The 50,406-nt window shown below is 54.2% G+C and carries 43 protein-coding genes and 1 riboswitch; of the genes, 11 read left to right on the top strand and 32 right to left on the bottom strand.

All coding sequences use genetic code 11. The features are described 5' to 3' along the window. Positions 1-268: 268 nt before the first annotated feature. On the bottom strand, positions 269-1,018 hold the full coding sequence (locus tag WBG83_RS18485) for an S-layer homology domain-containing protein (protein WP_336746771.1): 750 nt from the start codon (positions 1,016-1,018) through the stop codon (positions 269-271). 231 nt (positions 1,019-1,249) lie between these two features. Next, positions 1,250-2,299 carry an adenosine deaminase gene (gene add, locus WBG83_RS18490; protein WP_336746773.1) on the bottom strand — a complete coding sequence of 350 codons (1,050 nt, stop codon included), beginning with the start codon at positions 2,297-2,299 and terminating at the stop codon, positions 1,250-1,252. A 580-nt stretch (positions 2,300-2,879) separates the two neighbouring features. On the opposite strand from add, the gene WBG83_RS18495 reads away from it, so the two are divergent. Together WBG83_RS18495 and WBG83_RS18500 are read left to right on the top strand one after the other, a co-directional pair. Beyond that, entirely contained in the window at positions 2,880-3,293 is a 414-nt protein-coding gene (locus WBG83_RS18495) for a hypothetical protein (protein WP_336746775.1), read from the top strand. 302 nt (positions 3,294-3,595) lie between these two features. Next, the gene (locus WBG83_RS18500; protein ID WP_336746777.1) at positions 3,596-4,375 is read left to right on the top strand and encodes a Cof-type HAD-IIB family hydrolase; all 780 of its coding nucleotides are present in this window, start codon (positions 3,596-3,598) and stop codon (positions 4,373-4,375) included. Between the two features lie 395 nt (positions 4,376-4,770). Here the strand turns inward: WBG83_RS18500 and WBG83_RS18505 are convergent, their stop codons facing one another. Next, positions 4,771-5,313 (bottom strand): hypothetical protein, encoded by a 543-nt coding sequence (locus WBG83_RS18505; protein WP_336746779.1) that lies wholly within the window; start codon positions 5,311-5,313, stop codon positions 4,771-4,773. Positions 5,314-5,563: 250 nt separating this feature from the next. After that, positions 5,564-5,917: a winged helix-turn-helix transcriptional regulator gene (locus WBG83_RS18510; protein ID WP_336746781.1), complete on the bottom strand. Its 354-nt coding sequence runs from the start codon at positions 5,915-5,917 to the stop codon at positions 5,564-5,566. A 198-nt stretch (positions 5,918-6,115) separates the two neighbouring features. Here WBG83_RS18510 and hxlA point away from each other — a divergent pair, with 198 nt between their 5' ends. Together hxlA and hxlB are read left to right on the top strand one after the other, a co-directional pair. Beyond that, positions 6,116-6,748, top strand: a complete 633-nt coding sequence (gene hxlA, locus WBG83_RS18515; protein WP_336746783.1) for a 3-hexulose-6-phosphate synthase — start codon at positions 6,116-6,118, stop codon at positions 6,746-6,748. 5 nt (positions 6,749-6,753) lie between these two features. After that, the gene (gene hxlB / locus WBG83_RS18520; RefSeq protein ID WP_336746785.1) at positions 6,754-7,311 is read left to right on the top strand and encodes a 6-phospho-3-hexuloisomerase; all 558 of its coding nucleotides are present in this window, start codon (positions 6,754-6,756) and stop codon (positions 7,309-7,311) included. A gap of 482 nt (positions 7,312-7,793) precedes the next feature. Here hxlB and WBG83_RS18525 read toward each other — a convergent pair whose 3' ends face one another. Genes WBG83_RS18525 through WBG83_RS18535 form a run of 3 tightly spaced genes read right to left on the bottom strand, consistent with a single transcriptional unit; the run spans position 7,794 to position 11,520 of the window. After that, positions 7,794-8,957: a Ger(x)C family spore germination protein gene (locus tag WBG83_RS18525; RefSeq protein WP_336746787.1), complete on the bottom strand. Its 1,164-nt coding sequence runs from the start codon at positions 8,955-8,957 to the stop codon at positions 7,794-7,796. Next, positions 8,954-10,438, bottom strand: coding sequence for a spore germination protein (locus tag WBG83_RS18530; RefSeq protein WP_336746789.1), 1,485 nt, complete (start codon positions 10,436-10,438; stop codon positions 8,954-8,956). The genes WBG83_RS18525 and WBG83_RS18530 overlap by 4 nt, the downstream gene beginning before the upstream one ends. Then, on the bottom strand, positions 10,435-11,520 hold the full coding sequence (locus tag WBG83_RS18535) for a GerAB/ArcD/ProY family transporter (protein WP_336746790.1): 1,086 nt from the start codon (positions 11,518-11,520) through the stop codon (positions 10,435-10,437). The genes WBG83_RS18530 and WBG83_RS18535 overlap by 4 nt, the downstream gene beginning before the upstream one ends. A 231-nt stretch (positions 11,521-11,751) precedes the next feature. On the opposite strand from WBG83_RS18535, the gene queF reads away from it, so the two are divergent. Beyond that, positions 11,752-12,252, top strand: coding sequence for a preQ(1) synthase (queF, locus tag WBG83_RS18540; protein WP_336746792.1), 501 nt, complete (start codon positions 11,752-11,754; stop codon positions 12,250-12,252). A 542-nt stretch (positions 12,253-12,794) separates the two neighbouring features. On the opposite strand, the gene WBG83_RS18545 is transcribed toward queF, so the two are convergent. From WBG83_RS18545 to WBG83_RS18625, 17 genes are all read right to left on the bottom strand, one after another. Continuing rightward, a complete protein-coding gene (locus WBG83_RS18545; RefSeq protein ID WP_336746794.1) occupies positions 12,795-13,025 on the bottom strand; it encodes an SWIM zinc finger family protein in 231 nt (76 codons plus the stop codon). A gap of 45 nt (positions 13,026-13,070) precedes the next feature. Continuing rightward, positions 13,071-13,289 carry a hypothetical protein gene (locus tag WBG83_RS18550; protein ID WP_336746796.1) on the bottom strand — a complete coding sequence of 73 codons (219 nt, stop codon included), beginning with the start codon at positions 13,287-13,289 and terminating at the stop codon, positions 13,071-13,073. Next, positions 13,286-13,885, bottom strand: a complete 600-nt coding sequence (locus WBG83_RS18555; protein ID WP_336746797.1) for a response regulator transcription factor — start codon at positions 13,883-13,885, stop codon at positions 13,286-13,288. The genes WBG83_RS18550 and WBG83_RS18555 overlap by 4 nt, the downstream gene beginning before the upstream one ends. Continuing rightward, positions 13,882-15,018, bottom strand: coding sequence for a sensor histidine kinase (locus WBG83_RS18560; protein ID WP_336746799.1), 1,137 nt, complete (start codon positions 15,016-15,018; stop codon positions 13,882-13,884). Before WBG83_RS18560 ends, WBG83_RS18555 begins: the two co-directional genes overlap by 4 nt. 66 nt (positions 15,019-15,084) lie before the next feature. Further along, positions 15,085-16,143: a fatty acid desaturase gene (locus WBG83_RS18565; protein WP_336746800.1), complete on the bottom strand. Its 1,059-nt coding sequence runs from the start codon at positions 16,141-16,143 to the stop codon at positions 15,085-15,087. A gap of 232 nt (positions 16,144-16,375) precedes the next feature. After that, complete coding sequence (locus WBG83_RS18570; RefSeq protein ID WP_336746801.1) at positions 16,376-17,443, bottom strand: hypothetical protein; 1,068 nt, start codon at positions 17,441-17,443, stop codon at positions 16,376-16,378. Positions 17,444-17,485: 42 nt separating this feature from the next. After that, positions 17,486-17,716, bottom strand: coding sequence for a hypothetical protein (locus WBG83_RS18575; RefSeq protein ID WP_336746802.1), 231 nt, complete (start codon positions 17,714-17,716; stop codon positions 17,486-17,488). Between the two features lie 43 nt (positions 17,717-17,759). Further along, a complete protein-coding gene (locus tag WBG83_RS18580; RefSeq protein WP_336746804.1) occupies positions 17,760-19,454 on the bottom strand; it encodes a glycerol-3-phosphate dehydrogenase/oxidase in 1,695 nt (564 codons plus the stop codon). A 171-nt stretch (positions 19,455-19,625) separates the two neighbouring features. Continuing rightward, a complete protein-coding gene (glpK, locus tag WBG83_RS18585; RefSeq protein ID WP_336746805.1) occupies positions 19,626-21,116 on the bottom strand; it encodes a glycerol kinase GlpK in 1,491 nt (496 codons plus the stop codon). 354 nt (positions 21,117-21,470) lie between these two features. Further along, positions 21,471-22,676: an oligogalacturonate lyase family protein gene (locus tag WBG83_RS18590; RefSeq protein WP_336746807.1), complete on the bottom strand. Its 1,206-nt coding sequence runs from the start codon at positions 22,674-22,676 to the stop codon at positions 21,471-21,473. 100 nt (positions 22,677-22,776) lie between these two features. After that, complete coding sequence (locus WBG83_RS18595) at positions 22,777-24,309, bottom strand: extracellular solute-binding protein (RefSeq protein WP_336746809.1); 1,533 nt, start codon at positions 24,307-24,309, stop codon at positions 22,777-22,779. Between the two features lie 247 nt (positions 24,310-24,556). Then, positions 24,557-25,432 carry a carbohydrate ABC transporter permease gene (locus WBG83_RS18600; RefSeq protein ID WP_336746810.1) on the bottom strand — a complete coding sequence of 292 codons (876 nt, stop codon included), beginning with the start codon at positions 25,430-25,432 and terminating at the stop codon, positions 24,557-24,559. A 17-nt stretch (positions 25,433-25,449) separates the two neighbouring features. Further along, the gene (locus tag WBG83_RS18605) at positions 25,450-26,418 is read right to left on the bottom strand and encodes an ABC transporter permease (RefSeq protein WP_336746811.1); all 969 of its coding nucleotides are present in this window, start codon (positions 26,416-26,418) and stop codon (positions 25,450-25,452) included. A gap of 355 nt (positions 26,419-26,773) precedes the next feature. After that, positions 26,774-27,712: an ABC transporter substrate-binding protein gene (locus tag WBG83_RS18610; RefSeq protein ID WP_336746813.1), complete on the bottom strand. Its 939-nt coding sequence runs from the start codon at positions 27,710-27,712 to the stop codon at positions 26,774-26,776. A 22-nt stretch (positions 27,713-27,734) separates the two neighbouring features. Continuing rightward, complete coding sequence (locus WBG83_RS18615) at positions 27,735-28,754, bottom strand: FecCD family ABC transporter permease (RefSeq protein WP_336746814.1); 1,020 nt, start codon at positions 28,752-28,754, stop codon at positions 27,735-27,737. Next, a complete protein-coding gene (locus WBG83_RS18620; RefSeq protein ID WP_442955856.1) occupies positions 28,755-29,723 on the bottom strand; it encodes a FecCD family ABC transporter permease in 969 nt (322 codons plus the stop codon). Positions 29,724-29,901: 178 nt separating this feature from the next. Continuing rightward, positions 29,902-31,557 carry a helix-turn-helix domain-containing protein gene (locus tag WBG83_RS18625; protein WP_336746817.1) on the bottom strand — a complete coding sequence of 552 codons (1,656 nt, stop codon included), beginning with the start codon at positions 31,555-31,557 and terminating at the stop codon, positions 29,902-29,904. Positions 31,558-31,761: 204 nt separating this feature from the next. Between WBG83_RS18625 and WBG83_RS18630 the strand changes: the two genes are divergently transcribed. The 4 genes from WBG83_RS18630 to WBG83_RS18645 all read left to right on the top strand — a co-directional run bounded on the left by WBG83_RS18630 (position 31,762) and on the right by WBG83_RS18645 (position 35,642). Next, positions 31,762-32,421: a TrkA C-terminal domain-containing protein gene (locus WBG83_RS18630; protein ID WP_336746818.1), complete on the top strand. Its 660-nt coding sequence runs from the start codon at positions 31,762-31,764 to the stop codon at positions 32,419-32,421. 393 nt (positions 32,422-32,814) lie between these two features. Continuing rightward, positions 32,815-33,945 (top strand): betaine/proline/choline family ABC transporter ATP-binding protein, encoded by a 1,131-nt coding sequence (locus WBG83_RS18635; RefSeq protein ID WP_336746820.1) that lies wholly within the window; start codon positions 32,815-32,817, stop codon positions 33,943-33,945. Continuing rightward, positions 33,942-34,595: an ABC transporter permease gene (locus WBG83_RS18640; RefSeq protein WP_336746821.1), complete on the top strand. Its 654-nt coding sequence runs from the start codon at positions 33,942-33,944 to the stop codon at positions 34,593-34,595. The genes WBG83_RS18635 and WBG83_RS18640 overlap by 4 nt, the downstream gene beginning before the upstream one ends. 132 nt (positions 34,596-34,727) lie before the next feature. Further along, a complete protein-coding gene (locus tag WBG83_RS18645) occupies positions 34,728-35,642 on the top strand; it encodes a glycine betaine ABC transporter substrate-binding protein (RefSeq protein WP_336746822.1) in 915 nt (304 codons plus the stop codon). Positions 35,643-35,955: 313 nt separating this feature from the next. On the opposite strand, the gene WBG83_RS18650 is transcribed toward WBG83_RS18645, so the two are convergent. From WBG83_RS18650 to WBG83_RS18665, 4 genes are all read right to left on the bottom strand, one after another. Next, on the bottom strand, positions 35,956-37,278 hold the full coding sequence (locus tag WBG83_RS18650; RefSeq protein WP_336746824.1) for an MBL fold metallo-hydrolase: 1,323 nt from the start codon (positions 37,276-37,278) through the stop codon (positions 35,956-35,958). Then, positions 37,278-38,942 (bottom strand): ABC transporter permease, encoded by a 1,665-nt coding sequence (locus WBG83_RS18655; protein WP_442955857.1) that lies wholly within the window; start codon positions 38,940-38,942, stop codon positions 37,278-37,280. Before WBG83_RS18655 ends, WBG83_RS18650 begins: the two co-directional genes overlap by 1 nt. A 258-nt stretch (positions 38,943-39,200) precedes the next feature. Next, on the bottom strand, positions 39,201-40,256 hold the full coding sequence (locus WBG83_RS18660) for an ABC transporter substrate-binding protein (RefSeq protein WP_336746834.1): 1,056 nt from the start codon (positions 40,254-40,256) through the stop codon (positions 39,201-39,203). 19 nt (positions 40,257-40,275) lie between these two features. Next, the gene (locus WBG83_RS18665; protein WP_336746826.1) at positions 40,276-41,277 is read right to left on the bottom strand and encodes an ABC transporter ATP-binding protein; all 1,002 of its coding nucleotides are present in this window, start codon (positions 41,275-41,277) and stop codon (positions 40,276-40,278) included. A gap of 322 nt (positions 41,278-41,599) precedes the next feature. Here WBG83_RS18665 and WBG83_RS18670 point away from each other — a divergent pair, with 322 nt between their 5' ends. After that, positions 41,600-42,508: a LysR substrate-binding domain-containing protein gene (locus WBG83_RS18670; RefSeq protein ID WP_336746828.1), complete on the top strand. Its 909-nt coding sequence runs from the start codon at positions 41,600-41,602 to the stop codon at positions 42,506-42,508. Between the two features lie 180 nt (positions 42,509-42,688). Next, positions 42,689-42,901, top strand: coding sequence for a hypothetical protein (locus WBG83_RS18675; protein WP_336746829.1), 213 nt, complete (start codon positions 42,689-42,691; stop codon positions 42,899-42,901). Between the two features lie 252 nt (positions 42,902-43,153). Here the strand turns inward: WBG83_RS18675 and WBG83_RS18680 are convergent, their stop codons facing one another. The 4 genes from WBG83_RS18680 to WBG83_RS18695 all read right to left on the bottom strand — a co-directional run bounded on the left by WBG83_RS18680 (position 43,154) and on the right by WBG83_RS18695 (position 49,347). Further along, complete coding sequence (locus WBG83_RS18680; RefSeq protein WP_336746830.1) at positions 43,154-44,494, bottom strand: tetratricopeptide repeat protein; 1,341 nt, start codon at positions 44,492-44,494, stop codon at positions 43,154-43,156. A gap of 81 nt (positions 44,495-44,575) precedes the next feature. Then, positions 44,576-45,496, bottom strand: a complete 921-nt coding sequence (locus tag WBG83_RS18685) for an aldo/keto reductase (protein ID WP_336746831.1) — start codon at positions 45,494-45,496, stop codon at positions 44,576-44,578. A 206-nt stretch (positions 45,497-45,702) separates the two neighbouring features. Then, positions 45,703-47,100, bottom strand: a complete 1,398-nt coding sequence (locus tag WBG83_RS18690) for an MATE family efflux transporter (RefSeq protein ID WP_336746832.1) — start codon at positions 47,098-47,100, stop codon at positions 45,703-45,705. Positions 47,101-47,430: 330 nt separating this feature from the next. Then, entirely contained in the window at positions 47,431-49,347 is a 1,917-nt protein-coding gene (locus WBG83_RS18695) for a putative bifunctional diguanylate cyclase/phosphodiesterase (protein ID WP_336746833.1), read from the bottom strand. 239 nt (positions 49,348-49,586) lie between these two features. Next, positions 49,587-49,672: riboswitch (cyclic di-GMP riboswitch) on the bottom strand. Positions 49,673-50,406 lie beyond the last annotated feature (734 nt).

The raw sequence follows: 50,406 nt of genomic DNA on the forward strand, positions 1-50,406 counted from the left end.
CGCGGAGCGCGGTGCTATCCGGCACGGAGCGCGGTGCTATCCGGCGCGGAGCGCGATGCTATCCGGCACGGAGCGCGGTGCTATCCGGCGCGGAGCGCGATGCTATCCGGCGCGGAGCGCGATGCTATCCGGCACGGAGCGCCTTCAGCTAAAGAATCACCCCCAATCCCTAAGGATTGGGGGTGATTCTGTGATCATCGCCGTCTCCGGCCAGAGCCCGTGCTCCGGCAATGATAGCCGATGATCGCCTGCGCGGAACCGGGCCGTATTACTCAGCAGCCTTGCTTGACCCGGTTTCCAGCTCTACAACGCTGTCGCTCTGTACACTGTCGCTTGGTGCGCCGTCGGTGTTCTCGCCGGCCTGAATCGCCTGGAGGCGTTCCTTGTGCTCCTCCACGAATTGGACCGCATTGTACAGCATCGCAGCCGCTTCCTCGCGGGTAACGATATGCTGCGGGTTGAAGTTTGCTTTTTCATCCAGTGCGGCGATTTTGTAAATCAAGGAACGCTGGATTGGCCCGTTCGGAAGTGTCAGCTCATTCTCGTCCGCGACAGGAATATAAATTTTGATCAACGCGTACTCGCCTGTTTTCTCCAGCGCCTGCACCAGATAGGTTACGAATTGCTCCTTGGTCATCGGCTTGCTCGGATCGATATCCGCCGGGAAGTCGGCCAGATTGGCATGGGCAATCACGAACGGCTCGGCATACCAGTCGGTATTTTTAATTTTGCTGAAGAAGCCCTCTGCGGTCGGAGCCTTGTTGAAATCAACTGCGGCCAGGCTCAGCTGCATACCTTTAACAATCATGGAGATGCCTTGGGAAGCGGTAAGCGCAGCAGTCGGCTGGAATTCCGAATCCGTCACGCCGCTCACAATTCCTTTTTCCTTCAGGGCTTCAATTTGCGTTTTGGCCGAGCTGCTCGCCAGATCGGTAAAAGCGTCTGCCGCCAAAGCCTGGCCGGCAACCGGTACGATTAAAGACAGGGACAACACGGTGGAAAACAGCATTTTTTTCATTGATTTCTCTCCTCACTATACCTCTGCTTTTTTAGTGTTCGTCCTTCCTGACGTTCGCTTTACGGGAAATGTTGCACTTTATTTCCAAAGCGGACGCCGGGTTCGGGTCCAAACTGTCCAAAAACCGGAGGCAAGCCGGTCAATACAAGGCGCTCAAATCACGTGCTTGAGGTCAGACTGAATTATTGGAGCCCCGCATCACCGGCGAGCTTGCAGGAAATTGACGGCGGCTCATTCAGCCCCGGCTTCGATCGCAGCATAGGCACGGGCAAGCTCCTTCTGCATCTGTCTTTTTTCCTGTTCCTCCAAAAACGCCGCCTCCGCCCCGTTCAGCAAAACCCGGCATATTTCCGGCAGGGTAAACTGAAATTTATCCGCAAGGATCGTCAGCTCCTTGGTCATGCTCGTGCCAGATACGGTCAAATTATCCGTATTTACCGTCAGCAGGAGGCCTTGGTCGAAATATTCCCGCACCGGGTACGCCTCCCAGCTTGCCGAAGCCTTCGTCTGGATGTTGCTGACGGGACACAGCTCCAAAGGAATACGGCGCTTGCGTACCAGCTCCAACAGCTGCTTATCCTCCTTCAAGCGCACCCCGTGTCCGATCCGGCTGGCGCCCAGTCCGGTAACAGCGCCGCTGATGCTGCCGGCCCCCGCCGCCTCGCCCGCATGGATTGTGAACGGTATTCCGCGGGAACGGGCCAAGGCGAATACCTCCCTATGCAGCTCCGGCGGGTAGCCAGCCTCCGGTCCCGCCAAATCGGCAGCCACGACACCCTGTCCCAGAAAGCGAGCCGCCGCCTCAATGACCTCCAGATTATCCTTTACTGAATGCTGCCGCATACAGATGACGATCCCCCTGGCTTTCACGCCAAATTGCGTCTCGCCCCGCTGCAATCCGGCGATAAAAGCGCCGATAACCTCATCCAGAGCCAGCCCTTTCATCTGATGCAGCCGGGGGCCGATCCGCACCTCGATGTATTTGCAGTGGTGCTGCGCCGCCTGCTCCACCACCTCAAACGCCGTTCGTTCCATAGCAGCGGCCGTTTGCAGGCAAGGAAGCACGAGATTAAATTTGTCCAGGTAGTCCGCCAGACTCGGGCAATCGCCCTCCACCTGCATATAAGGCAGCAGGCTGTCTGCATCGCCCGCAGGCAGCTTCAGCCCCTGCTCCTCGGCAAGCGCCAGCAGCGTTTGAGGCTTGACGCTCCCATCAAAATGAATATGCAGATCCACCTTGGGCAGTCTGCGCAGCACCTCCGCATCAATTCCGATCCCCATCTGACGCTCACCCCTCTGGAAAAAATCTTATTCAGTAAACTATACAATTATCAGAATATTGTAAACAAATTTCACATAATTTTGGCTTGATGCACAACGGAGAGCTTGTTTTTTGTAATTTCCCGTTCGGAATGTGTCATGGATCTGCCATAAAGAATCCGGTTCTGACCTAAGTACCATCAATAATCCCTCGAAAAGCCATGACCATAATAAAAGCTGAAGTTACATCAGCTGCTCCCGTCAACGGTTAATCTGATTTTCCTGCCGGTACACTGCCGAGCAGATTCAGACCGATCAAAATCATCCATGTCGGAAAATCGTCCATTCCTATTGTAGAATTGTAGAGATAACGCCAGAAAGCGACAGACCCCGGTTGTAACCATTATGAGCAGGAATCATTCTCAATAGGTGCTATCCCCCTATATCCATCTTATGGATGACGTGGTATTATGAGGGTGAATTCACTGGTGATGCTTCTACATTGATAACGGAAATAGAAAGGAGGAACAACCACACACAACTGCTGCTTCCCGGGCTAGACGCCCAAACTAAAATGACTCCTACGAAAGGATGATTCCTGATGAGAATGAAAAAATGGACTGCCGCACTGGCCGCTGCCGTCCTGTGCCTGATGCTTGCCGCTATGCCTGTCTCCGCCAGCTGGAGCAACTATGAGCTTCATTTGGGCGGAAGCCAGTCTTATGCTTATTCTCCGCTTTATTCCGGCCATCATCTGCTGCTTAACCTGTACGCCGATGATTACAAAAACATTTACGGCTATTACAACACGACCTACTGGACTCTTTTTGACAATAACAGCAATGTCATCGATTCCGGCGAATTCAGCTTTTATGACTATATGAATGACACCGGTGAAATGTACACGAAGGAATATTACCTGCCGGCTTCCGATGCCAATGCAGGCTTCAAGCTTGAGCTGGACTGCGGGTGGGGCTATGCTTGCTACAGCGGCGCTTACTTGTCTATCGAATAAGAACGGATATCCGAGTCCGTAAATTAAAAATATCTATCCTCCTACAATCCAATCCAAATCCAATGGAACAGGCCCACTGCTCAGTCAGGGGGCTTGTTCTGCTGCTTTCAGCCTGAGTCTGCGAGCGGCATTACACGCGATTTTTACAGCACGTGCATAGGCCGCGCGATCTGCTATGTACCCCGGTCATACGACAGGTCACGGCTGTGGCGATGGGCGCTGCGGGGATTGAACAACCGTCTAATTGTGACTATACTGAAACAAGCTGTACCAAAAGACAACAGATACCGGAGTGTGAGCACATGACCAAATCACGAAGCATGATTTTTCTGGATATCGACGGGACGCTGCTGGATCATCACAAACAGCTGCCGGCGTCCGCGAAGGAGGCGGTACAGCAGCTGAAGCAGGCGGGACACGAGGTTGCTTTTGCTACGGGCCGCTCGCCCTTTATGCTGAAGCCGCTGCGGGAAGAGCTGGGGCTTGAATCGTTTGTCAGCTTTAACGGGCAGTATGTCTCTCACCAGGGCAAGGTGATTTATACCAACCCGCTGCGAACCGATTTACTGCAAGCCTTGACGGACTATGCAGGGCGACACGGCAGCCCGCTTGTCTATATGGATCATGAGGCGATGAAAAGCAGTGCCGCGCATCACCCCTATATTGAAGAAAGCATCGGCTCGCTGCAGTTTTCCCATCCGGAGCACGATCCCCGCTATTATGCAGACCGCAGCATTTACCAGTCGATGCTCTTCTGCACCGAAGCGGAGGAAGTCCGGTATAGAGCGGATTTCCCTGAGCTTGATTTTGTGCGGTGGCACCCTTATTCCATGGACGTCCTGCCGTCCGGCGGCTCCAAGGCGCAAGGCATCGCCCAATATATCGCGAAGCTCGGATTTGCCAGGGAAGACGTATATGCCTTTGGAGACAATCTCAATGATGTGGAAATGCTGCAATTCGTCGGCCACGGCGTGGCGATGGGTAATGCGCCCGATTCCGTCAAGCAGCTGGCCCGTTACGTGACCAAGGATGTAAGTGAGGACGGGCTGGCCTACGGCTTGAAGATGGTCGGCTTGCTCTAAGCGGATTGAAGAGGACAGGCCCGGCATCAGAAGCTAGCGGTATAGCAGGAGGATGGATAGCTGGCGTGAATAGCAGCTTGAGTGAAAGTGGAGCGGCTGTTGAATCGCCTTGCAGCCTGCCCGGCTTCCTCCGGCACGGCTGAGTACAGGCGGAGAATTCGCCTAGGCCGGCACACTCCCGTTCTGCTGCTTCCATGCAGTTTATACGGTGGGGTTCGACCGACCGCCACGCAGTGCCGCAACGTGCGCCTGGGATTCGCGCGCGTTGGAAAAGCCGGCCTTTTTGTCCTGCGCTTTTTTCGACCGGAATGAAGAAACAAACCAGGCAATGCCGCGTAGTCCTGCTGCAGCAAAACGGATGACAGACCGATCCACGGCTGCACCCTGGCCTTAGACTAATCAATCGTAATCCTGTTTATGATCCCGTCAATCACTTTCGAATGAGCCTCATAGTATTCCATAGAAAGCTCAAACACAAATTCCACGGTTCCGCTCTTCGTCTCCACTTGAACCATATGGACAACGCCCTGCAGCAGCATCGGATTGTCCTTCCACTTGCTGCTGTCTTTGATTTGAAACTTCATCCAGGTCATGCGGCTGTTTATTTTTTTCTTCTCGGTTAAATCGAACACCCCGCGGAACATGCTCTTCTCTTCGTCATACAGCTTGCTGCGGTACTCATCCATTTTTTGGGGATAGGAATAAATAAAAAACAGAAAAGGCTCCCCTTGTTTAAACGGATACGTCCCGTTTTTAAAGATGTACTGAATACTCGTATCACCCTGCTGTACCACTTCCGTCCCCAATGCTTTGGGCACCCAAAAATGAATTCCATTGAACGCAAATTGCTCATCCTGATCATGATGATCCCCGCAGCCTGCCAGCCCGGCCGCAATTAGCATCAGGCACATGCCCAGCATCAACAGCTTTACACGCATAACACAATTCCTCCTTCAAAAGGATGTCAACCGATGTCAACGGAGTTATTATCGGAAAAACGGAACGGCTGGAATAGCATTGTTCTTTACAGCCGCCGGATTGTAACGGTTGTTCGCCTCGGACCCCTCCCTTTCAAGCCCTTCTCCACGCAAAAAAACGTCTCCCCGAACACCCGGGACCCTGCCCGTCCTGTTCAAAGAGACGCCGATTTTATCGCATTTTATCGCAAGCTCCAACCGGATCGGCGGCTTACTTCCAAACAACCTTTTCCCCGTATTCCTTGCCCCAGTTGTACATCAGCTGCAGAACCGGCATCAGGCTCTCGCCGTAGGCTGTCAGGCTATACTCGACCCGCGGCGGAACCTCTGCATATACCTTGCGGTACACCAGCTGGTCCTCCTCCAGCTCGCGGAGCTGGTTGGTCAGCATTTTTTGCGTAATGGACGGGATCAGCTTCTTCAGCTCACTGAACCGCTTCGTCCCCTCCAGACCCAAATGCCAAAGGATGATCAGCTTCCACTTGCCGCCAATGACAGCCAGGGTCAGCTCCTTCTCGCAATTAATTTCCTTCAGGTTAATCCGTTCCTTCAATTCCGTTGCCATCGGTATCCTCCTTCCTTTTCCGTTAAGCTGCAGATGCTGTCTATTATAGCAAACATCACGGCTGTTTACCTCCAATAGTATCCTGGAAGTAACTACACCACTTTGAAGTGCGTACTTCCGCTTTGGATAGTCTGCTACTACAATAAAGCTTGTTAGCACATGCATAACGAAATGAACGATAAAGGAGAATGTGAACATATGGAACTGCAATTGGCATTGGATTTGGTGAATATCCCGGAAGCCATCGAGCTGGTGAAGGAAGTTGAACCCTATATTGATATCGTAGAAATCGGCACACCTGTTGTTATTAACGAAGGGCTGCACGCCGTAAAAGCAATCAAGGACGCGTTCCCGAACCTGAAGGTTCTGGCTGACCTGAAAGTAATGGATGCCGGCGGCTACGAGGTGATGAAAGCATCCGAAGCCGGCGCGGACATTATCACCATTCTTGGCGTAGCCGACGATTCGACCATCCGCGGCGCGGTAGAAGAAGCAAAAAAGCATAACAACAAAATTATGGTCGATATGATCAATGTGAAGGACATCGAAGGCCGCGCCAAAGAAATTGACGCGCTCGGCGTGGACTACATCTGCGTGCACTCCGGCTACGACCATCAAGCGGAAGGCAAAAACTCCTTCGCGGATCTGAATGCCATTAAACGCGTGGTAAAACAGGCCAAAACCGCTATTGCTGGCGGCATCAAGCTGGCGACTCTGCAGGAAGTCATTCAAGCGAAGCCGGATCTGGTCATTGTGGGCGGCGGCATTACCGGACAAGCAGACAAAAAAGCTGTTGCGTCCGAAATTCAGAAGCTGGTTAAACAGGGCTAATCGCGATGCAAATCAATGAATACGCCACAGCCATTCTGGCGGAGCTTCAGCGAACCATCGAAGCCGTCTCCGGCGAAGCGGCGGAGCAGCTGGCAAAACGCCTCGTTCAGGCAGATCGGATTTTTGTCGCCGGAGCCGGACGGTCCGGGCTGATGATGAAAGCCTTTGCCATGCGGCTGATGCATCTGGGCTTACATGCGTATGTAGTGGGAGAAACCGTCACGCCGGGATTGCGGGCAAACGATGTCTTCCTGATCGGTTCAGGATCGGGAGAAACGAGAAGCCTGATCGCCATGGCCGAGAAGGCCAAACGGCTCGGAGCCGTCATCGCGCTCGTAACAATCTCCGAGGCCTCGACGCTGGGGCAGCTGGCTGATATCGTCATCCATGTCCCCGCATCACCGAAGGAGAAAGCCGATAACGGCTCCACCACGATTCAGCCGATGGGCTCATTGTTTGAGCAAAGCATGCTCCTGCTGCTGGACGCAGTAATCCTGCGGCTGATGCATACGCAAGAGCTGGACTCCTCGGCAATGTTTGATAAGCACGCCAATCTGGAATAAGCGCAAGGAGCCTTTGTCCCCCAACTCCGGAGGACGAAGGCTCTTGTTTTGTGCTTGCGCTGTGCGGTTTGTGGTGTGTTTTTGTGCTTTGCGTTTTGCGCTTAGCCTTTAGCGCTGTGCGGTTTGTGCTGTGTTTTTGTGCTTTGCGTTTTGCGCTTAGCCTTTAGCGCTGTGCGGTTTGTGGTGTGTTTTTGTGCTTTGCGTTTTGCGCTTAGCCTTTTAGCCTTTAGCGCTGTGCGGTTTGTGGTGTGTTTTTGTGCTTTGCGTTTTGCGCTTAGCCTTTTAGCCTTTAGCGCTGTGCGGTTTGTGGTGTGTTTTTGTGCTTTGCGTTTTGCGCTTAGCCTTTTAGCCTTTAGCGCTGTGCGGTTTGTGCTGTGTTTTTGTGCTTTGCGTTTTGCGCTTAGCCTTTAGCGCTTTGCGTCCTGCGTGCTGCCTCCAGCGAATCGCGCTGCCATGTCTTATGGCTGTCGGCTCAGCACAGCTTAATTGATACGGCCTTTGTATTTGCCGGTATGCAGCAGATCGACCTGAACCTCGATGCTGCGGATCGAATCCTCCTTCAGCAGAAACGGCTGCCCTTCATGCAGCCTTTTCCACATGCCCGGATTGTCCCTGTAAAAGACCTCATCCAGCTGCAGCACATCGGTCTGGATAGCGAGCCCTTTTCGATACGTGTCCTGAATTTCCCGCCTGATTACTTCCGCCGCCTGCTCCTCCAGACTCTTCTCTGACGTATCCTGAATCAACTCGTCGACATAGGCTTTGATTTTGACCTCAATGGTGAAAAAAACGTTTCCGTCCTCCAGCAGCGGACGTATCCTGGTCTGAGGCTTCACCATCACGAGCACGGCAGCGGGGTGCTGTTTATCCGGCACTGTGATGGGAGTGCGCATGAGTCGCTTTTGCAGCCAGCGATAACCCTGCAGGTCTTGTTCACCCAGCCAGCCGGCCAGTTGGTCCTCCTTGATGAAATAGGCGCCGTCTATCCGGATCATCGGCCGCGGTTCTTTGTCCATGCTCCATCCTTTCATATCGCTGGAAAGCGAAGGAATCATGACCGGCTCACTGGGCTCATTGAACATGGCGATCACCTTGTACCCGTATACAGGAAGAATAAACGACCGCTGGGTATAGATTTGCCCTGGGGTATACATGAGTGTATCCAGCGGAGACAAATTCAGAATCGACTTCCGGGTAAATAGATCCCGCAGCGGCTCCTTGGTGCCGTACAGCAAAACGTTATACCGGATTTCCCGGTACCGGTTCACCATATCGTAGGCTTCCTTCATTTTATCCGGCTGCCTCATCATGTTCTCAGTCAGCACAATCGCCTTCACATGCCCCCAAAATACCCGGATTTGCGAAGTGGCGTAAATGTCATTAAACGATTCCGAAACGGTCGTGCCTTCGCCCCGGCCGATCCATATCGGGATACTCTTCCCGAGGGATGCAGCTTCTGTCTTGGCCACATTAGTGAAGTTCAGCACCTGCACATAGCTAATGAATTTGCCGTCCGCATAATCGAATCCGATGGCCGTCACATAGGCAAGATTTTGAATATCCTTGGAATTCCAGCAGCCGCCGAGCAGGACAATCAGCAGCAGCGCCGCACACAGCGCCCTCCCTTTTCGCCATAGCCGTGTCATGACAAATCATCCTTTTGATGGTCGGGGTCGATCGGATGGAGAATCTCCGGCCTGTTCTGCATCTTGCGCCATGGCAGCCGCATAAGCGCCTGCAGCATATCCTTGAAAATCGGCGGAGACAGCGGAGACAGATAAGGCACGCCGAACGACTTCAGCTTGGACATATAAAACAATAACGCGATCAAGCCCAATATGAGACCGTACATTCCCAGAAAGCAAGCCACAAGGTACAGGCCGAGCCGAATAATACTGACCATAGTAGCCATGGTCTGGTTCACCAGTGTAACAGAGGTTACCGCCGTAACGGCGCCAACGACGACAACGGAGGGCGACACGAGACCGGCCCGAATGGCTGCGTCGCCGATGACCAAGCCGCCAATAACGGTGAGCGTTTGACCGATAGAGCTTGGCAGCCGGACCCCGGCCTCACGGAAAATCTCCAGCAGCAGCAGCAAAATGAACATCTCCATCTGCGCCGAGAACGGCAGCCCCTGCCGGGACATCGCAATGGTAGCCATCAGCCGAAACGGGAACTGATCCTGATGGTAGGCGGACAGCGCCACCCAGAACCCCGGAAGGAACAAGGTCAGCGCGAAGCTGATTAGCCGAATAAGCCGTGCGAAGGAAACATATTGAAAGCTGAAATGGATATCCTCCGGCGATTTCAAAACAAGCGGAAAGGTCGCCGGGCCGATAAGCACAAACGGGTTGCCATCCACAACGATGACGAACCGTCCCGCCAGCAGGCTTGTTACCGCATAATCCGGTCTGCCGGTGAAGTCCAGCAGCGGAAACATGGAGTACTTCGTATCCCCGAGCAGCCCCTCCAGCTGCGCCGAGCTGTTCAGCCCGTCGATATCCAGCTGATTCAACCGCGCGCGGACCTCCTCCACCAGCTTCGGCTGAATGATGTCCTGGAAGTACAAGACCGCCACCTGCGTCCGGGTTCTCCGGCCGATAACCATCGTCTCACAGCTGAGGGTGCTGCTGCGGATTCGTTTGCGGATAAGCGCCACGTTCGTTGTTATATCCTCCACAAAGCCGTCTTTGGGGCCTTTAATCGAAATTTCCGTCGACGATTCCTCGGGGCTCCGCTCCGGACGGTTGGACAAGTTCATAGAAAACAGAGCCCCCGAGGCCGGGAAGAACACGAGCAGATGGCCCAGAAACACGATATCCGCCAGCTGCTGAACGGCAGCCCCCGGTTCCACCGGGGTGAAAGGCAGCGAGCCGACAAGCCCCCGGGTCAGCAAATGATCGTCGAACCCTTTCCGTTCATACATGCGCTGCAGCTGCGGCAGCACGGTGTTGGCAATTTGCCCGGATGTGCATAAGCCTGCCGCATAAATAAACATCACCTCGGAGTCGGCCTCCTCATCGATCCGGTATACCTGCGTTTCTACATCACCCGCCGCCCGGAATGCCTCCCGAAGCGAATGCTCCGTCCAGAGATTCCCCCGCTCCCGTGTTGGTCCGTTCATGCGGCCTCCCCCTTTGCAGACTTGGCAAATAGCGAAATGAAGAGGAAAACGAACGTAAGCAAAAGGATCAGCGCCAGGGAATACGGAAAATAGATGCGATACATCCATCTATAGAAATCATCCTGGTTCACCGACACCATTGAAATAATGAAATAGCTGACCGTGATGCCGAGAATAAGGCGATGACGCCACTCGCCGCGTAAAGGTAACACATCGGCAAGAAGAAACTGCGCCAGACTCACCCGGACGCTTGCCCCCGCCAGCCATTGATATACAGTAAGGAAGTCGACATGCTCGATGTAATCCCCCAGCTTGACCAGGCGCCACTGCTCGTAGGGAGACACCATCTGCTTGGCCGCTTCCTGGGGCCCGAACTCTGTAATCGCGCCGATAATCGGGCCAAGGGTAATATAGATGAGGATCAAGGCAAGCAGCAGCAGCTGCCAGACCTTCACCTTCTTGCGTATGTGGTGCTGCAGCAGCAAAATCACGATCAGCTCCATCAGCCCGCCGCCGGTATAGATCATGCCATGAAGCACAGGCTGAAGGCCGTGCTCCAGAAAAGGCTTGAGCAGCTGGTAATCCTTGTTCTGCGTGTTCGTGATGGCTACAAAATACCCCAGCACCGCTACAGTAGGCAGCAGAATGCCTGAACTGATTGCGATGGCCTGGATGCCAAGCTTGGCGGCATAACCGCAGACGAGCACCAAAGCCAGCACCAGGGCATACCGTGGTGTTGCCGGCAAATAGTTCGTCACCGTCCAAATCGACGTATGCACCACCGTCATCGCGCCAATGAAATACAGCTGGATGCATAGCGGCGCTACAAGCAGCCAGGCAATCACCGGGTGCGTCTGCCGGGCCAGCCAGGGCTGCAGCTTATGCTGCCCGGATTTCTTCATAATAAAAACAAGCAGAGCACACCAGGGCAGCGCCCAAATCCCTGTCGTCAGGACCGTAATCCACGAATCCCTGCCCGAAGCATCCAGCAGCATCGGATTTACAATAACATGGTCTGTCAAGCCGTTCATCAGCATCAGGATCATACTGACCTGAAGCATATTTATTTTCCCGCTGCTCATTTGTCAATCCCCGCTCCTGCCCGCAGGCGAAGGATGCCCTTCATCCGCTGCTTATCCATCTAATCAAAGGATATTTTATCCTTCTTGTGTACAAATCATGCGAGCAGGCCATACCTCAGGACAAGACCATCGCGGTCTTCCGCGGGACATGGTTTTTTCGTGCAATTCCAGACAAGCTGTGGTATAGTACGAAGGAAAAAACGGACGACGTCACATAAAGGAGGAGATTCGATGTCCGCAGGAAGAACCAATGAGGAATTGAAGGATATTACCCTTCTGGGAAATCAGGGGACCCAATATATTTTTGACTATGATCCGAAGCTGCTGGAGTCCTTCGACAACAAGCACCCGGACCGCGCTTATTTCGTCAAGTTCAACTGTCCGGAGTTTACCAGCCTGTGCCCCATGACGGGACAGCCGGATTTTGCCACCATCTATATTTCCTACATTCCCGACCGGAAAATGGTCGAAAGCAAATCCTTAAAGCTGTATTTATTCAGCTTCCGGAACCATGGCGATTTCCACGAGGACTGCGTCAACATTATCATGAACGATCTGATTGCTCTTATGAATCCATGGTACATTGAGATTTGGGGCAAATTCACGCCGCGGGGCGGCATTTCCATCGACCCGTATTGCAACTGGGGCCGTCCGGGCACCAAGTACGAGGCGATGGCCGAGCACCGGCTGATGAATCATGATTTATACCCGGAAAAAATCGACAACCGGTAACATTTCATAACCGTATGTGCAAGCAATTGGCCCTTCTCTCCCGCTGACAGGATCAGCCTGGAGTTGTGAAGGGCCTTTTTCCTGAGCTGGAGCCGTCCCGGCCTCCTCTCGCCTTCGATTCGTTTGCAGCAAGCGGCCAAGGCAGGGACCCACCCGCCTTGGCCGCATATTGATTGCCATTAGAACGCCCTACGCCAGCTCCACCCCGGATTCACGCTGCAGCCCGGCCGTCTGTCCGGTGCCCCGTTCACTAATCATCAGAATGTCCCGGATATCCTGCTCGGTTAAGACAGACAGGGCTTCCTGTCCCGGCTGAATGACCTCGTCGATGCAGGCTGGCCGTCAGCCGCGCTTCTCTCCTCCGGGCTCCCGCCGCTCCTTCGGGTGAAGCTGTGAAGCGGGGGGTAAGGACTCCCTCCCTCTCGCTGCTCCCGTCTTCCCGGTGAAGCAAGGACGGAAATACGCGAACCGGCACGCTTCCCTCGCGCTGAAGCTCCAACATTTGCAGCAGAACCGCAGCAATATGCTTGCAGTATCCCGGATTAAGCATCAAAGGCAGGGCAGGTGCATTCCGCACGCACATCCCCGTTCCGATCCAGCTCGGCATGAACGCGGTACATCCCGCTCCCCGTTACTGAAGCCTCATACACCGGCCGATCCGGATCATAATCAGCCAGCCGCACCTTTCCGGCACGATAGTCGCTTTCTCCCTGCTCAAAGGAAGCCTGCCCGCACACCAGCCTGATGAACCGTTCTGTCAAAGGAGCGCTCATGTTCACGAATCCTTTCTTTGATTCAATATAAATGGTGCCAATCCTCTACTCGTTATGATACCAGAAACACCAGAACAGGCCGAAAAAAAGAATCCATAAAAACAACCCCCAGGACCGGATAATCACGGTCTTGAGGGTTAACTGCTTGACATAGCTGCTGCTGCAAAGGAGCTTCTTGGGAGTCCCATCCTTCAGGCCGTCCGCCGAATCCAGCAGCGCCACAGGGCGCAGGGAAGACGGCGCCGTCTTTACCGGACGGTTCATTTGAACCAGCCCTTCTCCTTAAACTGCGTAATTGCTTCAATCCGGTTGCTCACGTTCAGCTTATCCAGGATCGCCGAGATATAATTGCGGACGGTCCCCGTCGTAATATAAAGCTCGCTGGCAATCTCCTTCGTGTTTTTCCCGTCCGCGATCAGGTTCAGAACGGCCTTCTCCCGCTCCGTCAGCGGATTCTCCTGGCCGTATGCCTCATCGACAAGCTCTGGGGCGTAGACGCGCCTGCCCGCCATGATACTGCGGATAGAGCTCGCCAGCTCCTCGCTGGGGCTATCCTTAAGCAAGTATCCGTGGGCGCCGGCACGCAGCGCGCGACCGAAGTAGCCGGAACGTGCAAACGTGGTCAAAATCATGACCTTGCAGCCCGTCCCCTTTAATTCCTCCGCCGCCTCAAGCCCGCTCTTCCCCGGCATCTCGATATCCATAATACAAATATCCGGCTGATGGAGCTGGACCAGCTTCACCGCATCCTCGCCGTTACCCGCTTTTCCGACGACCTTCATGTCTTCTTCCAGATCCAGCAGGGAAGCAAGCGCGCCCAGCAGCATCCGCTGGTCCTCGGCAATCACGATTCGAATCATATTCCCGCCTCCTTTTCCGGTGGTTTGAACACGTTCGGCACTTTAATCACGATCATCGTTCCCTGATTAGAAGCAATCTCCATGCTCCCGTTCACAAATTCAAGCCGTTCCTTCATCCCGCGCAGGCCGTTGCCCCGCAAGCTGGCCGTCTCATTCAGCATGCCGTTGCCGTCATCCTTCACCCGCACGACGAGCTCCGTCCGCGAAGGCTCGATGCTGATCCGGCAGGTCGAAGCGCTGCTGTGCTTGACCACATTCGTTACCGCTTCCTTCAGACACATGCTGAGCACGTTTTCCGCCATCAGCGAGGTGTCCACCAGCTTGGGGTCCCCATCCAGAATGAACTGGATTTCCGCCGCCTTGCAAATTTGCTCAACCCGGAATATTTCATCCTCCAGCTTCGTCCCGCGCATCTCGGTAACCATATCCCGGACTTCCTTTAAGGCAATCCGGGCCGTCTGACGGACCTCATTCATTTCAAGCTGAGCCTGTGCCGGGTTTTTGCTGATCAGCTTTCCGGCCAAATCGCTTTTGAGGCCGATAAGTGACAGCTTCTGGCCCAGCGTGTCATGCAAATCCCGGGCAATCCGCTGCCGCTCCTCCAGCTTCACCAGCTCCGAAATCCGCTTATTGGCATCCTCCAGCTGTTCCTCCAGCCGGTCCCGTTTGATCCGGTCATGAGTGGTCACAGGCAGCAAAATCACCGCGATTGTACTGACGAGCACGAAGGGCAGCTGGCTCATAAACACCGGATTTTGCTTCACGAAGACCAAATTGACCGTCACCAGCGTCGTAATCAGATGAATGGAGTACAAGGTGATGAACCCGACCTTATGCTGAATATTCCCGATAAAAAACGCCAGGAACAGCGCAAAGTACACATAGCCGAACAGCAGGGTCATCGTAATGGAAATAACGACCTGAACTCCTGTCCAGAAGTACATCAGCCAGCCTTTGGAAAGGAAAGACATCGCATAGCATATGAAAAAAACAACAATCATTACGATCCCGATAACCACCTCGAAGGTAGAGGAGGACCGGAAAATGAAATAAAAGGGAAGGATGTAGAAGACCACCCATATATAAGGGCTGAGACCGGTGTTTTTGTGAAAAATCTGATACCACTTCTGCATGGCCGTTCATCCTTTGTTCTTCGTCCGTAAAGCTCCTTCTATCGTACCACAAAGAGAAGATCCGCGTTACTTTCCTTGCCAAGCTGGAAGCCGTTTACTGCCGCTGTCCGCAGCGGCGGCGGCCTCTTTGCCGCTCACGCGCTTGATGCCCTTGAAGCTGACGAACCGTTTATTGTGCTCATCCCACAGGTGAAAACGCAACGACTCCAGACTCGTCCGAAGTGTAATGGTGGTCGCCTTCTGCAGCGGCGGCGTAGCGTCATGGGCCTTCTCCAGATTATAGTTCGGTACCCGCGGGCTTAAGTGATGAACATGATGGAACCCGATGTTCCCGGTAATCCATTGCAGCACCCGCGGCAGCTTGTAATACGAGCTGCCCTCAACCGCAGCCTTCACATAGCTCCACTCTTCTTCATTCTCGAAGTACGATTCCTCAAACTGATGCTGCACATAAAACAGCCAAATCCCAAGCAGACCGGAAACAAAAACAATCGGACCCTGCACCAGAACGAAGGCTTCCCAGCCCATCGCCCAAATTAACAAGGCATAGAGGCCGACGAGCAGCACATTGGTCAAATAGTTGGCAAGACGCTCCTTGCGCCGGGCGCCCTTGCGGTTGAAGCGGTATTGAATCCCGAATACAAATATCGGGCCCAGTCCGAACATAATCAGCGGATTCCGGTACAGCCGATAAGCAATCCGCCGCCATAACGGGGCCGAAACATACTCGTCAACCGTCATAATCCAAATGTCGCCGACCCCGCGCTTGTCGAGATTGCTGCTCGTAGCGTGATGAATGGCGTGACTGTTTTTCCACTGCTCATACGGGCAAAGCGTCACTACGCCGAGAATCGTGCCAACAATATCGTTGGCCGCACGGCTTTTAAAAAACGACTGGTGGCAGCAATCATGAAAAATGATAAACGTCCGGACGACAAAGCCGCCGGTCACAATCGCCAGCAGAATTGTAAGCCAGTACGAAACGTTCAGGCTGAGATAAGTCCCATACCAGAGCAGAAGCAGCGGTATCACTGTATTCAAAAGCTGGCGGATGCTTGATTTAGTATCCGTTACCTCATACGGGGCGACCGTCTTTTTTAGTTGAGCAATGTTGGATTGATGCAAGCGAGCTTCCTCCTCGATACGACGCGCCGTGAGCGTGTTGAAACACCAGACGCATATTCTACACTAAGTATAGAAAAATTCGTCCATGCGCTGAAGTCATAAACGTCAAGTCGAGGGGATGACAAATGTCATGGGTCTAGGAATAATTCCCTAGTTTTTGATAATCAACCCAGTCTGAATGCTCCGTGCCGCCCTTTCAGGTGCGCCACCCGCTACCGGCTTGCAGCCGTGATTACCTCCTTACTCTTTTTCGAATGATGAGGTAACCGGCAAGCAGCACTGCCGCTACCGCTGTATCAACGAATCCAACAAAGATACCGCGAAAGGGATACCCTCCTATGTTGGTAATAAAATACGCTACAAAAGCAAACACACCCACGATTCCCGCCGCAAAAATCCATTCGCGCCGAAAATACAACGTCAAGCCGGCCAGCAGCGCCAGCAGCACGAACGCCACGCCAAGCACAGCGCTATTGTGAACGGTCTGCAGGTTGATGGGAACGAACAAGCGCTTCGTATCCGCATAAGAGAAATACCACTCTGTCTCGGGCAGGCGATCCAGCTGTGCCGCATAGCTTCCCGCTCCCGACGGAGTCAGCGGCAGATTCGAGCTGAGCGCATAGCCGGGCTGCGGAAGCCGGACCTCCAGCTGCACCTGCGGCTCGCCCTTCCAGTACTGCGCCGGGGTCATATAATACAGATGGGAAAATACCGGATTAATGACACGCCTGTCATACATTCCGCCGGCATCCTCATACTGAATCGTAATTTGCTTCATCTCCTCCGGCTCGAACCGAAGCGTAAACTTCGCGCCAACCAATCGGCCATCCTGCCAGCCATCACCGAGGAACAGCTGCTCTGTTCCGCTCACCGGCTCCGTTACCGTCCGCTTGACCTGCGGCTCCCAGTTCGCAAGCTGCAAATCGGACACGATCGCAGCCGGAATCGAATCCGATCCGGACTGAACACGCAGCTCCCGGGAGGATGGGGTGACGAACATGACCTCCGCCGTCTCCGGCTCCCGGCCGGTATGCTGCAGCGTATAGCGCACCTCTACCTGAGCATCGTGCCGGGAGGCTTGCGAATGATCAGGCATGGTGAACGTTACATGCTCCCGGATTAGACGAACCGGGGAGTCCGTGTCGAATTGCAGCGCGCCGGCTCCGTCAGCCGGGTAATACAGCGGACCGCCATTGGCGGCCGTCATAAGCGGAGCCAGCCACAAAACCAGCAGCGCCACCGCCGGCAGCCACCGCCGCCTCCATCGTATCCGTCGTCCTGTCCGCAAAGGCAGGTTCATCCCGATCCCTCCACTTATGTTGTGATACTTCCAAGTATACCATCATTTGGGCCCGATGAGCTTCATTTCCTGGCCAGGGGCTGCCGCTGTAAGCAGACGATCCTGCAGAAATAAGAAAGACAGACTGCGATACATCCTGCAGTCTGTCTTGAACCGGTACACGTAACCAGGTTGCCGATCCGGTGACAGCAGCCCGGCATCCGCGAGATTGCCGTTTGCAATCGCTGCGCGCTTCGTCCTGCGCGCAGCCCCCGGCGCACGGTATGGCCTCATATGACGATGTCCACCCTATGTCCGGCTCACTCTGTGTAAAGCATCAGCCGGACCGGGCTGCGGAGGCTTCCGCCTCCCTCTCTAGCGGAACCACCGCATCGTGCAGGTGCCGCTCAAGCTCTGCCGTATAGGCTTGCTTGTGCTCCCCGCTCCATCCGAGCCGCTGCGCCATCAGCTCAATGACCGCCTGCTTGTGCGCATGCACCCAGCCAATGTCGAAAAACAGCGCCCCGGTGCGCCGAATGAAGAAATCGGCGGGCGTAACCGTCATTTCCTCGTCCATGGCGTAAAGCAGCATACACAGCGCGTCCAAGGGGAGCCCCGATTCGGCCGCCGTCTCCCTGCCCCCGGCAGCGAAGCTGTAGACACGGTCCGCATTGGAGCCGTATCTGCGGACCAGCCGTTCCGCCTGCTCCGGGGTAAAGCCGTATTTCAGCGCTTCCTCCGCCTTCTTGCGAATGAAATGCGGAAATTGCTCAGGCCCGCCCACATCGCCCCCCGAAATCGGCCTGTTCCTGGTGGTGCAGGAAGCAAACGTTTTGCCGCGCTCCTGCTGAAGCAGCCTGGCGACCAGGTCAACGACCATTTCCGCCATTTTGCGGTATCCGGTCAGCTTCCCTCCGGCGATCGTAATCAGGCCCGACGGGGACTGCCAAATTTCATCCTTACGGGAAATTTCCGAGGCTTTTTTCCCTTCCTCGTAAATTAACGGGCGAAGGCCGGTCCAGCTCGATTCAATATCGTCCGCCTTCATATCCAAGGCCGGGAACATATAATGAATCGCATCGAGTATATACTGGCGGTCAGCCAAGGTCATTCGCGGGTTCGTTATCTCCCCGCGGTAAACGGTATCTGTCGTGCCGACATAGGTTTTGCCGTCCCGGGGAATGGCGAATACCATTCGTCCATCCGGGGTATCGAAATAAACGGCCTGCCGCAGAGGGAACCGCTGTTGATCAATCACCACGTGAACGCCTTTGGTCAATTGCAGAAACTTGGTGTGCCTGGAGCGGTCCAGCTCCCGCAGCGTATCCACCCACGGGCCGGCCGCATTGACGATTTTATCCGCATACAGGGTGATGGTTCCGCCGTTAATCCGATCGGTTACCCGGACGCCGGCAGCCACTCCGCCCTCATAAATAAGCGACTCCGCCCGGGCATAGTTCACTGCGGCCGCTCCCTGCCGCACCGCTTCCTTCATGACTTCAATCGTCAATCGGGCATCGTCGGTCCGGTATTCCACATACACCCCGCTGCCCTTCAGCCCTTCCTGCTTCACAAGCGGCTCCCGCCCGATTGTCTCCCGGACATTCAGCATCCTGCGCCGTTCGCTTCGCTTCACGCCCGCCAAGAAGTCATACAGCCGCAGGCCCAGCGAGGTGCTAAGCTTGCCGAACGTGCCACCTGTGTGAAAAGGCAGCAGCATCCATTCGGGCGTTGTCACATGAGGGCCGTTCTCATATACGACCGCCCGCTCCTTCCCGACCTCGGCCACCATCTTCACCTCAAGCTGCTTCAGATAACGCAGCCCCCCATGGACAAGCTTCGTCGAGCGGCTCGATGTCCCCGCTGCAAAATCCTGCATCTCCACAAGTGCAGTTCGCATCCCGCGGGCGGCTGCATCCAGCGCGATGCCCGCTCCCGTAATGCCCCCGCCGATGACAAGCAAATCGAACCGTTGACTATCCATTTCTTCCAACCATGCTTCCCGCTGAAGACTGGAAAATGCTGTGGTCATGTGGGCTTCCCCTCCGTTGTTGTCGGACTCTCCGAGCCGCATTAAATGGAAATGAAGTGTTCATAAGCCTTGGCGCCAGCGGAAGGCAGCCGTAATCAGGTCCAGATCATCGGCATTATCGATGACATGCCAGAGCTTGCGGCTTCTGTTCATCAGGCACGCCTCTGTTGATTATTTGAAAGTCATACATGCCTTTACAGCCTTCTTCCAGCCGAGATACAGATCGCTGCGCACCGATTCCGTCATCGACGGGGTGAAGGTGCGGTCCTTTCTCCACTGCTTCATAATGTCGGATTGATCCTGCCAAAAGCCGATCGCCAGCCCCGCCAAATAGGCCGCGCCCAGCGCCGTCGTTTCATTCACGATCGGACGGTCCACCGGAACGTTCAAAAGATCGCTCTGGAACTGCATCAGGAAATTGTTCTTCACAGCCCCGCCGTCCACCCGCAGCGCCTTCAGGGAAATGCCCGCATCGCTCTCCATTGCAGTCAGCACATCCTTGGTCTGGTAGGCCAGCGACTCCAGGGTCGCCCGGATGAAATGCGCCTTGGTCGTCCCGTGCGTTAGCCCAAACACCGCCCCCCGCACTTCGCTGTCCCAATAGGGAGTGCCCAGACCGACCAAGGCGGGCACAACATACACCCCGTCCGTGGATTCAAGCTGCGCCGCATACTGCTCGCTCTCCCGCGCATCCTGCAGCATGTTCAGCCCATCCCGGAGCCACTGGATGGCGGACCCGGCTACAAAAATGCTGCCCTCCAGCGCATACTCGATTTTGCCGTTGAGCCCCCAGGCTATCGTCGTTAGCAGCCCGTGCTGCGACTTGACGGCTTTCTCGCCCGTATTCATCAGCATAAAGCAGCCTGTGCCGTACGTATTTTTGGCTGTTCCTGCCTCGAAGCATGCTTGGCCGAACAGGGCCGCCTGCTGATCTCCGGCAGCGCCGGAAATCGGAATGCGCTGCCCCGCGAACAAGCCGTCCGCCGTATGACCGTACAGGTAAGAGGAGGGCTTCACCTCGGGCAGCATACACTTCGGTATTTGCAGCAGCTCCAGCAGCTCAGCATCCCACTGCCGCTCGTAAATATTGAACAGCATCGTTCGCGACGCATTCGAGTAGTCGGTCGCATGCACTGCCCCGCCGGATAATTTCCAGATGAGCCACGTATCTATAGTCCCGAATAGCAGCTCGCCTCGCCCTGCTCTCTCTCGGGCGCCCTCCACGTGGTCCAGAATCCACCGCAGCTTGGTGCCGGAGAAATAAGCATCAAGGATCAGCCCTGTTTTATCCTGAATCAGCCGCTGATGGCCCGCTTCTTTTAACCGGCTGCACAGCTCTGCGGTTTGCCGCGATTGCCAAACAATAGCGTTGCAGATCGGATTACCGGTTTCCTTGTCCCAAACGACCGTCGTTTCCCGCTGATTCGTAATACCGATGGCCGCAATCTGCGACGGACCGATACCGGCCTTCTGCAGGCAGGCGGAGATGACAGATACAATCGTTTGCCAGATTTCATCGGCATCGTGCTCCACCCAGCCCGGCTTCGGATAATGCTGGGTAAACTCCGTTTGAGCCGAGGCCACAATTTCGCTATTGCCGTTGAATAGAATCGCTCGCGAGCTGGTCGTACCTTGATCCAAAGACAAAATATAAGAAGCCACAGGTTTCCCCCCTATACAAGGATAAACAGCTTGCCTGTTTAAGTTGAACGAATTGGAAGCGCAATAATTGCCTGCTTTTAATGCGATTATACCAGATGAACCGGGATATGGTTTTTCGTTCATTGCCATACCTTTATCCAATCCTGCTCAGGCGCGCCGCGCTTTTGATAAGCAGTCCATGCTATAGGCCCATGAACCGGAGGAGGATTTACCCTGTTTCCTCTGGTCGTGGTTACAACACAGGACGCCTTCAGCCCATGCATATCATGGTTCTGAAGGCGTCCTGCGCATGCGGGAACAAGGCCCTTATGAAAATATAAAAGGCTGCATCGGGTCCATGACCGGGCTACAGCATCATACCTGGACCTCCTGCTCCTTCGGACGGACAGGCAGCGTCTCGAAATCCGGGACATCCACCATGTACAAATTCCCGTACCCGGACATATCGCTCGTAAACAGCACCTGCTGGCCGTCCGGACTTAACCGCGGATGCACGTGAAGCTTCTGCGAGTGAAAGCTGCCCCGGTGCTTGCACAATATGCGCGGCCCTTCAAAGCCGTCTCCCGTATTGCGCCACACCTGCAGCGTATCCTGATACTGTGTGCCGTGATAGGCGCTCGTCTGCTGCCCGTCGCCGACAACGAACTGCATGTCGTTGGAGTGGACGTGCATATTTTGGAACGGGAAGCTGTAGTCGTGAACCTCGCTGTTGTCATAGCGGACCGCCCCGATAATTTTGCCGTCGTGGTTGGTCAGCGAGCCTGTAAAGCCGTGATAACCGATATGAATACCGTCTGCCAGCCAATATTCGTGACCGACATATTCCTTCTCCCGGTTGTCCCGCACCTTCCAGACCCGGCCCGTCTCGATATCCAGCACCCAGATGCGGTGATCAATCAAATCCCACGGCCCTTCATGGCAAAAGGTCAGCAAATTCGCCTGTGTCGGGGACGTATTAATGTGCCCGATCCATACCCGTTCCTCGTGCAGCTTGGTCACCGTGCCGTCTGACAGCGAGAGCGCCATAATGGCGCAATGGGGCCTTGCGGCAAAATACTGCTCGAAGCCCAGATAGCCGTTCCCCATATCGGTCGGAAACCGGCCGGACATATCCTCATTAATACCGAAACAGAGCTTACGCCCGTCGGCGGTGCAGCTCATGCTGCCGAAATTGTAGCCCTCGGGCACGGTATACAGGCTGCGCTCCTCCATCGTCAGCAGGTTCAGCGCAAGGATCGAGCGCTCATAGACGAAGAAAGCCTCTTCTCCGCCCGGATGCAGGAAGGTATCCTGAATACGGGCATGACGCCCGCGGGTAAGGTCCGTAAGCTGTGTCATCTCTCCGCTGTGCAAATCCATGCTGTACAGGTTCGCCACGTTCTCCCGTTCGGAAGCAAACAGCAGCTTGCCATTTCCATAAAAGCTGTTGTTGGTAAAATAAATGTGAAAGCTGTGCGCGCAATAATCGGTCAACTGGGTCACTGTCACCCCGGTCAGCACATCTTGAAACTGCCGCTTCTCGGAAGGCCATACGGTGCCTTTGCCTTGTCTGTTTGCCATCGTAGTTGTCGCTCCCTTTTACGGATCTTGAATCAGGTTACCTAGAACATAAGTCCAGCCGCGGCTAACGGCTGGACTCGGCTTATAGGCTGCGTACGTCTTACTTCTTCGCTTCCGCGTAGGCGGCATTCATTTCTTTGATATATTCACTGCCACCGTTTTTCTTCCAAAGCTCCATTTCAGCCTGGAAGCCGGCTTCATCAATTTTGCCGACGATGAACTTGACACGCGCGTCTTCAACGAGCTGGTCCAGCTGCGCGCCTTTTTGCGTGTACGTGTTCGAGATTAACGGCTCGCCCGGATTCGGCACAACCAGTTTCTCGTTAGCCGCCTTGACCTGGTTTGCTTTGTCACGCAGCGGGGTTCCGGCTTTAAATGCCGTGTCCAGCACGTTCGGCACGCCGATGGCCAGCTGATTGAAGCTCTTGATGCTGATATCGGCTGCTTGCGGCGAATCCGAGGTCAGAATCGTTACCAGCTTGCCATCCTCAATCTTGTAGTGAGTGCCTTCAATACCATAGGTCATCATAATTTGCTTGTCTTTGTCTGAAATTTTGTCAAAGAAGTTCAACACCTTTTTCAAATCGGCTTCCGTTTTGACGGTGGATTTGGAAATCAGGAAAATACCGCCATAGCCGGTTGTCGCCGGGGTTTTGCCGTTAATCGCCGGGATGATGTCCATCTCGCCCTTCAAGCCGCCGGCTTTTATTTTCTCGTCAATCTGGTAGGAACGGTCGACGACGTCTACAGCTACGCCGGCCTGGCCGTTAATAATCGGATCGTTCCACTTGGCGGAATCATATACCGCAAAGTCCTGGTTCACCAGCTTCTCATCATACAGCTTTTTGAAATATTTCAGCGCGGTCATATATTCCGGCGTCAAATGAGCGGGAACGAGCTGGCCGTCCTTGCCGATGCCCCATTTGTTCGGAACCCCGAACCAGCTGTGCATAATATCCCACGGACCGGCATATTTGGTCACAACCATGCCGTAGGTGTCGTCCTTGCCGTTTTTGTCCGGGTCCTTTTCCTTGAACGCCTTCAGCATTTCATAGAATTCATCCGCCGTTTTAGGCTCGCTCAGCCCGACATTCTGCAGCCAATCCTTCCGGTACGAAATAGCAAAGCGCCCCAGCGGTCTTGCCGTGTACAGCCCGTAGACCTTGCCGCCGACAGAAATATTGTTCAGGATGGTCGCGTTCATCTGGCTCAGGTTCGGATAATCCTTCAGATACGGTCCAATCTCCCAGAAGGCTCCGCCCTTAATCGCGTTCAAGATGGCGGGCAGCTTCGCATTGGAGGTGAAAATCACCGCAGGCAGCGTGCCCGAAGCAAGCGTAATGTTCAGTTTATCGTTATAGGAAGCATCCGGGGTAAACAAAATCTCCAGCTTCGTGTTCGTATATTGCTCGAACTCCTTCCAGATTTTGCTCTCCGCAGTAATCGGATCGTTCTGGAAGCTCTTCATCATAATCGTCATTTTATAAGGCTCTTCCTTGCCGGATTGGGCCTGACCGGTTCCTGTCGCGCCGTCCGGCGAGCTGCTGGAGCTGCAGCCAGAGAAAACGCTTACAGATAAAGCAAGACTCAACACCAATGCACCCATTTTGCTATACTTCGGATTCCATTTCATACAATAAACCTCCCTTTTTGGATTGGCTGACACCAAAATTATATGTTTACGCACATCGCGCTCACGGAAAGACCGGCTGCTCCGGTAACCGCTCCGTCCCGCGCCGGTCTGATGATGCGGCTGGGACAAGAGCGTCTTGTGTGCCCCGTGAAGCAGAGATATGCAGGCAGCCCTTGGCAAAAGGCACGCTTTGATTTGCGCCTGCATGAGCAGGCCGGAGAGCTTGCAGCAGCAAGCCGGGCAGACGTTAGCCCTTCACTGCGCCGAGCATGACCCCTTTGGCAAAATGCTTTTGCAGGAACGGGTACACCATGAGAATGGGCAGCGTACCGACAACGATAACGGCCATTTTGATCGACTGATCCGGCGGCTTCACATAGTTCGGATCGGCAGCGGCGAAGTCGAGCGAGCCCGACGCCAGCAGGACGATCTGGCGCAGCAGCACCTGCAGCGGCCACTTGCTCGGTTCGTTCAAGTACAGCAGCGCATTGAAGAAGTCGTTCCAGTTGGCCACGGCATAGAACAAGGAGAAGGTGGCCAGCGCCGGCTTGGACAGCGGCAGCACAACCCGCCATAACACGCCGAGGTCGGTACAGCCATCGATTTTGGCAGCCTCCAGAAGCTCATTCGGAATTTCCTCAAAAAACGATTTGACGACGATCAGGTTGAACACATTAATGGCGACCGGCAGCATCACCGCCCAATACGAGTTCAGCAGGCCGAGGTTCTTGACAACCAGGAAGGTCGGAATAATACCGCCGCTGAACAGCATGGTGAAGACAACCATCTTCATGACGATGCTGCGCCCCGGCGTATTCCGGCGGGATAAGGCGTACGCCATCGTAAACGTGAAGAACAGATTAACGAGCGTTCCTCCGATTGTAACAAAGACCGAGACCAGCAGGCTGCGCGGCAGCGCATTATCCTTGAACACATATTGGTAGGCGTCGAAGGTAATCGTCTTCGGAATGATGAAGAACGACCGGGCGCTAATCTCGGCTTCGCTCGCAAAGGAGCCCCCCACGATATACAAAATCGGCAAAATCATGGAGATAGAGATTAAACCCAGCAGCAGGTAGTTACTGACATCGAATACTTTTCCGAGCAGGGTGTTATGCTTCATCGGTTGCTTCCTCCTTCCTACAAAATACCGGAATGTCCGGCCCGCTTAGCCAAGTAGTTCGTGCCAAGCACGAGAGCCACGCCGACAATCGCTTTAAACAGCCCGACTGCGGTACTGTAGCTGAAGGCCCCCTGCGTAATCCCCACGGTGTACACATACGTATCGAATACTTCGGCCACGTTCCGGTTGAGCGCATTGCTCATAAGAAGCACCTGCTCAAAGCCCCGGTCCAGGAAGTTCCCCATCCGCAAAATCAGCAGCACAATAATGGTTCCCCGGATAGCGGGCAGCGTAATGTGCCAAATTTGCCGGAACCGGCTCGCGCCGTCCACAATGGCCGCCTCGTACTGCTCCTGATCCACGCCGGCCAGGGCAGCCAGGAAAATAATCGTCCCCCAGCCCATCTCTTTCCACAGATTTTGGCCGATGATTAACGGACGGAACCAGCTTTCGCTCGTCAGAAACTCGAATTTCACGCCGAACAAGGCATACAGCAGCTCGTTGATAACCCCGCCTTCAGTAGTCAGCAGCAAAAAGGAAATACTGGCGACGATAACCATGGATATAAAATGCGGGATGTACACCATCGTTTGTACAAACCGTTTATATGCAGCGTGCCGGACCTCATTCAACAGCAGAGCCAGCAATATCGGCGCCGGGAAGAAAAAGATAATATCGTAACAGCCCAAAATTAACGTATTTTTGACCAGCCGGAAAAAAATCGGGTCGTTGAAAAACTGTTTAAAGTTATCGAAGCCAACCCACTCGCTCTTCCAAAACCCGGCATACGGCTGATAGTTTTTGAACGCCAGCAGCACGCCCCACATCGGAAGGTATTTAAAAATAATGAAATAGGCAAGTCCCGGGAGCATCAGCAGCAGCAAATATTTCTCTCTCACCATTCGGTTCAGCACGGAATTCCGCTTCGAGACGGATGCGGCCGACGCCTGGGCCGGAGCCTGCTGGGCCCCTGATGTTTTAATCATAGTCTCACTCCCTTGAATGTGAAATCGGCAGGCTGCCGGGCAGCCAACAGCTTGTGATACTCTCACCTTAACGGGACGCGAGCTTTCTGACAATCAGACTTTTTTGAAAGCGGTATTTTGGACGTTTGGACTTTTCCCCCGCATTAGTACTTTTTTAAAAACGCAGACGTGGCGCGGGTTTCCGGGCTTTCGGCATGAAACAGGGCGTCTTCGTTATTGGGAGGCATCGGGCAGGCTTCAAGACGGAATTCGGCTTGATTTGGATTGGAATGCGGCAAAGGAATTTCCAGAAACAAGAAAAAAAGACCCGGCTGCGATCGCTTGCGATCCGCCAGATCTGGGTATGAATGCTGCACTATTTCGAGAACATTTGCTCCGCCGCGTCCATTGCCATCTTGTTGCCGAGCGAGGAATAATCGAGCCATGGCTGATCGGCAATCGGGTACACATGATTTTGCTTGACGGCCTTCAGGCCGAGCCAGACCGGATTCGTCTTAAGCTGATCAAACACCTTCTGCGCGCCCTCTTCCCGGTTCACAATGACGAAGATGGCATCCGCATCAAAGTCAGGCAGCACTTCCTGGGAGATCACCTCGTAGGCCTTGTTTATTTTTTCCACGCCATTGGCTGGCTTCAGCTTCAAATCCTCGAACAAAATCGGCCCCATCGGACGAACCATGCCGAAGACGCGAAGCTCCTTGGCCGTTACACGGATCGCCATCACCTTGCTATCGGCGCCGAGCTTGCCTTGAATCATTCCCTTCACCCGCTGCGTCTGCTCGTCATACGACTTCACCATGTCATCGGCTTCCTTCTCGCGGCCCACCAGCTTGCCAACCTTCTTCACATGGTCGCGCCATGTGCCTTCATCCAGGTCGAACACTTCTACAGGAGCGATTTGTTCGAATTTGGCTTGATCCTGACCGGAATATTTCTTATCCAGGTAAATCACATCCGGCTTCAGCGCCAGCAGAGCTTCCATGTCCGGGTCGGTAACAACGCCGAGCTTCTTCGTGTTTTGAAGACGGTCCTTCACATGCGGGAGGAAGTCCTTCAGGTCGCCGCCGATAACAGAGCCGACCGGCGTTACGCCTACGGCGAGCAAGTTGTTCGTCAAGTGAATCGACATGGAAGCGATGCGCTTCTCCTTCGAGGGAGCCTTGGCCTGACCGGCAGCTTCTCCGCCGGGAGCGGCAGCCGGGCTCTGCGCAGCCTGCGGGGCGGCCGGCTGTCCGCAAGCGGAAATCACCAGCAGGCACAATAAGGTGATGATTGCAACGAGGTTCTTTTTCATTAAGGGAATCTCCTTCAACTGCTTATGATTTTGTTTTGGCTAACAAGTATAGAAAATACGGGGCCCCGATGGAGGCCACAATGACTCCTGCGGGAATGGCATTCGGTTGAAACACAGATCGTCCGATCGTATCGGAAACGACCAAAATGACGACACCGATAAGGCCCGCAATCGGCAGCAGATGACGGTGCATCGGACCGACCAGACGGCGGGCCAGCTGCGGGGCGACGAGGCCGATGAAGCCGATCCCCCCGGCCATGGACACGCTGGCGCTGGACAGGGCGACCGCCGCCGCCAGCAGCAGCAGGCGCTTGCGGCGCACCGGCGATCCGATGCCGACGGCGACATCGTCTCCGAAGGCGAAGACATCCAGCGCTCTTGCCTGCGTGAAGGTGTACGGCGCCAGCAGCGCAATCCACGGCAGCAGCGCCAGCACATGTATCCAGTCCCGGCCCCATACGCTTCCGGCCAGCCACCGCGAGGTAAAGCTGTAGGTCGTTTCATCCAGCCGGAGGGACAGGAACAAGGAGACGGCGCTAAAGCCCGCCGCAATCGCAATACCGGTTAAAAGAAGCCGAACCGGAATAACCCCCTTGTGGCGATCGTAAGCGAGCAGCACAATAAGCACCGCCGTCAGCACACCGCCTGTAAAGGTGAACAAGGGAATGAGCAGGGCGGCAGGCCCCTTCATCGTTTGAAAAAAAGAAACGAACACAATTAAACCGAACGCGGCTCCGGCATGAAGCCCCAGAATGCCCGGGTCTGCCAGCGCGTTGCGGGACAAGCCCTGCAGGATTGCTCCGGAGAGGCCGAGACCGAGGCCGGCCAGCATTGTCACCAAAATCCGCGGCAGCCTGTATTCAAACAGCACCAGCCCGTCATCCGGCGTCCCATAGCCGAACAGGGTTTGCAGGACAGCCAGCGGACTGAGACGTATCGTGCCGGTGACGAGGCTGATAAGCACCACGGCCAGACTGAGCGCGATGAGGATCAGTCCTACAGCGACGGCCCTGCTTCCTCTTGACTGCGCGCGAGGCTTCATTTACAGAGCCCTCCTTTCTTTCCGGGCCAAGTAAAGGAAGAACGGGACCCCCACCATAGCAACCATAACCCCGATCGCCAGCTCCTTGGGCGGATTGACCATTCTGGCACACAAGTCGGCCAGGACCAGCAGCAGCCCGCCGAGCAGTGCAGAGACGGGAATAATAAACCGGTAATCCACTCCGACCAGTCTGCGCGCGATATGGGGAATCACCAGGCCGACAAAGCCGATCGAACCGACGGCGGAAACAGCGACCCCCGCCAGCAGAACCGCAAGAGCGATGCCCAGCAGACGCACCCGCTTGGTCTTGATTCCAAGCCCGGCTGCGGTTTCATCTCCTAACGCCACCAGGGAAATCGGGCGTCCCAGCAGCACAGCCAGGACAATCGCCGACAGAATGACCGGCGCAAGCAGCTGGAGATGAAACCATTTCACTCCGGCGACACCGCCCGCATACCAGAACGCCAGGTCTTGGCTTAAATTGTAGTAAATCGCAATACCCGTGCTGAGCGAGTGCAGCAGCGCCGCCACGACCGCCCCGGCAATCGTCAGGCGCAGGGGCGTCAAGCCGCCCGGACCGCTGGATCCCAGCGCGAAAATAAACAGCGTGCTGAGCACCGCCCCCAGAAAGGAAAGGCCGATTAACGCGGTATACGGCAGGTTCGGCATGATGGCAAAGCTGAGCGCAACGACGAACATGGCCCCGGCATTAATGCCGAGGATGCCGGCATCGGCAAGCGGATTGCGGGTTACCCCCTGCATCAGCGCGCCGGCTACGGCAAACCCGGCCCCGACCACAGCCGCAGCGAGCACGCGGGGCAAACGCAGCTCATGAATAATTTGATGCGCTGTTAGCGACGGATCATACTGTACGACAGCCGTCCACACCGTACCCATCGTCAGCGCCTTGGCGCCATACGAGACAGCCAGGAACATGGAGAGCAGCAAACCGGCGCAGGCAAGCACCATGACAAGTACAAAGATAACTCCGGAACTCTTGATGTTCATTCAAATAATCCTTTGCTTTCTTCAGTCTGCAAGCAGCCGCTTAACATGCTATTGATAATCATTATCACCTTCATAATTATAAGAAGACCGCTTTACGCCGTCCATGACATTTTTTAAGGTGTTTCGCCTTGGACTTTTTTTAGATAATGCGGCGGTGAGCGCTATCCGTAAGCAGAGATACCGCCGCATCGAGCTGCCTGTCAATGGAATAAGGAGCATATACCATCCATTGTTCCCATTCAAGCAAATAATACCGTTTCCGCTGTACGGCCGGATGCCGCTGCCACAACGGATTGGTACTCAGCTCCTGCAGCATGAGGCCGGTATCCTGCTTTGATGGCAGCACAAGGAGCAGAATGTCGGATTCGTAGAGCGCCAGCTCCTCGGGAGCAACACTAATCCAGTTCAAGCTGGTCGCCGTGCGATGCTTTTGAAGCTCCAGCTGCAGCCGTTCGGAAGGCGCCAGCTGCAAGGACCGGTAAAACACATGTCCGATATTGCGCTCGCTATAGATGCGGATCGTCCCGTTTACGATTCTGCAAATCGTGACCGATCCGCTCCCGATGATCTGCTTGACCCGCTTTCTGGCCTGCTCCGCCCGCTGCTCGTGGCGTCCCAGCCACTCCTCGGCAGCCCGCCTGCGATCCACCACGGCGGCAATATGCTGTAAATGGCCGAACATATCCGTCTGGGTCCAAGGGATGGTTACAAGCGGCGCGATATCGGGAACATGCTCTCTTGCTTTTTTCAGCACGTTCTCCTTGCAAAGCATCATGTCCGGCTTCAAATCCAAAAACGTCTGCCGGCTCATCTCCCACGGCTCGGAGGCATGGAACGGCAAATGCAGCGGCTTCGTGACCTGCGGCAATGCCGGGTGAAGCTGCGCGGCAAGAGGTGTGATCCCGAGTGTAAGCAAATGATCCGTATACGGATACGAGAGGGAGACGATGCCGGGGCGGTGCTGCTTCGTGTACATGGTCGGAGCGCAGCCGCCTGTCTCCTTGAACCGGCGGCTGAAATAAAACTCATCCCGATACCCCGCCTCGCGGGCGATTTCGCGGATAGGCAGAGCGCCTTCAAGCAGCAGCTCCTTCGCCTTGTTCATCCGCAGCTGGGTTACGTATTCCATCGGATTTTTGCCCATTTTCTGCTTAAACAGCTGGGAGTAATAGGACGGGTGCATGCCTGCAATTTCGGCCAGCTTGTCCAGCTTTATCTCGCTCTGGTACGCATCCTGAATATAGCGCAGCGTCAGCTGCAGCGACTGGTCGGAGCTTTTGGGCGGAAGCGCGTCCCCCGCCTGCTGCTGCAGCAGCTCATGCACCAGCTCCTGAAGCAGCTGCTCCTGACGGGCGCCCCCGCCCGGTCCGGGCTTCCCGGAAGCATAAGCCGCCGCCAGCGCTTCAGCCAGTCGTTGAAGCCGGTAAGGGGCTTTGCGGACAATTCCCGGTGCGGGAAACGCCGTTTCCCGTTCATAAATTCGCCGCTGCGCGGTACGTTCCGTCATTCGGAACAGATCGAAGGCAATGCGGTACATTTTCATTTCTTGTCCGGGCGGGTGAGACGCCTCCACCTTCATGCCGGGAGGCAGCACCAGCGCGGATTTGCCGGATAATGGAACCGGGGCGCCGTTGATCAGCAAATCTCCTTTGAATTTGACGGCCATAATGAATGTATAGCTGGTCCGTGTTTGATGCTCCCAGCGCCAGCCGGGCGTGCCGGTCACCAGACGGACGTCCTTCAATTCCAGCATCGTTCCCTGCAAGAACCCGCTTCTGTCCTCCCTGCGCTCCATCCGCTGTTCCTCCCCCATTTTTCATCCGCAGCCTCGTTCATTTTGACTCATGATATGGACTCATTATAACAAAAAATACCCACGGCCGGGCTCCTATCCACAGCCAAATCAAGGATTCGGTATGGAATGTCCTTTCACTTGCTGATAATATAGATTACGGTTATTACGGTCACATCATCGGAAAAGAGGTCAGCACACCCCGCCATGCAAGAGATATCTGGATATCAATCTATCGCGCTGGACATTGCGCAGCGAATTGTAAGCGGTGAATTTCCGGTTCACAGTAAAATATCCGGACGTTCACTGCTAGCAAGCCATTATCATGTATCGCCCGAGACGATACGCAAAGCTATCGGACTGCTGAAGGATGAGGGCATCGTGTCCGTATCGCAGGGCAAAGAGGTAACCATTCTGTCGGATCAAGCCGCCTATGATTACATTACCAAAAACAACTATCTGAAATCGGTCTACTCGCTCAAGCAGGACTTACAGCTGCTGCTCCAGGAAAAAAAGCAAATGGATCAAAAATTCGACCGCGTGTTGAATGACATTATCCAGTTCTCCGATCGGCTGCAAAACCTGAAAATGTACAACCCGGTAGAAGTCAAAATTAGAGAAAACGCCCACGTCATCGGCAAAACGATCTCCAGCCTGCAATTTTGGCAAAAAACGGGCGCAACCATCATCGCCTTGCGCCGCGGCACCCACGTATCCATCTCACCGGGGCCCCATGTTATATTAGGGGATCATGATATACTCGTCGTCGTAGGCGACGGCCAGGTATACCAGCGGACCGAGCAATTCATTAATACCCCTTCCGAGGAGCATCCGGAACAAATCATTCCCTCCTCATCTGAACCATAATTCCTATCCATTTACTCATGCATCCATGCCGATTCGTTGCATATCCAGATCTCTGAAAACAGCCTGCTGTCCGGCCTTTTGGCCTGGCGGATGAAGGCTGTTTTTTACGATCCGTAGGCGTTAATTCACCCTCCAACTAACAATCTACAAAACATGATAGGGTTGTCAGTTAAAAAAATGTTTGTTATAGTTACGAAGGCAGAGATACAAGTTGTCTCAACAAGAATGCCCGGCAACGCTTTTTATGGGACGCAACGGCCGGACAGAGCGGGTGTGCCGTTTCTTGTGTTTGGCGACGTCCCGCCAGGCAGGCAATGAATCCGGTACCAGCAGGCGTGACGCAGTCGCCCGTGAACGGATTCAGCACAGAAAGAGAAGGAGGGTTCACGGCTTATGATTACTTTTGACCATGTCGGCAAAACGTATCCGAACGGCTATCAGGCAGTGAAGGAGATGACCTTCGAGATTGAGACCGGCGAATTGATTACGCTTATCGGACCAAGCGGCTGCGGCAAGACCACGACAATGAAAATGATTAACCGTCTGTCGCCGCATACGGAAGGAACCATCAAAATTAACGGGCGGGACATTATGAAGGAGAATCCGGTGGAGCTGCGGCGAAACATCGGCTATGTCATCCAGCAAGCCGGGTTGTTCCCGCATTATACCATTGAACAAAATATTGCGCTCATCCCGGATTTGAAGGGCTGGAATGACACCCGTAAAAAAGAGCGGGTTCACGAAATGCTCGATATGGTCGGGCTCGATCCCGCCCAATTCGCGGCGCGGTATCCGCGCGAGCTGTCCGGCGGACAGCAGCAGCGCGTGGGGGTCGCCCGGGCGCTGGCTGCAGATCCGGAAATTATATTAATGGACGAGCCGTTCGGGGCGCTTGACCCGATTACGAGAGAGCAGCTTCAGGATGAGCTCATCCGCCTGCAGAAGACGATGAAAAAAACCATCGTCTTCGTTACCCATGACATGGACGAGGCGCTGAAGCTGGGAGACCGGATCGCGGTTATTATGAACGGCACCCTGCTTCAGCTGGATACGCCGGAGAAGCTGCTGAAGGAGCCGGCAGACGGCTTCGTGGAGAAATTCATCGGCATTAACCGGATTTATCAGAACCCGGCGTTTATTCCGGTGACCGAAATTATGCGCCAGCAGCCCGCGATTGCCCCGCCGACCCTGACGCCGGCCAGAGCTTTGTCCTTGATGCGGCAGCGGCGGACGGACACCCTGATTGTATGCGACGATAAAGCTCGTCTATCCGGCATTGTGTCCGCTTATGATCTTCAAACGCATATGGAAGGCATCCGCACCATTCAGGAAATCCGTGTCGCCGCGGAGCCCTTCCTTCTGTCAACGGCAACCGCCCAGGATGCCTTGATGGCGATTACGGACGCCAAATTCGGTATTATTCCAGTTGTAGACCCTCAGCATCGGGTGATTGGCGTCGTGACCCGGGGAAGCCTGTTGACCACCTTCGCCGATCACTGGGCAGGAAGGAGAGATAACGAATGAATCAAAGCCTTGGAGAACAACTCCTAAAGCAGCTGTCCCAGCGGTGGGAGGATCTGCTCTACGCGCTGCTGCAGCATATGGAGCTCGTCATGATGTCCATGGCTATCGCGATCATTGTAGGCGTGCCGCTCGGTATTCTCGTGACCCGCTTCATCTCACTCAAGAAATGGGTGCTTGGCGGGGCCGGCATTCTTCAGACGATTCCGAGTCTGGCGCTGCTCGGCTTTATGATTCCCTTTTTCGGCATCGGCATGAAAACCGCGGTTGCCGCCCTTTTCCTATATTCCCTATTACCGATTATCCGCAATACCTGCACCGGTATTCTCGATGTAGATAAAGCGACCATTGAAGCTGCAAAAGGCATGGGTATGACCAACGGGCAAATTTTGTTTAAGGTCAAGCTGCCGCTAGCACTGACCGTTATTATGGCCGGCATCCGGACGGCGACCGTCATCAATGTCGGAACCGCAACCCTTGCCGCCTTTATCGGCGCGGGCGGGCTGGGCGATTTTATTTTCATCGGCATTTCACGGAATATTGACGCCCTGATTCTGCTCGGCGCTATTCCCGCCGCGGTACTAGCGCTGCTGCTCGATTCGGTGCTCGGCTATACCGAGAAGCTGACCACGCCTAGGGGCCTAAAAATTTAAAAAACTGGTAAAACCGCACCGGATGTGGTTGACCACCGTCATACGGCACCACACCGCATGCTGACAGCCGCGCGTTTTGCGCAACCCATTCTTCACCAAAAACTTCTAAAACTGGCACATATGGAGGCAGACATGAAAAAATCGACCAAATGGATTATTGCAGGCACAATTTTATGTTTAACTGCTCTTCTGACAGGCTGCGGCACAAGCCAAACGGCGGCCGGCAGCGGGCAAAGCGGTAAGACCATTACGATCGGCTCCAAAAACTTTACGGAAAACATCGTATTGGCCCATATCATGGCGGATTTAATTGAAAATCAAACGGATCTCAAAGTAGAGCGCAAAGTGAATCTTGGCGGCTCCAATGTGGCCTGGAAGGCGCTGCTGAATAACGATATCCAGCTTTACCCGGAGTATACCGGCACCATCGTAGGGAACTACTACCAGCAAGAAACCGGAACCTCCGAGGAAACGTTGAAAAAAACACAGGAGCTTCTTCAGCAGGACAAGCTCGTGTTTACGAATACATTCGGGTTTAACAACACTTACACCCTGGCGGTAACGCAGGAAACCGCGGATCAATACAAGCTCCAATCGTTCAGTGATCTGGCAAAAATATCATCCGGCCTTATCTTCGGCGGAGACTTCGAGTTTATGGACCGCCCTGACGGGTTCCCGGGAATGAACGAGAAATACGGCATGACCTTCAAGGATACCAAAGGCATGGATCATGGCATTGTATATCGTTCCCTTCTGGACAAAAAAGTGGATGTGGTCGATGCCTTCTCTACCGACGGGCAGATCCAGATCCACCACCTGGTCATTCTGAAGGACGATCAATCGTTCTTCCCGCCTTATGACGCAGGCTCGCTCGTACGGCAGGATGCTCTTGAGACATACCCCGAGCTGAAAGCTGCGCTGGCCAAGCTGGATGGGCAGATTACCGATCAGGATATGCAGGAGATGAATGCGAAGGTCGATGCCGAAGGCTTGAAGGCACAAAACGTGGCGCATGAGTTTCTGGAGAAAAAGGGCCTGCTGAAATAATTTCAGTCCAGCTCTCGTAAATAAGCCGCGGTATCTGTGACGAAAAGAAGTCCGCATCATAATCATTAGTCCTCCCGGACGTTCAATTCGACAGAAGCGGTAAAAAAGTGAAAAACCGTATCCGGCCCTAATACCAACCTCGGGCAGCGGATACGGTTTTTCGCTGTGATTGCTGCTTGACAGACGGCAGCGGCAGTCCATCCCCCGTCCCTGCCGCAACCGCCAGCAGGAAACCATAGGAGGCACAAACTTCGTTCCGTAGTTAATTGACCGGTTCCGGCGGTTTGGCTTGGACACGCTGATGCGGCAGGGCTCAAGACTCACGGGACAAATCCGGCTTCACCCGCAGTGTATCGCCCGTCCGAAGAGAATACACCCCGGGGAAATCCGGAGCCAGCTCAGCCGCAACCTTGTCCGTGGCCTGCTGGCCGGCGTGCACCAGCAGCGTATGCCTGCTGTGCAGGTGCTCCAGCATCAGCTGCACATCGCGGATGCCCTGGTGCACCTTGTACCGCACGAACAGCACCCGGCAGTGCGGCTCCGCCGCTTCCCCCTCCAGCATACGGCGGCCGAAGCTGCCCGAGGCCAAATGTCCGGTCAAAACGACCGTGTTGGCCGGATTGCCGCTCAGCCGGCTGTAATACCAGCGGGAAGCCCCCGTCTCCAGCATGCCGTCCCCGCTCAGAATAAGGCATGGCTTCGCCTCCGCCAGCGCCTGCTCCCGCTGCTCCTGCGTGGCCACCTGCCGGATTCGGCCGTGCGCCAGCGCGTGCCGGATCCGCTCGCCGCTTCCCGGCAGCAGCCACTCCGGAGCAAGAAACAGCTGCGCCAAGGCAGCTGCAATCGGCTGCTCTACAATCAGCTCCGCAGCCGGGAACTTCTCCGTCAGCCATACGAGCAGCTCCTGGCTTCGTCCCGTTGTCGGCACCGGCAGCAGCAGACGACCGCCCTGCCGCAGCGTGTCCGCCACAGCCTGCTCCAATTGGGCCAGCTTCACCTCTTGGTCTTCCGCTTCCATGCCATAGGCGGCATCCACAATGGACAGGTCGATGCGTCTGCCAGCCAGCTCCCGGCCGCCGGGCAAAGCAAGGGGCCAGTCGGCAGCCAGCAGCCGGGATTCCCGGGTATAGTCCCCGGAGAAGTAGACCAGGCCTCCGTCCACCTCCAGCAGCAGCCAAACGGAACCGATGAGGTGGCCGCTTCGGCCCCAGCATACCCGCAGCGCCGGAGACAGCTGCAGCCATTCCCCCGGCGCAGCCTTGTCTTCCAAGTATTCGTACCGGATCGCTTCGATATGCTCCTGCCCGTAAGGAAGCTCCGCGCCTTGTGCAGCGGCATACCCTGCCCAGGCCCTGAAATAGCTCGGCAGCTGGCCGGTTGTCGCCCGTGTCGTCCACACGGTGCCTTGATAGCCAAGCTTGTACAGCAGCGGCAGCGCCATGGAATGGTCCTCATGCGCATGAGACAGGAACACCGCATCCAGCAGCGGAGCTTCCTGTTCCTCAATAGCCGGATATACGCCGGAGGCTTCTTTTTTGACCCCGCAATCCAGCAAAATCCGTGTATGCTTTGTCCGAATGAAATAACTGGAGCGGCCGTGTTCCCCGGCTCCGCCCCAAATGGTTGTTTGCAGCATTATGCAGTCCACTTTCTTCGTGAGCTAAAGTAATTGATGGCCAGCAGCATCAGGGTGGTCAGCCCTACGGAAACGACAGCCATCGCCATGCCGAGGGATACCTTGCCCTGCTCGAACTGAGCAAATATATACGTTGCCGAGGTTTCCATGGAAGGCGGCAAAATAAGCAGTGAGGCAACCAGCTCGCGGATGGAGATGGTAAAGGTCATCATCCAGCCCGCAATCATCCCGGGCACGATAAGCGGCAGCAGTATTCTGCGCCCGATATAGACCGGTTTGCCCCCGAATACGCGCCCGGCCTGAAACAGCTTGTTGTCCAGCTGGCCGAAGCTCGATTTTACATACTGAACCGTATACGGCAGGAAAAAAATCACATACGTTAAAACGACCATCCCGTACGTGTTATACAGCGGAATCTTCATCCAGGGCGCATTCCATAGCATAATGAGGCCAAGCACGATGACGATGCCGGGAACCGTGTTCGGCAGCAGGCCGAACATATCCACCAGCCGCTGCGGCCAAAGCCTGGACCGCTGTATCATCAGCGCGACGAAGGTGCCGACAATCACCGCCAGTGTGGCGGCAAAAAGCGACAGGCTCAAGCTGTTCCCGAGCGCCTGCATGCTTTTGGAGCCCCAGGACAGCAGCTCTCCGTAATGCTGAAGCGTCAGATTGCCGAAGCTGAGGCCCTCGCCGCGCAGCTTCAGCAGCGACGCCGACACAATGGAGAAATACGGGATGCCGACGGACAGCGCCAGCAAGCCGCCGATATACAGCCAAGCCAGCACGGCCTTCCAGCCCTTCAGGATATACAGCTTTCCTTTCGCGCCCTTGCCGCCGACCAGCTGGTACGTATAGCGCCGTGTCATCCAGCTCTGCACATACCACAGAATCAGGCACGTGCTCAGCAGTACTGAAGCCAACGCGGTCGCTTTGCCGAAATCAATCGGCCAGCTGGATATGTAATGATGAATCTCCGAGGTCAGCACATAAAAGCCAATGCGCCGGCCGAACGTGGCGGGCGTGCCGAACTCGGCAATCGTCTTGACGAATACGAGCAGCGCCCCCATCGCGTAGCTGGACAGCAGCAGCGGCAGGACGACGCGGCGGAACCGGTACAGGAAGCCGCCCCCGTGCACCGCCGCCGCATCCTCCGTGCTGCCGCCAATCTGAACGAGCGCATTACGAAGAATCAGATACAAGAACGGAAATAAATGCAGGCTCATAATCATGACCAGCCCGAACAAGCTGAAAAACCGCGGGGTCCACGCCGCCGAGAACGGCAGCAGCTGCTCCATGTAGCCATTTTTCTGCATGAACAATATCCAGCCCATCGAGCCGATATACGGCGGAGTCATAAACGGGATCAGCAGCACCACATCAAGCCACTTGTGCTTGACTACGCTCGTTTTGGCGACAATCCACGCCAGCGGCAGGGCCAGCACCGTAGCGCCGAAAACGACGCATACCCCGTTCCAGAGCGAGTTGACGAATACTTCGCCCAGCTCGCTGTCCGCCATGGTCCGCAGCGGCGCAAGCAGACTGAACTCGCCTTCCGGCTGAACGCTGGTCAAAAAAATGAAACAAAGCGGGACGACCACCAGCATCGCAAGCAGCAACAGAGCGAGGGCCAGCCCGATTTTATAACTATGTCCAATCCCCATTTGCATAGGTTCACCATCTCTAATACGAAGTCTGATATACAAACGCGTTTGCAGAAGCTGTCCTGAATCACACAGCCGTATCAAAAGCCGTGAGCTTGATGTTGTTCTCTATAGAACGATTGAGGCGTCCTATTTCATTTTAAAGGGATTGCCCTGCCGCTCAGGCATCTTGTTGGAATTCCCCTTGCGGCATCGGCCGTCCCTTCTCCACTGCACCCCGCTTCCGGTCAGGAAGCTTTTCGTTCCACTTCTTGCTGTTTATTTGAACAGCTGCGTGAATTTCTTGGTCACGGTATCGCCGTTTGCATCCATCCAGGCCCAGTCCACCTTCATTTGCGGGATTTGATCCACACCTGGACGATCCTTTGCTTTTACATCCTGGCGGCCCGGCAGCAGGTACGTGTCGGCAACCATTTTCTGCGCCTCGTCGGACAACAAATAATCAATGAAGGCTTTAGCGTTATCTACGTTTTTGCTCGTGTTTACGATGGCTGCCGGACGCGGGCTAATGACCGTTCCGCTTGCCGGATACAGCAGATCAACCGGCTCTCCTTTGGCCTTGGCCTGGTAGGTCATGTAGTCAACAGCGGCGGCAACGACACCCTTAGCGCCTGTCACAACAGGATCCAGCGCTTCCTGGTTAGCACCGGCCAGCGCCATGCCATTCTTCTTGTACTGGTCGAACAGCTCCCAGCCGCTGTCGCCTTTTTGGCTCAAATAACCCGTGATGAAGTCAAGCGCAGAGCCGGATTGGGCAGGGTCGGGAATATTTACCTTGTCCTTCCATTCCGCCTTGGTCAGGTCGCTCCATTCCTTCGGCGGCGACGTCACCTGCTTCGTGTTGTAGGCAATCCCCAGCGCAGAGGCGCTGTAGCCGAAATAATGACCTTCCTTGTCCGACCAGTCCGCAACCAGCTTATCCGCATGTTTGGCTTCCTTGTATTCCTGTGTCAGGCCGCTTTTCTTCAAGCCCTGCGCAGCCGGAAGCGAAGCTAGTACGACCACGTCGACCACCGGATTCGCTTTTTCCGCCTCCATCCGGGACAAAATTTTACCGGTCGTGCTCTGGAACATCTCAATCTTGACACCGGTTTTGGCTTCGAAGCCCTTTTGAATCCCTTCAGCCAGCTCCTTCGGGCCTGCGCTGTATACGACCAGCTTGCCGCTCAGCTTCTTGTCGTCCTGCTTCGTCTCTGTCTTCGGCGCGTCCTTAACCGGCTGCTCCGAGGCCTTCGGCACTGCTCCGGCAGTTGAATTTTGCGCCGATCCGCAGCCTGTCAAGCTTAATCCTATCATTGCAGCCATTACCAGCATCGAACCCTTTTTCCACCCATTACCCAGCTTCACTTTGTAATCCTCCTTTAGTGTCTTCCGCTTGAATTTGATGAATATGCTGCGGGGATAGGAACACGTTGACGTGCTCGCCCACAGCAAGACGCGCAGAATGATACGCGGTCCAGCTTCCCATAACGCCCATATCGAGCTGAATTTCATAACGCTCGCCCATATAGCTCACCCCGGCGACCTGCCCTTGGTATGCGTTGTCGCCCTCATTCCAGGACCAGCGGACATGCTCCGGCCGGATGACCAGCTTATCCTTCACCAGCCAGTTCGATTTGCCGATAAAGCTGGCAACGAACGGATGCTTCGGCCGGGAGTACATCTGCTCCGGCGCGCCGGTCTGGAGCACATTTCCGGCCTGCATGACCACAATCTCATCGGACATGGACATCGCCTCAGTCTGGTCATGCGTCACATAAAGCGCCGTCAAGCCGTTGTCACGGACCAGAGTCATCAGCTCCAGCCGCATCTCCTCCCGCAGCAGCGCGTCCAGCGCACTGAGCGGCTCATCGAACAGTACCAGCTGCGGCTCCATGACGACAGCCCGGGCAAAAGCAACCCGCTGCTGCTGACCGCCGGACAGCTGATGCGGATATCTTTTTTCCATCCCGTCCAGCCGTACTGTGGCAACCGCCTGCTGCACCCGCTCCTGCAGGTCCTTCGTCTTCCCGGATGCTCTCAGGCCAAAAGCAATGTTCTCAAATACACTCAGATGCGGCCACAAGGCGAAATCCTGAAACACCATGCCGAACTTGCGCTGATGCACCGGCTTATCCACTCGTCTGTCCCGGGAAAAGATACACTCCTTGCCTGCCCATATCTCCCCCTGATCCGGCGTCTCCAGCCCTGCAATCATCCGCAGCAGCGTCGTTTTGCCGCAGCCGGACGGACCAAGCAGCGTGGTAAATCGCCCGGCCCGAATGGTGAGGCTGGTCGGCTTCAGCGCTTGCATGCGGCCAAACGATTTCGCCAGACCTCCGATCACGATATCCATTCTCCCAACCTTCTTCCCTTCATTCAGCTTGCTTCTTCTTCCTCACTGACTTTAGTGTACAGGCTGAATTTCCGCGGCATGTTATCCGAACGTAAACCGGGTGTTAAATTTATCAATGGAATCTATTCATTCCTATAGATTTTATCTATAATATAAATGGAACCGGAGTAGAACCGCAGCCAAGTCAGCCTAGTAGATCGAACCTGAAGCACCGTTCATTTCCGGACCGCGAGAAGAACAGCAAGTAAGCTGCAAGTCGCGTCGAAACGTAGTTTCGTTAATGACGGAACAATATACTAGTTTGCTTACAGGAGGCGCAGCCGTGAACGTAAATTTGCTGAAGCTGGAAATTGTGGAGCTGCTGGAGAAGCACAAGAAAATTACCGCCGTCGCAGAGCTCCTGGAGCTGAAGCAGCCGACCATCTCCTTCCATATGAAAAGCCTGGAGCAGGAGCTTGGCGTCCAGTTGTTTGAATTCCGCGCCGGCAAAACACAGCTCACCGAGGCCGGTATGGCGTTTCATCATTACGCCGTCAAAATCAACGCCTTGTCGAGAGAAGCCGAGCGGGTCGTTAAAGAATTTCAGGGGCCGGGCAAGGGCGCGCTGCTCATCGGCGCCAGCTACGTGCCCGGCACCTATATTCTCCCGGATGTCATCAGCGGCTTCGCCAAGGCATTTCCCAAGCTTTCGATTACAGTCTCTGTCAAACCAGCCCCTGTCATTAAAGAGCAGCTTCTGAACCACGACATTGACATCGGCATCTTCTCCTCTGAGCCGTTCCAGCTGGAACCGCTATGCGTCGAACCGCTTGGTGCCGATGAGCTTGTCGTTATTTTCTCGCCCGGGCACCGGTTCGCGGGTTTGCCTGAGCTGACCGCCGGACATTTGGCTGAGGAGCCGTTTATCGTCCATCGTCCGGAATCGAACACACGGGCCCTCACTGTCAACTGGGCGGAGGCGAACGGCGTTGTCCTGAATGCCTTGATGGAGCTGGATTCCATCGAAGCCATTAAGCAGATCGTCATGGCGGGGAGCGGCGTCTCCTTCGTGTCCAGACTCTCCGTTGAACGGGAGGCACGCCGCGGAGAGCTGCTGTACCGCCCCATCCCCCGCGATCAGATGGCCCGCAGCGTTTTTTACGCCTACAACCGGGACCGGAGGCAGTCGGCCGTACTGAAGGCATTCGTGCAGGTGCTGAACAAGCACAGCACACCTGCCGGCGCGGAATGAAAGCATTAGCGCCTCTTTGCGGGAAACGCTCCGCCGGGGCTGTCGCGAGAATCGGCCATTTGGGCAGGCTGCACTTTTTTTCACAGCGCGAGCAAGCACTCGCCTCCCTGACTTTCCTTTGCGCCATATTGTGTGTAATATGATATTCATCCTGTTTTGGACGAGAGGAGAAGAAGCACGATGGCCCAAACCCGCCGCTTGCAGACCGATGCCGACTTCCAGGAGGCGCTTGACCGCCAGCTGGTTATCCGTGTTTTTGAGAACGACCACGTGGTCAGCTCCGGAGGCGGCATCGTCCGCTTTGCTGAAGATCTTATCGTAATTCAGACCGGCGTCAGCGATATCAGCTATTTTCAGCGTTCCAGCTGTGAGTTTTTTTCGGTTCGACGATGACCTGCATCTCAGATGAGGAGCCGCTCCCCATCAACATGAGCAAGGAGAACAGCCTGTTGCCGAAAAAATAGGCCTCCTCCTTGTGAACGATGCCCGTTTCAACTAGTAGGACGGTGAATATTCCAGTAGAGGAAAGCTGCGGCCGGTTAGTCGGTCATGCAGAGAAACACCGCACGCCGGGGAGCTACGCTCAATGCAGCACAAAAAGGCTGCCCCAAGGAACAAACTCCTTGTGCAGCCTTGCACGCTTGGTTATTCTTCAGGGTCAGAGTCCGGCGCAGCTTCAGCCTGTGCCTGGGCTTGTTCGAGCTTCGCGATAACCGGGCCCAGCTCCTCCTCATAATCCGGATTATACTGAACCGCCTTTTTGTAATCGTCCAGCGCTTTGGCAGGCTGGGTTAGTTGTTCGAATAATATAGCGCGGTTATAGTATGCATTAGCATAACTCGGGTTTAATCTTATCGCCGTATTAAAGTCCACTAGAGCTTCAGATAATTTCCCCATTTCTTTCAAGACTACTCCCCGATTATTATAGGCTTTCGAATAACCCAAATTAATTTTGATAGCCTCAGTATAATCCATTATTGCCTCAGAGAGTTTGCCTGTAGATTTTAACAAAATAGCTCGGTTATAGTAGGCTTGAGCGTAATCCGGTTTTAATTGAATGGCTTTCGTATAGTCCTCCTGCGCTTCTGAAGATTTGCCCAGTGATTTTAGTAAAATAGCTCGATTATAATAAGCCTGCGCAAAGTCCTGCTTTAATTTGATCGCCATTTGGTAGTCTCGTAGTGCTTCTTCCATGTTTCCTTTTAGTTTGAGTATGATGGCTCTCGCATTATAAGCCTGTGCATGATCAGGCTTTAATTTAATAATTTGTTCCACATCTGCGAGTCCAAGGTCAAATTCCTTTTTTCTCCTATAAAACTCTGCGCGTAGACTAAGAGCCCTTCCTAGAACATTAAACTCCGTTTGGCTATTAATGATTTCAGTTAAAGCCTGCAGCTTCTCCTCCTCATCCTCAATCTGTTCGATTTGCTGAAACCGCTCGTTCCATTCCTTTTCCTGACTGATCTCACTCCTTAGTTCTTTATTCTCTATTTTAATTTTTTCCAATTCCTTATTTTTCTTCCACAATCCGTACAAAACTAAAGCTAAGCTGGCAATAGTAAGTGCATTACCAATAGAAGCCGAACTAATGATAAGATTTCCGTCGGAATAAATCGCGAGCGCTTGTAATTGTTCACGAACAAAATCCCGCACGGTTTGCATTTTTAAAAGCTGCGGGATTGTAATAACAAACAGAATGCCCAGACCTAAGGAAAGCAGTTTAAGCTCTCTACGGTCAAAGTAATCATACAGTGTAAAAAATACCCCGGAAAAAGCGAATGAAACAAGAAAAGGAACATCAGAAAAACCGCTGAACAATGCAAAAAATGTCAATATAAAAAAGGATATAGCCAAAAACAATATCACCGTATTCGCAGACGATTCTTCATTCCTCCCGGAAGAGCCTTCCTTTAAACGGGACGCTCCCTCCTTGACGGCGGACGGCTTGTCCCCCCGCTCCTGTAGCTCCTGCTTCTTTTCGCTCATCAAAAAACCCCCCGCACTATCGTACAACGGGAGGTAAATATTGACAACCTTGTTTTATACTGAGGCTGCTAGGCTTGCCTCTTACTTGCCAAACCGCTCCAGCTGCTCCCGGGTCAAAAGCCGGTCTCCCGCGCGGGCATTGGCCGCGGCTTGGGCCGGAGACTTGGCGCCTGGAATCGCAACCGGAGACATCCGATGTGAGATGACGAAGCGCAGCGCAGTCTCAGCCAAATCCTCGCCCTCGTCAAGCGCGCCTTGTACCTGGCCCAGCAGCGCGACCCGCTCCTCGAACTCCTTGCGCGCTTCGCCGCCCTCATTCCAGCGGACCCGGACGCTGTCCGTAAATACAGTATCCGCCGAATAGTTGCCGGACAGCAGGCCCATGGACAACGGACCGCGCACCAGCACGGCGATTCCATGCTCCTCGCAATACGGCAGCAGCCGCTGCTCCGGCTCACGGTGCAGCAGGGAATAATCCACCTCCACGACACGGCATGTGCCATGCGCATTAAAGCGCTGCAGCACCTCCAGATTGTTCGTTGAGATGCCGTATTCACGGATTTCACCGGCCTGCTTCAGCTGCTCGAAGCCTTCGAGAAACACAGAGGGGTCCTCGATGCCGCCCAGGTGGCAAAGCATAACATCGACCCAATCCGTACGCAGCCGGTGCAGGGACGCATGAGCGCACAGCCGAATCATATCCGGCGTCGTCAGAGGCACACCCTGTCCGGTCCGTTTGCCGAAATTCCCGATTTTGGAGACGATATACGACCGGTGCCGGTCGCCGCCCAGCGCCCTGCCCAGACGCTGCTCCGATAATCCGTTCGGAATGCCGTACGACTCTGCCGTATCAAACAGGTTCACCCCGGTGTCCAGCGAGGCACGGATAACCCCGTATGCCGTTGTATCGTCTATTTCCCCCCATTGATTGCCAATGTTCCAGGTGCCCAGCCCAATTGCGGACACGTTCCAGCCTGTACTGCCAAAGCTGCGGTACAGCATTCGTACCCCTCCTTCAATTTGGTATTCCCTTGTGGTGTAATCGCTTTCGAAACTACCTCTATTAAACCGTTTTTCAGGTCGCCTGTAAATCCCTAGGAATGGATTGAAAAAAGATATCCCGTGATCAGCAAAAGCCGGGATGAGGCTTCACCCCGTCCCGGCCGGAAACAGCTGTTTCATCATGTTTTTGGTTATGTGCTTGTCCGTTATGCCCGGCTTGGGCTTCCGGCCATCATTTTGGCGTTTCTCCAATTGCCGAAACGGTAATACAGCAGATTCAACAGAGCCGCGACCGCAAACCCAATCGGGAAGCTCCACCAAATCGCATCAAAGCCGTAATGGCTGCTAAAAAAGCTGGCCGCCGGATTCCGTATCACCAGCAGCGCGATGAAGCTGACCGCCAAGGGCACCATGACCGATCCTGCAGATCGGACCACCCCGGCAACGACGGTAAACACACCAAACAAAATAAACGACCATAAGGTAACGTTGTTAATATGCACGCCGATGTCGATGGCTTTCCCCGTGGACGGCAGGAACAGCGCCAGTGCTTCCCGGTTAAACCAGTGCAGAATGACCACGAGCAGCCCCGTCAACACCACGTTAAAGCCGACGCCGGTCCACGTAATCCGGTTAACCCGGCTCCAGTTGCCCGCCCCGATATTTTGCGCAGCCATCGAGGTTACCGCCCCGCCGATAGCCATAGCCGGCATCTGCACATAGCTGGAAATTTGGTTCGCGATGCCGAAAGCGGCCGACGCCTCCGATCCGTACGAATTGACCAGGCTGATGAGAATGAGATTGCTCACCGAAACTACAATCATATTCAGCCCCATCGGCAGGCCTTTTTGAATCAATGAGCGGAGAATAGCCCAGTCAAGCCGCAGCAGATGCAGGTCATCTCTGGTGATGCGCAGAAAATACCTTTTCCAGTACAAGTACCAGATTAACAGCACGAAGCTGAGCAGGTTCGCGATAAACGAAGCTACCGCCGAGCCGGAAATGCCCATCTCCGGAAACGGCCCGTAGCCTTTAATCAGCAGCGGATTGAGAATAATGTCGAGCACGACCGACAAGAGCAGGAAATAAAACGGCGTTTTGGCGTCACCGGAACCGCGCAGGACAGCCATAACCAGATTGAAGCCGAATATGAACGGAATCCCGGCAAAAATAATGCGTGTATACGCATCCGCCATCTCCTTGGCATCAGCGGGTGTATTCATCCAGGCCAAAATCGCCGGGGAAAATACAACACCGATGATGCCGACAATACAGGCCAGGATAGCAAAAAAAACAGTGCTTGCGCCGACCACGCGCTTGGCTTCGTCCGGTCTTCGCGCGCCCAGGTTCTGTCCGACCAGAATTACTGCCGCCATCGCGATCCCGAATATCGCACTAATCAGCAGAAACATCATAATATTCGCATTCGAGGTGGCCGCCAGGGCTGTCTCACCTAGAAATTTGCCGATCCACATGGCGTTAATCGAGCCGTTTAAGGTTTGCAGCACATTTCCCAGCAGAATCGGCAGGGAAAAAATAAGCAGGGTTTTGGCAATAGGTCCCTCTGTCAGCAGAGGACCGCCTTGGGGTTTCTCAGAGTTCATGTTGGTTCTCCTTTAGATGGTTCGGCAGACGTCGCAGCCCCCGAAAGATACATATCCTCTCCATCATACATGCTTGCGGGCAGATTTTCATCCTTTTGGACAGGAGTTAAAAAAAACATAAGAATTGCGGGAAACGGTTACGGAAGCGCCCTGTTCTATACAAGGAGACACCTCCGTGACATCATTTTTCTTTTATTCTTTTTTGTCAAAAACCGCTGGTTCAGACGAACAGCAAAAAGCCGCGTGCCATCCGGATATCGGAGGAACGCGGCGGGAACTGCGCAGGCCGGGCTTATCCGGCCACTGTCTATACGGAAGACCCGCTTTTTGTCATTCAGCTGAAAAAGGAACGTATAAGAGCTTCTCCAGCTCACCCGCGGGCAGCGGCCGACTGAAGTAATAGCCTTGAATTTCCTGGCACTTATTGGCCGTCAAAATATCCAGCTGCGCCTTCGTCTCAATGCCTTCCGCAATGACGTCCAGCTTGAGATGCTTCGCCATGGAAATAATCGTAGCGACGATCGCTTTATCGTTCTCGTTATTCGTAATATCCGTAATAAACGAACGGTCGATTTTGAGCTTATGAATCGGAAGCAGCTTCAAATAGCTGAAGGAGCTGTAGCCCGCCCCGAAATCATCCAGGCTGATCCGGACCCCCAATTCGCTTAATTTGTTTAAAATCCCGGTGGAGATGTTGGCGTCCATCATCATGCTCTCCGTAATCTCCAGCTCCAGGTACTGCGGGGCCAGCCCCGTCTCCTCCAGAATGGCCTGAATGTCCTCTGCCATACTCACTTGATGAAACTGCCGGGAGGACAAATTCACTGAAATCGGAATACGCGGTCCTCCGGCTTTGTGCCAGGCGCGCATTTGTGTGCAGGCCTCGCGAAGCACCCAGATGCCGATTTCATAAATGAGCCCGGTCTCCTCCGCTAGCGGAATGAACGCACCCGGCGACAAAATCCCCTTGAACGGGTGATTCCAGCGCACTAACGCCTCGACGCCGATAATTTGGTTTACTCCTGTACGGATTTGGGGCTGATAATAGAGCAGCAGCTCATTGCGCTTCACTGCTTTTCTTAAATACCCTTCCAGCTCGAATTTCTCCACAATCTGGACATCCAGCTCCGGATTGTAGAAGCGGAACCCGTTTTTGCCGCTCTTCTTCACTTCATACATCGCGGTATCCGCATTTTTGAGCAGCTGCACCGTATCCTCCCCGTGCTGCGGGTATAAGGCAATTCCGATGCTCGCCGTCACATAGAAATCATTATCCTTCAAGCGGTACGGCTGCCCGATAGCGAAAATAATCCGTTCCGCCAGCCGGACAAGCTCCTTCTCGTCATAGCTGCTGTGGCAGACAAGCGTAAATTCGTCGCCGCCCATCCGGGCCAGCGTGACTTGATGATCCTGAATATTTTCCATAATCCGCGTGCTCATTTCCTTAAGAAAAATATCCCCGTATGTATGTCCGAGCGAATCATTGATCATCTTGAACCGGTCAATATCCATCATCATGACTGCAAAGCCGGTTCCTTGGTCCCGGTTCGCTTCAATCACCCGGCCCAGCACCTGATTGAACATCCTGCGGTTCGGCAGCCCGGTCAGCTCATCATGATCGGCCTGATGCTGAATCGTGTTTTCATAGGCTTCCAGCACAAGCTGCTGCTCGAAATTAAGCAGCTTCGTCACTGCGTGGCCCAGCTTCTCCGTATCGGGATGCTGGCCGGTCAGCTCCCGTACCATATCCAGAAGCGTGTTCTGAAGGTTCTGGAACGCGCCCATATACCATTTGGGTGAAAGCCCGATACGCTGATGAACGGCGGCAATCGTCAGCCGTTTGTCAATAAAGTCCTGATCAATGCGTCCGTTAAACATTTCGATGACATGCTTTGACAAAGTTAGACGAAGCCGTTCCACAGTGCTATGATCGGTAATAATTTTTTGCAGGGATTCTACGTGGCTGACAGATTCATAAAAGGAAGTGGTGACCCGTTCAATCTGAGAGGAAATATAAGGCCGCAGCCAGGAGACCATCTCCAAATCCTTTTCCGTTAAGCCAATCATCTGCATTTGGGCGAGCACTTCGGACTGTCCTTCCAGTAGAATCCGCTTTTCCGGCGCCGGCGCTGGCTGCTGATCACCCAGCTTGAGCTCGGACAGAGGCGCTTCCTTTGCATGATCGCTTCCAAAAAGAGCCTTCATCGCATGATACGGACATTTCTCAATATCTTGTTCATTACTCATTCTGGCGTACTCCCTTTCCGCTCCGATTGCCTGTTTTCCGTTCCCGTCCTCCAGATCTATAGCAACACGTTCCCAATAAATGAATAAATCACGGTTTACCATTGCAATCCTTTACACATAAAATAAAGCATCCAATCGACAAAATAAACATAATTTCGACATTTTCAAAATATTGTTTTCATCGGGACGATATGCTTTTTGACCTGAAAACGCATTCTTAAACGCAGAAAAACCGACTACGATTTCATAGTCGGTTGCACTACTCGCTCCTATATCTCCAAAGTGCCCACATTACGGAGATATGATCACAGCGCCTATTAGAATTTATTATAACATACAAATCATGACAGAAAAATCAGTTTTCAGCATCCGGCGTAAAAGATTAACGAATCTAAAAGCGAAACGGGCCTCACGAACGACCCATTCGGAGTCTCCGGCTGCTGCTATTGGCGCGTCTGCTGCAAATCTGCAGGATGGACTTTGAACAACCATTGTATATTAGCAGCATGGAAGACCGGGACTGTGGTCTCATAATTCTGCCATGCTTTCATCTCGGAGTACATAAATAAGACACCCCGGGTGGAGTGCCTTCAATGGATGATATGTATTTGATGATAATACTAAATTTATCATAAGCAAAAGGTTCAAAAAGAATCTACATCATAGATTCTTAGTAGTAACCTATTCAATTTCATTCTCAATAGCAGAAAGTATTTTTAGCGCTTCCTGTGCTCGTTTTTTGTAACGGGCAAACAAAAATAACGAGCGGCCATGCTTTCATTAAATAAGGACCGGTATGCATCTGCAATTTCTTGTCCAAGCACCCCATCTGCTATGACCAGTTGATTTCTTTGCTTATGGTCATCTACTCTTTTGCCTCTCTTTTGGAGTGCTTCATCTACTAAATGTAATGCACTATAAAAAGTAGCAGTTACCATCCAGTCATAGTGTTCACATGATTTACCATCAAGGAAGGTTATAACTCACATTCCGCACCCTGAGGATAAGCCAGCGAGTGGAATGTTGCAGTGAAAAAATAAGCTCAACGAGCTGTAGCGA

The sequence above is a fragment of the Paenibacillus sp. y28 genome (genome assembly GCF_037137075.1).
Taxonomy (GTDB): domain Bacteria; phylum Bacillota; class Bacilli; order Paenibacillales; family NBRC-103111; genus JBBBNV01.

Bases quoted from the DNA above. Each gene is read 5' to 3' on its own strand.
- hxlA (WP_336746783.1), top strand. From the start codon at position 6,116: ATGGAACTGCAATTGGCATTGGATTTGGTGAATATCCCGGAAGCCATC.
- WBG83_RS18595 (WP_336746809.1), bottom strand. From the start codon at position 24,309: ATGAAATGGAATCCGAAGTATAGCAAAATGGGTGCATTGGTGTTGAGT.
- WBG83_RS18600 (WP_336746810.1), bottom strand. From the start codon at position 25,432: ATGAAGCATAACACCCTGCTCGGAAAAGTATTCGATGTCAGTAACTAC.
- WBG83_RS18625 (WP_336746817.1), bottom strand. From the start codon at position 31,557: ATGGAGCGCAGGGAGGACAGAAGCGGGTTCTTGCAGGGAACGATGCTG.
- WBG83_RS18695 (WP_336746833.1), bottom strand. From the start codon at position 49,347: ATGAGTAATGAACAAGATATTGAGAAATGTCCGTATCATGCGATGAAG.
- WBG83_RS18650 (WP_336746824.1), bottom strand. From the start codon at position 37,278: ATGCTGCAAACAACCATTTGGGGCGGAGCCGGGGAACACGGCCGCTCC.
- WBG83_RS18675 (WP_336746829.1), top strand. From the start codon at position 42,689: ATGGCCCAAACCCGCCGCTTGCAGACCGATGCCGACTTCCAGGAGGCG.
- WBG83_RS18665 (WP_336746826.1), bottom strand. From the start codon at position 41,277: ATGGATATCGTGATCGGAGGTCTGGCGAAATCGTTTGGCCGCATGCAA.
- WBG83_RS18550 (WP_336746796.1), bottom strand. From the start codon at position 13,289: ATGAACCGTCCGGTAAAGACGGCGCCGTCTTCCCTGCGCCCTGTGGCG.
- WBG83_RS18690 (WP_336746832.1), bottom strand. From the start codon at position 47,100: ATGAACTCTGAGAAACCCCAAGGCGGTCCTCTGCTGACAGAGGGACCT.
- WBG83_RS18525 (WP_336746787.1), bottom strand. From the start codon at position 8,957: ATGACACGGCTATGGCGAAAAGGGAGGGCGCTGTGTGCGGCGCTGCTG.
- WBG83_RS18575 (WP_336746802.1), bottom strand. From the start codon at position 17,716: ATGAGGCCATACCGTGCGCCGGGGGCTGCGCGCAGGACGAAGCGCGCA.
- WBG83_RS18495 (WP_336746775.1), top strand. From the start codon at position 2,880: ATGAGAATGAAAAAATGGACTGCCGCACTGGCCGCTGCCGTCCTGTGC.
- queF (WP_336746792.1), top strand. From the start codon at position 11,752: ATGTCCGCAGGAAGAACCAATGAGGAATTGAAGGATATTACCCTTCTG.
- WBG83_RS18530 (WP_336746789.1), bottom strand. From the start codon at position 10,438: ATGAACGGACCAACACGGGAGCGGGGGAATCTCTGGACGGAGCATTCG.
- WBG83_RS18655 (WP_442955857.1), bottom strand. From the start codon at position 38,942: ATGGGGATTGGACATAGTTATAAAATCGGGCTGGCCCTCGCTCTGTTG.
- WBG83_RS18590 (WP_336746807.1), bottom strand. From the start codon at position 22,676: ATGGCAAACAGACAAGGCAAAGGCACCGTATGGCCTTCCGAGAAGCGG.
- WBG83_RS18500 (WP_336746777.1), top strand. From the start codon at position 3,596: ATGACCAAATCACGAAGCATGATTTTTCTGGATATCGACGGGACGCTG.
- hxlB (WP_336746785.1), top strand. From the start codon at position 6,754: ATGCAAATCAATGAATACGCCACAGCCATTCTGGCGGAGCTTCAGCGA.
- WBG83_RS18660 (WP_336746834.1), bottom strand. From the start codon at position 40,256: ATGCTGGTAATGGCTGCAATGATAGGATTAAGCTTGACAGGCTGCGGA.
- WBG83_RS18610 (WP_336746813.1), bottom strand. From the start codon at position 27,712: ATGAAAAAGAACCTCGTTGCAATCATCACCTTATTGTGCCTGCTGGTG.
- WBG83_RS18580 (WP_336746804.1), bottom strand. From the start codon at position 19,454: ATGACCACAGCATTTTCCAGTCTTCAGCGGGAAGCATGGTTGGAAGAA.
- WBG83_RS18645 (WP_336746822.1), top strand. From the start codon at position 34,728: ATGAAAAAATCGACCAAATGGATTATTGCAGGCACAATTTTATGTTTA.
- WBG83_RS18685 (WP_336746831.1), bottom strand. From the start codon at position 45,496: ATGCTGTACCGCAGCTTTGGCAGTACAGGCTGGAACGTGTCCGCAATT.
- WBG83_RS18635 (WP_336746820.1), top strand. From the start codon at position 32,815: ATGATTACTTTTGACCATGTCGGCAAAACGTATCCGAACGGCTATCAG.
- WBG83_RS18615 (WP_336746814.1), bottom strand. From the start codon at position 28,754: ATGAAGCCTCGCGCGCAGTCAAGAGGAAGCAGGGCCGTCGCTGTAGGA.
- add (WP_336746773.1), bottom strand. From the start codon at position 2,299: ATGGGGATCGGAATTGATGCGGAGGTGCTGCGCAGACTGCCCAAGGTG.
- WBG83_RS18620 (WP_442955856.1), bottom strand. From the start codon at position 29,723: ATGGTGCTTGCCTGCGCCGGTTTGCTGCTCTCCATGTTCCTGGCTGTC.
- WBG83_RS18630 (WP_336746818.1), top strand. From the start codon at position 31,762: ATGCAAGAGATATCTGGATATCAATCTATCGCGCTGGACATTGCGCAG.
- WBG83_RS18640 (WP_336746821.1), top strand. From the start codon at position 33,942: ATGAATCAAAGCCTTGGAGAACAACTCCTAAAGCAGCTGTCCCAGCGG.
- WBG83_RS18570 (WP_336746801.1), bottom strand. From the start codon at position 17,443: ATGAACCTGCCTTTGCGGACAGGACGACGGATACGATGGAGGCGGCGG.
- WBG83_RS18535 (WP_336746790.1), bottom strand. From the start codon at position 11,520: ATGAGCAGCGGGAAAATAAATATGCTTCAGGTCAGTATGATCCTGATG.
- WBG83_RS18555 (WP_336746797.1), bottom strand. From the start codon at position 13,885: ATGATTCGAATCGTGATTGCCGAGGACCAGCGGATGCTGCTGGGCGCG.
- WBG83_RS18485 (WP_336746771.1), bottom strand. From the start codon at position 1,018: ATGAAAAAAATGCTGTTTTCCACCGTGTTGTCCCTGTCTTTAATCGTA.
- WBG83_RS18560 (WP_336746799.1), bottom strand. From the start codon at position 15,018: ATGCAGAAGTGGTATCAGATTTTTCACAAAAACACCGGTCTCAGCCCT.
- WBG83_RS18510 (WP_336746781.1), bottom strand. From the start codon at position 5,917: ATGGCAACGGAATTGAAGGAACGGATTAACCTGAAGGAAATTAATTGC.
- WBG83_RS18545 (WP_336746794.1), bottom strand. From the start codon at position 13,025: ATGAGCGCTCCTTTGACAGAACGGTTCATCAGGCTGGTGTGCGGGCAG.
- WBG83_RS18605 (WP_336746811.1), bottom strand. From the start codon at position 26,418: ATGATTAAAACATCAGGGGCCCAGCAGGCTCCGGCCCAGGCGTCGGCC.
- WBG83_RS18680 (WP_336746830.1), bottom strand. From the start codon at position 44,494: ATGAGCGAAAAGAAGCAGGAGCTACAGGAGCGGGGGGACAAGCCGTCC.
- WBG83_RS18505 (WP_336746779.1), bottom strand. From the start codon at position 5,313: ATGCGTGTAAAGCTGTTGATGCTGGGCATGTGCCTGATGCTAATTGCG.